General features: G+C 58.8%; 51 protein-coding genes and 1 riboswitch (1 of these 52 cut by a window edge). Of the genes, 27 read left to right on the top strand and 24 right to left on the bottom strand.

Annotation, left to right across the window (positions count from 1 at the left end; genetic code table 11):
* Positions 1-10 precede the first annotated feature (10 nt).
* From NQF87_RS05750 to NQF87_RS05760, 3 genes are all read left to right on the top strand, one after another.
* Positions 11-1396, top strand: a complete 1386-nt coding sequence (locus NQF87_RS05750) for a peptidoglycan-binding protein (RefSeq protein WP_266127594.1) — start codon at positions 11-13, stop codon at positions 1394-1396.
* A 160-nt stretch (positions 1397-1556) separates the two neighbouring features.
* Positions 1557-2492, top strand: coding sequence for a ribose-phosphate pyrophosphokinase (locus NQF87_RS05755; RefSeq protein ID WP_266127467.1), 936 nt, complete (start codon positions 1557-1559; stop codon positions 2490-2492).
* A 93-nt stretch (positions 2493-2585) separates the two neighbouring features.
* The gene (locus NQF87_RS05760; protein ID WP_266127468.1) at positions 2586-3182 is read left to right on the top strand and encodes a histidine phosphatase family protein; all 597 of its coding nucleotides are present in this window, start codon (positions 2586-2588) and stop codon (positions 3180-3182) included.
* 84 nt (positions 3183-3266) lie between these two features.
* On the opposite strand, the gene NQF87_RS05765 is transcribed toward NQF87_RS05760, so the two are convergent.
* The 4 genes from NQF87_RS05765 to NQF87_RS05780 form a co-directional block, all read right to left on the bottom strand.
* Complete coding sequence (locus tag NQF87_RS05765) at positions 3267-4844, bottom strand: efflux transporter outer membrane subunit (protein WP_266127469.1); 1578 nt, start codon at positions 4842-4844, stop codon at positions 3267-3269.
* A 1-nt stretch (position 4845) separates the two neighbouring features.
* Positions 4846-7938, bottom strand: a complete 3093-nt coding sequence (locus NQF87_RS05770) for an efflux RND transporter permease subunit (RefSeq protein WP_266127470.1) — start codon at positions 7936-7938, stop codon at positions 4846-4848.
* A 16-nt stretch (positions 7939-7954) separates the two neighbouring features.
* Positions 7955-9070, bottom strand: coding sequence for an efflux RND transporter periplasmic adaptor subunit (locus NQF87_RS05775; protein ID WP_266127471.1), 1116 nt, complete (start codon positions 9068-9070; stop codon positions 7955-7957).
* 225 nt (positions 9071-9295) lie between these two features.
* Entirely contained in the window at positions 9296-10162 is an 867-nt protein-coding gene (locus NQF87_RS05780; RefSeq protein WP_266127472.1) for an OmpW/AlkL family protein, read from the bottom strand.
* A 266-nt stretch (positions 10163-10428) separates the two neighbouring features.
* Here NQF87_RS05780 and NQF87_RS05785 point away from each other — a divergent pair, with 266 nt between their 5' ends.
* The 8 genes from NQF87_RS05785 to NQF87_RS05820 all read left to right on the top strand — a co-directional run bounded on the left by NQF87_RS05785 (position 10429) and on the right by NQF87_RS05820 (position 18271).
* The gene (locus tag NQF87_RS05785; RefSeq protein WP_266127473.1) at positions 10429-11178 is read left to right on the top strand and encodes a Crp/Fnr family transcriptional regulator; all 750 of its coding nucleotides are present in this window, start codon (positions 10429-10431) and stop codon (positions 11176-11178) included.
* Positions 11179-11353: 175 nt separating this feature from the next.
* The gene (locus tag NQF87_RS05790) at positions 11354-11800 is read left to right on the top strand and encodes a hypothetical protein (protein WP_266127474.1); all 447 of its coding nucleotides are present in this window, start codon (positions 11354-11356) and stop codon (positions 11798-11800) included.
* A 116-nt stretch (positions 11801-11916) separates the two neighbouring features.
* A riboswitch (FMN riboswitch) is annotated at positions 11917-12069 on the top strand.
* Positions 12070-12160: 91 nt separating this feature from the next.
* On the top strand, positions 12161-13222 hold the full coding sequence (gene ribD / locus NQF87_RS05795) for a bifunctional diaminohydroxyphosphoribosylaminopyrimidine deaminase/5-amino-6-(5-phosphoribosylamino)uracil reductase RibD (protein WP_407652016.1): 1062 nt from the start codon (positions 12161-12163) through the stop codon (positions 13220-13222).
* A 5-nt stretch (positions 13223-13227) separates the two neighbouring features.
* Positions 13228-13878 carry a riboflavin synthase gene (locus tag NQF87_RS05800; RefSeq protein WP_266127475.1) on the top strand — a complete coding sequence of 217 codons (651 nt, stop codon included), beginning with the start codon at positions 13228-13230 and terminating at the stop codon, positions 13876-13878.
* Positions 13879-13886: 8 nt separating this feature from the next.
* Positions 13887-15131, top strand: coding sequence for a 3,4-dihydroxy-2-butanone-4-phosphate synthase (gene ribB, locus NQF87_RS05805; protein ID WP_266127476.1), 1245 nt, complete (start codon positions 13887-13889; stop codon positions 15129-15131).
* A 3-nt stretch (positions 15132-15134) separates the two neighbouring features.
* Entirely contained in the window at positions 15135-15605 is a 471-nt protein-coding gene (ribH, locus tag NQF87_RS05810) for a 6,7-dimethyl-8-ribityllumazine synthase (protein WP_266127477.1), read from the top strand.
* Between the two features lie 293 nt (positions 15606-15898).
* On the top strand, positions 15899-16840 hold the full coding sequence (locus NQF87_RS05815; RefSeq protein WP_266127478.1) for a glycosyltransferase family 2 protein: 942 nt from the start codon (positions 15899-15901) through the stop codon (positions 16838-16840).
* An 18-nt stretch (positions 16841-16858) separates the two neighbouring features.
* Positions 16859-18271, top strand: coding sequence for a hypothetical protein (locus NQF87_RS05820; protein ID WP_266127479.1), 1413 nt, complete (start codon positions 16859-16861; stop codon positions 18269-18271).
* A gap of 91 nt (positions 18272-18362) precedes the next feature.
* On the opposite strand, the gene NQF87_RS05825 is transcribed toward NQF87_RS05820, so the two are convergent.
* Entirely contained in the window at positions 18363-19712 is a 1350-nt protein-coding gene (locus NQF87_RS05825; RefSeq protein ID WP_266127480.1) for an ArnT family glycosyltransferase, read from the bottom strand.
* A gap of 337 nt (positions 19713-20049) precedes the next feature.
* Here NQF87_RS05825 and NQF87_RS05830 point away from each other — a divergent pair, with 337 nt between their 5' ends.
* On the top strand, positions 20050-21495 hold the full coding sequence (locus NQF87_RS05830) for a hypothetical protein (RefSeq protein ID WP_266127481.1): 1446 nt from the start codon (positions 20050-20052) through the stop codon (positions 21493-21495).
* Here the strand turns inward: NQF87_RS05830 and galE are convergent.
* Positions 21483-22493, bottom strand: coding sequence for a UDP-glucose 4-epimerase GalE (gene galE, locus NQF87_RS05835; RefSeq protein WP_266127482.1), 1011 nt, complete (start codon positions 22491-22493; stop codon positions 21483-21485). The two genes, NQF87_RS05830 and galE, sit on opposite strands and share 13 nt — an antisense overlap.
* A gap of 206 nt (positions 22494-22699) precedes the next feature.
* Between galE and NQF87_RS05840 the strand changes: the two genes are divergently transcribed.
* The 5 genes from NQF87_RS05840 (at position 22700) to rfbD (ending at position 27721) form a co-directional block, all read left to right on the top strand.
* On the top strand, positions 22700-24112 hold the full coding sequence (locus NQF87_RS05840; RefSeq protein WP_266127483.1) for a mannose-1-phosphate guanylyltransferase/mannose-6-phosphate isomerase: 1413 nt from the start codon (positions 22700-22702) through the stop codon (positions 24110-24112).
* 96 nt (positions 24113-24208) lie between these two features.
* Positions 24209-25264 (top strand): dTDP-glucose 4,6-dehydratase, encoded by a 1056-nt coding sequence (gene rfbB / locus NQF87_RS05845; protein WP_266127596.1) that lies wholly within the window; start codon positions 24209-24211, stop codon positions 25262-25264.
* Positions 25261-26184 carry a glucose-1-phosphate thymidylyltransferase RfbA gene (gene rfbA / locus NQF87_RS05850; RefSeq protein ID WP_266127484.1) on the top strand — a complete coding sequence of 308 codons (924 nt, stop codon included), beginning with the start codon at positions 25261-25263 and terminating at the stop codon, positions 26182-26184. Before rfbB ends, rfbA begins: the two co-directional genes overlap by 4 nt.
* A gap of 55 nt (positions 26185-26239) precedes the next feature.
* A complete protein-coding gene (gene rfbC / locus NQF87_RS05855) occupies positions 26240-26800 on the top strand; it encodes a dTDP-4-dehydrorhamnose 3,5-epimerase (protein WP_266127485.1) in 561 nt (186 codons plus the stop codon).
* Between the two features lie 30 nt (positions 26801-26830).
* Positions 26831-27721 carry a dTDP-4-dehydrorhamnose reductase gene (gene rfbD / locus NQF87_RS05860; protein ID WP_266127486.1) on the top strand — a complete coding sequence of 297 codons (891 nt, stop codon included), beginning with the start codon at positions 26831-26833 and terminating at the stop codon, positions 27719-27721.
* Positions 27722-27802: 81 nt separating this feature from the next.
* Here the strand turns inward: rfbD and NQF87_RS05865 are convergent, their stop codons facing one another.
* From NQF87_RS05865 to pqqA, 6 genes are all read right to left on the bottom strand, one after another.
* The gene (locus NQF87_RS05865) at positions 27803-28600 is read right to left on the bottom strand and encodes a polyprenol monophosphomannose synthase (RefSeq protein WP_266127487.1); all 798 of its coding nucleotides are present in this window, start codon (positions 28598-28600) and stop codon (positions 27803-27805) included.
* A 169-nt stretch (positions 28601-28769) separates the two neighbouring features.
* Entirely contained in the window at positions 28770-29840 is a 1071-nt protein-coding gene (gene pqqE, locus NQF87_RS05870) for a pyrroloquinoline quinone biosynthesis protein PqqE (protein ID WP_266127597.1), read from the bottom strand.
* A 53-nt stretch (positions 29841-29893) separates the two neighbouring features.
* Entirely contained in the window at positions 29894-30190 is a 297-nt protein-coding gene (pqqD, locus tag NQF87_RS05875) for a pyrroloquinoline quinone biosynthesis peptide chaperone PqqD (RefSeq protein WP_266127488.1), read from the bottom strand.
* Positions 30191-30217: 27 nt separating this feature from the next.
* A complete protein-coding gene (pqqC, locus tag NQF87_RS05880) occupies positions 30218-30949 on the bottom strand; it encodes a pyrroloquinoline-quinone synthase PqqC (protein ID WP_407652017.1) in 732 nt (243 codons plus the stop codon).
* A complete protein-coding gene (pqqB, locus tag NQF87_RS05885; RefSeq protein WP_266127489.1) occupies positions 30946-31866 on the bottom strand; it encodes a pyrroloquinoline quinone biosynthesis protein PqqB in 921 nt (306 codons plus the stop codon). Before pqqB ends, pqqC begins: the two co-directional genes overlap by 4 nt.
* A gap of 185 nt (positions 31867-32051) precedes the next feature.
* Positions 32052-32240, bottom strand: a complete 189-nt coding sequence (gene pqqA, locus NQF87_RS08785) for a pyrroloquinoline quinone precursor peptide PqqA (protein WP_323670716.1) — start codon at positions 32238-32240, stop codon at positions 32052-32054.
* 148 nt (positions 32241-32388) lie between these two features.
* On the opposite strand from pqqA, the gene gmk reads away from it, so the two are divergent.
* From gmk to hisD, 3 genes are read left to right on the top strand one after another with little or no spacing between them, the layout of a single operon-like run.
* The gene (gmk, locus tag NQF87_RS05895) at positions 32389-33024 is read left to right on the top strand and encodes a guanylate kinase (protein ID WP_266127490.1); all 636 of its coding nucleotides are present in this window, start codon (positions 32389-32391) and stop codon (positions 33022-33024) included.
* Between the two features lie 37 nt (positions 33025-33061).
* Positions 33062-33754: an ATP phosphoribosyltransferase gene (gene hisG / locus NQF87_RS05900; RefSeq protein WP_266127491.1), complete on the top strand. Its 693-nt coding sequence runs from the start codon at positions 33062-33064 to the stop codon at positions 33752-33754.
* Positions 33754-35046 (top strand): histidinol dehydrogenase, encoded by a 1293-nt coding sequence (gene hisD, locus NQF87_RS05905; RefSeq protein WP_266127492.1) that lies wholly within the window; start codon positions 33754-33756, stop codon positions 35044-35046. The genes hisG and hisD overlap by 1 nt, the downstream gene beginning before the upstream one ends.
* 65 nt (positions 35047-35111) lie before the next feature.
* Here hisD and NQF87_RS05910 read toward each other — a convergent pair whose 3' ends face one another.
* A complete protein-coding gene (locus tag NQF87_RS05910) occupies positions 35112-35891 on the bottom strand; it encodes an alpha/beta fold hydrolase (protein WP_266127493.1) in 780 nt (259 codons plus the stop codon).
* Positions 35892-36147: 256 nt separating this feature from the next.
* Between NQF87_RS05910 and NQF87_RS05915 the strand changes: the two genes are divergently transcribed.
* The 4 genes from NQF87_RS05915 to NQF87_RS05930 all read left to right on the top strand — a co-directional run bounded on the left by NQF87_RS05915 (position 36148) and on the right by NQF87_RS05930 (position 39782).
* Positions 36148-37437: an O-acetylhomoserine aminocarboxypropyltransferase/cysteine synthase family protein gene (locus NQF87_RS05915; RefSeq protein ID WP_266127494.1), complete on the top strand. Its 1290-nt coding sequence runs from the start codon at positions 36148-36150 to the stop codon at positions 37435-37437.
* A gap of 101 nt (positions 37438-37538) precedes the next feature.
* Positions 37539-38006: a RidA family protein gene (locus NQF87_RS05920; RefSeq protein WP_266127495.1), complete on the top strand. Its 468-nt coding sequence runs from the start codon at positions 37539-37541 to the stop codon at positions 38004-38006.
* A 183-nt stretch (positions 38007-38189) separates the two neighbouring features.
* Entirely contained in the window at positions 38190-38438 is a 249-nt protein-coding gene (locus NQF87_RS05925) for a DUF3297 family protein (RefSeq protein ID WP_266127496.1), read from the top strand.
* 54 nt (positions 38439-38492) lie between these two features.
* Positions 38493-39782, top strand: a complete 1290-nt coding sequence (locus NQF87_RS05930) for an Nramp family divalent metal transporter (protein ID WP_266127599.1) — start codon at positions 38493-38495, stop codon at positions 39780-39782.
* Positions 39783-39787: 5 nt separating this feature from the next.
* On the opposite strand, the gene NQF87_RS05935 is transcribed toward NQF87_RS05930, so the two are convergent.
* The 3 genes from NQF87_RS05935 to NQF87_RS05945 form a co-directional block, all read right to left on the bottom strand.
* The gene (locus NQF87_RS05935; RefSeq protein WP_266127497.1) at positions 39788-40282 is read right to left on the bottom strand and encodes a flavin reductase; all 495 of its coding nucleotides are present in this window, start codon (positions 40280-40282) and stop codon (positions 39788-39790) included.
* Positions 40283-40442: 160 nt separating this feature from the next.
* Positions 40443-42176 (bottom strand): alginate export family protein, encoded by a 1734-nt coding sequence (locus NQF87_RS05940; RefSeq protein WP_266127498.1) that lies wholly within the window; start codon positions 42174-42176, stop codon positions 40443-40445.
* 425 nt (positions 42177-42601) lie between these two features.
* Entirely contained in the window at positions 42602-45196 is a 2595-nt protein-coding gene (locus NQF87_RS05945; RefSeq protein ID WP_266127499.1) for an MMPL family transporter, read from the bottom strand.
* 318 nt (positions 45197-45514) lie between these two features.
* Between NQF87_RS05945 and NQF87_RS05950 the strand changes: the two genes are divergently transcribed.
* Positions 45515-46126 (top strand): IMPACT family protein, encoded by a 612-nt coding sequence (locus NQF87_RS05950; protein ID WP_266127500.1) that lies wholly within the window; start codon positions 45515-45517, stop codon positions 46124-46126.
* Positions 46127-46151: 25 nt separating this feature from the next.
* On the opposite strand, the gene NQF87_RS05955 is transcribed toward NQF87_RS05950, so the two are convergent.
* The 7 genes from NQF87_RS05955 to NQF87_RS05985 all read right to left on the bottom strand — a co-directional run bounded on the left by NQF87_RS05955 (position 46152) and on the right by NQF87_RS05985 (position 54640).
* Positions 46152-47144 carry an MIP/aquaporin family protein gene (locus NQF87_RS05955; RefSeq protein WP_266127501.1) on the bottom strand — a complete coding sequence of 331 codons (993 nt, stop codon included), beginning with the start codon at positions 47142-47144 and terminating at the stop codon, positions 46152-46154.
* An 81-nt stretch (positions 47145-47225) separates the two neighbouring features.
* A complete protein-coding gene (gene radA, locus NQF87_RS05960; protein WP_266127502.1) occupies positions 47226-48632 on the bottom strand; it encodes a DNA repair protein RadA in 1407 nt (468 codons plus the stop codon).
* A 1-nt stretch (position 48633) separates the two neighbouring features.
* Positions 48634-49437, bottom strand: coding sequence for an ABC transporter ATP-binding protein (locus tag NQF87_RS05965; protein ID WP_266127600.1), 804 nt, complete (start codon positions 49435-49437; stop codon positions 48634-48636).
* Between the two features lie 32 nt (positions 49438-49469).
* Complete coding sequence (locus NQF87_RS05970) at positions 49470-50255, bottom strand: MlaE family ABC transporter permease (protein WP_407652018.1); 786 nt, start codon at positions 50253-50255, stop codon at positions 49470-49472.
* Between the two features lie 25 nt (positions 50256-50280).
* The gene (locus NQF87_RS05975) at positions 50281-51411 is read right to left on the bottom strand and encodes a hypothetical protein (RefSeq protein WP_266127503.1); all 1131 of its coding nucleotides are present in this window, start codon (positions 51409-51411) and stop codon (positions 50281-50283) included.
* 136 nt (positions 51412-51547) lie between these two features.
* Positions 51548-52894 carry a UDP-glucose dehydrogenase family protein gene (locus NQF87_RS05980; RefSeq protein ID WP_266127504.1) on the bottom strand — a complete coding sequence of 449 codons (1347 nt, stop codon included), beginning with the start codon at positions 52892-52894 and terminating at the stop codon, positions 51548-51550.
* A 99-nt stretch (positions 52895-52993) separates the two neighbouring features.
* Positions 52994-54640, bottom strand: coding sequence for a hypothetical protein (locus NQF87_RS05985; RefSeq protein ID WP_266127505.1), 1647 nt, complete (start codon positions 54638-54640; stop codon positions 52994-52996).
* Positions 54641-54984: 344 nt separating this feature from the next.
* Here NQF87_RS05985 and pstS point away from each other — a divergent pair, with 344 nt between their 5' ends.
* Positions 54985-55989: a phosphate ABC transporter substrate-binding protein PstS gene (gene pstS / locus NQF87_RS05990; RefSeq protein ID WP_266127602.1), complete on the top strand. Its 1005-nt coding sequence runs from the start codon at positions 54985-54987 to the stop codon at positions 55987-55989.
* Here pstS and NQF87_RS05995 read toward each other — a convergent pair.
* The gene (locus tag NQF87_RS05995; protein ID WP_266127603.1) at positions 55940-56488 is read right to left on the bottom strand and encodes a DUF2721 domain-containing protein; all 549 of its coding nucleotides are present in this window, start codon (positions 56486-56488) and stop codon (positions 55940-55942) included. The two genes, pstS and NQF87_RS05995, sit on opposite strands and share 50 nt — an antisense overlap.
* A 187-nt stretch (positions 56489-56675) precedes the next feature.
* Between NQF87_RS05995 and NQF87_RS06000 the strand changes: the two genes are divergently transcribed.
* Positions 56676-57257: the 5' portion of a creatininase family protein gene (locus NQF87_RS06000; protein ID WP_407652021.1), read on the top strand. 231 nt of this gene lie beyond the right edge of the window; the window shows 582 of its 813 coding nt (coding positions 1-582); it begins with the start codon at positions 56676-56678; its stop codon lies off the right edge, out of view.

Consider the following 57257-nt stretch of genomic DNA (forward strand, 5'->3'; position numbering starts at 1 on the left):
AAGTGAATTGGTGCTGGATCAGGCCTATTATGCCCTGCGGCATCAGAGTCCTGTCTATCTTCATTCGCAGCTCAAGGCTGAGCTTGTCCGTGACCTTGAACCCGTGCAGGACTGTTTCCCTGCGGATGGAATTTATGGTGAAAGCCTCGCTGCCTGTTATCAGCGGATCGTGGGGCAGCTCGCGGACCGCTACCGGGCACGGTTGACAGGTAGGGCGCATGAGGAAGCTGTCCGTCCGATTGATGCCCATATCGTCTTACAGAAGAGACTGAGGGACCTTGGCTATCTGTCCTCCAGTCTGACGCCTGATGGTGTTTACGGGGAGACGACCCGAGAGGGCATCCTGCGCTGGCAGGAGAAGATGGCCCGGCCTCATCAGGATGGTTTTCTGGGGGATGGCGATGCCGGGATGCTGATGTCAGGGCCGGTGGCTGCTTCTTTCCCGACTGACGGGGAGGCCGGGGCGGAGCGTGACGTGCCTTCCGGACAGGAAGAAACTATGCGTTCTCCGGAGGGAGACCCGTCGCAGGGACAGGGCGTGGCTGATGTTGTCCATAGCGTTCTGGAGTCGCTGGTCCATCTGTGGAATGTGGCCCTTCATGTGGCTGGAGCGGACCTGGCTGCCCTGTGGAAACTGATACTGCCTTTCCTCCTGATGCCTCTCAGGCTGGCTGGCGTGTTCGGGGACATTGTTGAAGCCCTGTTCAGCATGAAGCTGCTTCTGGTCCCGGTTGTCGGTCTGCTCTTCTACCTGCGGCTGCGTGCCAGAATGAATGGAAAGGTGGGATTCTCGTCAGCCAGAGAGAAGGACTGCTATGAAAAGGTAGGCATGTTGTGGGCTGGCTGGGTCAGGGAACTGGATATTGCCGGTGGGGAAACGCTGCTGGAGCTGCTCGTCGAGCGTCGCCTCAGGAGCGCATTCCAGTTTCTGAAGAGTCTTGTCAGACCGATAAAAAGCGGGACGAGCCGGACCGTGCTGGAAGAACTGGGCAGGGGGCAGACGTGGCAGGATTTTTACAGATGTTCTGTTCATGTGCATGGCCTTTTGCAGCAGGTGGCGAAAGCGGGAGAAGCCAGAACAAGACGGCAGCAGGACCAGAAACGGGCTGAAGAGGCGGAGACGGAAAGACGGCGGCAGGAGCAGGCCCGCCGTCAGAATCAGCAGCGTTCCGGATCGTCTTCAGGAGGCAGTGGCAGCAGGGCGTGGCATGTCGTGCTGGAAGTGTCGGAGAAAGCTTCGAGAGAGGAGATCATCCTGGCCTACAGGCGGCTCATCAAGCAGCATCATCCGGACCGTTTCGCCCATGTCGGGGGAGCAGCCTATGAAAAAGCCGTTCGCCGGACGGCAGAGATCACGCAGGCTTTCCAGTATGTAAAACAGTATCGGCGTTTCTAGTCTTCTCTCCAGAAAAGAACAGGTCAGGTCTCTGGATGGTAAATGGAAGGTAAATTTATCATGCTATGGCCTGCCCGCTGGAAGATCATGACATTAATCGGGCGGGCTGATAGAAGGGGCTGTATCGCTTCTTACTGTCCTTCTATGAAAAGTATCCCTCATGAAGATCGTTGCTTGTAACAGTAACCTGCCCCTGGCTCAGGCTGTGGCCGCCGAGCTGGGAATCCCCTTGTGCAAGACATCCATCCGCCGGTTTGCTGATGGTGAGGTATTTGTCGAAATTCAGGAGAATGTACGTGGGGAGGACATGTTCGTCCTTCAGAGCACCTGCACACCGACCAACGATCATCTGATGGAGCTTCTTGTCGTGCTGGATGCCCTGCGACGTGGGTCCGCACGGCGTGTCACGGCTGTGATGCCCTATTTCGGCTATGCCCGTCAGGACCGTAAATCCGGCCCCCGTACGCCCATCAGTGCCAAGCTGGTGGCCAACCTGCTGACGGAAGCCGGTGCCAACCGCATCCTGACGATGGACCTGCATGCCATGCAGATTCAGGGTTTCTTTGACATTCCCACGGACAATCTCTACGCGGCCCCGCTTTTCGTGAAGGACCTGACAAGCCGCCATCCTGACCCTGAGAAGCTGATGATCGTGTCCCCGGATGTAGGGGGTGTGGTACGTGCCCGTCAGCTGGCCCGCAGACTGAATGTTGATCTGGCCATCATCGACAAACGCCGTGAGCGGGCCGGTGTTTCTGAAGTGATGAACGTGATTGGTGACGTGTCAGGCCGTTTCTGTGTCCTGGTGGATGACATCATTGACAGTGGCGGGTCGCTCTGCAATGCGGCTGAGGCCCTGATGAAACACGGGGCTGCCGGTGTGGAAGCGTACGTCACGCATGGCGTGCTGACGGGTAATGCGTGTGAACGGGTGCAGAACAGCCCGCTTTCCATGCTGACCCTGACGGACAGCATTCCGGAGACGGAAGAGCTGAAGGCGGCCTCCAATATCCGGCAGATTTCCACGGCGGATCTTCTGGCCCGTGCCATCCGGGCCGTGGCGGATGAAAGCTCCGTTTCTACACTTTTTGACTGAAGTTGCTCTGGTGGCGGGGGCTGAAGGGCTGTCTGCCCCGGGCCGGGCTGGTATTGTCTCCCCTGTGAACGGGATTTTGGGAGAGGTTAGAATATGACACAGCTTCGTGCAGAACCATTCTGGTTCCTCCGTCATGGTGAGACGGACTGGAATGCCCGTCATCTCTCTCAGGGGCGGACGGACATTCCCCTGAACGAGACCGGGCTGACGCAGGCTCGTCTTGCCGGCAAACAGCTGGCGGAACTGTTCGAAAAAGGGGCACGGCCTTTCACGCATATTGTGGCGTCCCCGCTGAAGCGGGCATTTGTCACGGCGGAGCATGTACGGGATGCCATTCGTGAACGGACAGGCGTCACGCTGCCACTGACGCATGATGCTGATTTGCAGGAAGTCAGCTTCGGTGTGCAGGAAGGCAAGCCGATGGGTGACTGGTACAATACATGGATTGATGGAACCTTCGTCCCGGAAAAGGGAGAGGATTTCGTCACGCTGAAGACCCGTGGCATTCAGGCCCTGAACCGGGCACATGAGGCTGGTGAAGGGGCACCGCTGATCGTGGCTCATGGTGCCCTGTTCCGTGGGCTGCGGGCCGCAATGGGACTGGAAATCAATGTCCGTTTGCCGAATGCCATGCCGCTGAAGGCCTCTCCGGAGGAAGAAGGCTGGGTACTGAAACTGCTCTCTGCCTGATGGACGTGGCATCATAAAAAAGGCCGCTCCCTGTTTCAGGTGAGCGGCCTTTTTTATGTCGGAATGGTCTCTGATCCTGTCAGATCACCACGGCACCAGCGTGGTGGAGAGACGTTTGGCATCCTTGGGGCTGACGCCGAGGTCATTGCGGTTCCACCAGCCACCACCGAGGGCCTGAAAGAGACCAACCGTGTCAGAAAGGCGGGTAACCTTGTCCTGCGCCACGGATATCTGGTCCTGTGCAACAGCCATGCGTGCCTGTGCCACGTCAAGCTGACTGTTGTCTCCCAGCCTGTGCTGGGCTTCGGCAATGCGGAGGGCCTGTGTGGCGGCTTCAAGGCCGTTCTGGTCGGCGATGAGCGTGTTACCGTCCAGCTCCACGGCATGGAGGCTGTCCGCCACGTCACTGACGGCTGAAAGAATGGCCGCCTTGTAGTAGTCTTTGGCCTGTTCATAATTGGCCTTGGCTTCACGCTGGGCATGAAGCAGGGACCCGCCCTGGAAGATGGGCTGCGTGACGGTGGCGGCCAGCATCCAGTTGCCCATGCCGGGCTTGAACATCTTGCTCATGCTGTCAACGGCTTCACCCGGCAGGGCACTCAGCTGCACGTTGGGGAGGCGGTTGGCAATGGCGATCCCCAGCTGGGCACCGGCAGAGCGGATCTGCGCCTGGGCAGAGGCAATGTCGGGCCGCTGCGCAAGGAGCTGTGCCGGGACTGAAAGCGGCAGCTGCTGTGGAAGCGTGAAGTCTTTCAGCTCAAAGATGGGCATGTCCGCATTGGGGCTGAGACCGACCAGCGTGGCCAGCTGGTCCCGTGTCTGAGCCAGCTGGGTCCGTAGCGGGGGGAGATCAGCCTGTAGCTGCGCAAGGGAATCCCGCAGGACGAACTGACTCATGCGGGACTGGTCGCCCAGCCCGACCTGTTTCTGGTTGATGCGGACCATGGTCGTCTGCTGGGCGATCAGGGCTTCCTTGGCCCTGATCTGTTCACGCAGGCCAGCTTCCGTAATGGCCGTGTTGACGATGTTGGAAATCATCGTCAGGGTCGTGGCTTCCAGCTGGAAACGCTGGATATCCGCCTGTGCCTTGGCATTGCGAATGGCCAGCCGCATCCCGCCCCAGAGGTCCGGCACATAACCGACGTTCAGCTGGGCCGTATGCAGGTTATAGAGCCACTCGTTGCTGTTCGGGACGGGTGAGAGGGCTTTGGACGTCTTGTTTCGTGTCGGGATGAACTGGGCTGAAATGCTGGGGTAAAGCGAAGCCCCTTCCACCCTGCGCTGTTCCCACGCTGCCCGCAGGCCAGCCTGCATGGCCTTCAGGGTCTGGTTGTTGGTCAGGGACAGTTCGACAAGCTGGTTGAGGCGGGGATTCTGGAAGGCCTCCCACCATTTGCCAGACACGTCTGCTCCGGAGACGAAGTGCTGCCGCCGCAGGAGGCTGTCCCGTGTCCTGTCTCGTCCCCCTTCGGACTGTGTGATGCTGTTCTGGCTGTAGCCCGTTTTGGCAGGCAGGGGCGGAATGTCCTTGGGAGAAGGCCCGACGATGCAGCCGCCCAGCCCCACGGCCAGTCCGCCAATCAGTGCGCTGGCGAGCAGCAGGGAGGACCGCAGCCGCAGGGCCGCAGGGCATCGCCGGAAGAGCGTGGAACGCTGTGTCATGTCAGGCCTCCTGCGTCTTCTTGCCAGGCCGGCGCATGACCCATTCTTCCAGCCGGCAGAAGCAGACAGGCAGGATGAAAAGGGTCAGCAGGGTGGCAATGCCCAGCCCGCCCACGACCACGGTTGCCAGCCCACGCTGGACGTCGGTGCCCACACCCGTGGCCATGGCGGCAGGCAGCATGCCGACACTGGCCACGGTGGCGGTCATCAGCACGGGGCGGAAACGTTCCGTTGCCCCGAGCCGGGTGGCTTCCCGTATGTCCCCGCCTTCCCTGATATGGCGGTTGATGTTGGACACCATGATGATTCCGTTCTGGATGGCCACGCCGAACAGCGCAATGAACCCGACGGCCGTGGCGATGTTGAGGGTCTCGGCCTGCATGTGCAGGGCGATCAGCCCGCCCAGAGCGGCAAGGGGCACGATGCCGATGATGAGCAGCGCATGGCGGAACTTCTGGAATTCCGCATAGAGCAGCCCCAGCATGACGGCGAACATGACACCCAGAGCGGCCACAAGCCGGACCTGGGCGTGCTGTGCTTCCTGGAAGGTCCCGGCCCATTCGATGCGGAATTTCTGATGATCGTAATGGACATTCTGGTCGATGAGCTTCTGGGCGTCATCAAGATACTGGGACATGGGCCGGTTGCCGTTATCCACCTGGAGCGTGATCTGCCGTTCACCCATTTCATGGGCGATGCTGCTCTCACCCATCTGGAGGCGGATGCGGGCGATCTCGGCCAGAGGGATGGCACTGCCATCGCTCGTGATCATGGGGATCTGCCCCAGAAGCTGGAGGTTGGAGCGTTGCGTGTTGTCGACACGCAGCGTGGCGTTATAGAAGCGGTCCCCCTCGATCACGCTGGTCAGCGGTTCATCACCGATGGCACTGTTGATGACATCCGTCACGTCATTGATGCTGATGCCATAGCGGGCCGCTTTCAGGCGGTCCGGTGTAATCTCGATCTGTGGAATCTTGGGTTCCTGAAAGATGTCAGCCTGTACGGTGCCTCTGACACGCCAGAGCTGCTCGACCACTTTCTGGCCGAGTACACGCAGGCCGGAAAGGTCATCACCATAGATGCGCATGACCAGCGGGCTGTGCGCCCCGCCCAGCTGGTCACTGAGATTGTCTTCGATCGGCTGGCTGATGGAGAAGGAGATGCCGGCGATCCTGTTCAGGCGGGCACGGAGCTTCGTGATGAATTCCGCCTTGGTTTCGCCATGTGCCCACTGGCTGTAAGGCGTCAGGCCGACGGGCATCTCGATGTGAGAGGGAGTCCAGGGGTCCGTTCCGTCATCCGAGCGGCCAAGCTGCGTGATGGCGTAGGAGGTTTCCGGGAATTCACGCACGGCGCGGCGGATTTCCGTGGCCTTCTCCTGCCCTTTTTCCAGGGAGATGCCTGTCGGCATCTGTATCTGGAGCCAGAGGGCACCTTCATCGAGGTCCGGCAGGAATTCCCGGCCGGTCGTGACACCCAGGGCAATGACCGTCACCAGAGCCAGCCCCGCACTGATGAAGGGGATGACGGGATAGTCAAGCAGATGGCGGAGCAGGCCATCATAATGTCTGTGCAGCCAGTCCAGCGGCTTGTTGTGCCAGATGGGCCGTGGCTTGCGCAGGGCCAGAAAGGACATGGTGGGGGTCAGGGCCAGGGCGCAGAGCAGGGCACCCAGCAGGGCGAAGCTGACGGTCCAGGCCATCGGGCGGAAGATTTTGGCCTCGCTGCCTTCAAAGGCGAAAAGCGGGCTGTAGGCCACCACGATGATGATGGTGGAGGTAAAGATGGCCCGCCCGGCACGGCGGGTGATGGCCAGAATGTCCGTCTGGTTCAGCGGGAGGGTGGGATGTTCCTCCCGGTGACGGAGGATGACTTCGGTGATGACGATGGCCCCGTCAACGATCACGCCAAAATCCACGGCCCCGAGAGAGAACAGGTTGGCGGCCATGCCGCAGGCCCGCATGAGGATGAAGGCGAATGAGAGGGCGAAGGGAATGGTCACGGCCGTGATGGCGGCACTGCGTGGCGAACCGAGGAAGAAGGTGAGAATGACCAGCACGAGGCCGATCCCTTCCAGAATGGTTTCGCTGACCTTGTCGGTGGTGGATTTTACGAGGTTGTCACGGTCAAGATAGGGAACGATGCGGATATGTCTGGGCTTGAGCTGTTCCTGAAGCTTGTCGACCGCAGCATGGAGGTCATCCAGCACCTGTGAGGGGTTGGCTCCACGCAGCATCGTCACGACACCCTCGATCGTGTCGGGGTTGCCATTCTTGCCCAGCATCCCTTCACGGACCTGATGGCCGAATTCAATCCGTCCCAGCTCGGAGAGGAAGATGGGCACACCATCATGATGGCCGATGACCGTGTTGCGCATGTCATCCAGAGAGTGAATCTGTCCCACGCCACGGATGATGTAGGACTGCTCGCCACGGGTGACACGGCCACCGCCAGCATTGGCATTGCTGTTGCGGATGGCATTCATCACGTCACTTATGCTGATGCTGTAACGGATGAGAGCGTTGGGGTCGAGGATCAGCTGATATTCCCGGGTGAACCCGCCGAAATTGTCGATGTTCACCACGCCGGGCACCCGCTGGAGGGTGGGGATGATTTCCCATCTCTGGACATCGGAGATGGTCATGAGGTCCCGGTCGTCCGATTCCACCGTGTAGCGGTAGATTTCCCCGCTGGCACCGGAGATGGGACCGAGGGACGGCTGGGCACCGCCCGTCAGCTGGAGGCCGTCAAGCTGGCTCTGGACCAGCTGCCGGGCACGGTAGATGTCCGTCCCGTCTTTAAAGATGAGTGTGATCAGCGAGAGGCCGAATGTCGTGCTGGACCGGCTCTCCACCACACCGGGGACGGCGGCCAGTTCACGCTCGACAGGCGTCGTGACCTGATGCTCCATCTCTTCGGCAGCAAGACCGTTGACCTGCGTCGTCACCAGGACACTGGCAGGGCCGAGGTCCGGATAGGCCTCCACGGGCAGCTGTTTCCAGGCCAGCATGCCGGTGATGAACAGGGCGATGGTGAGGAAGGTGACAGCCTTGCGATGGCCGAAGCACCATGTGATGAATTTTTCGATGAACATAGCTGCTCAGCGGCCCTCAGTAATCATTGAGCAGAATGGCCCCGTGCGTGATGACACGTTCGCCCGCTTTCAGGCCGGAGAGGACACGGACGGACTCTCCTTCCTCATAGCTGATGGTGATGAAGCGGCGGCGATAGGTGTTGGGGGCTGTTTCCACAAAGACGGAGACCTGGTCATTATCCATAAGCAGGGCCGTCTTGGGGAGGAAGGGCTGGGCCTGCTGGGTAATGTTCAGCGTTGCGGTGGTGAACTGGCCGGGCCGCAGTGCTCCCTGGAGGTTGTTGCAGCGCAGATAGAGATTCAGGCGGCGCGTGTCCGTATGGAGGGTGCCATCCTGTGAGGTCACGGGGCCATTGCAGTGCTGGCCGGGGAAGGTGGCATCCAGTGTCATGGTGGCACCGAGCATGGGCAGGAGGGATTCCGGCAGACTGGCCTGGACCCAGACCGTATCCATGTTGGAGACATTCATCAGGACGGCGGTCATGTCCGTCACGTTCTGGCCGACGCCGGTGGCGACGGATGTCACGATCCCGGCAACGGGGGCGATGAGCGGCTGGTAGCCCGCGTTGCCATCCGTGCCGAGGGCCTGGAGGCGGAGATGGGCACGGGTGGCTTCTGCCTGTGCCTGCTCCAGATCATTCTTTGCGGACTGCATGTCCTTCACGGCGTTACCGCCCGCATTCAGCACGCCGACGGCACGGCGATAGGCCTGACGGGCCAGGGTCAGGGCGGCCTGTGCCTTGCGGTCATCCGACCATGCCTGTGCGAGGTCCCCGGAATAGAGGATGGCGAGAACGTCACCTTTCTGCACGTGCTGGCCTGTCTGGACATACAGGCTGGCCACACGCCCTACGACGGGAGAATGGATGTCCACGCTCTGGCCGGGTGAGGTGATGACCTGGGCTGGCAGGGCGACCTGATGGGGGGAGAGGGTCTGCGTCACGGGTTCAACCATGAGCTGGCCATCCAGTGGCCCCCCGGCACGGATGCGAAGAAGGTCGCCATCATGAGTAACGGCAGGTGGGGGAGCAGTTTCTATGACCCGCTGTGGCATGAGCGACCATAGTCCCCAAGCAAGTAGAAGAATGATCAGGGCGGCACCAGTAATGACAATGTTACGCGAGAAACGCATTATTGGAATGATCTCCGCTCTTCTGACTGCTTGGGCGAAATGCTCCCCCTTCTGACACAGATGTGGCAGTTTGTCACGGAATTGTGGCTGTACCGAAACGATCGAACTTTGTGAATGGAGAGATGGGGGCCGACCAATAGTTGTCCAGTCAGGCCAATACATGCAGAAAGGGCCGCAGTTACTCTGCGGCCCTTCACTGAATGATCCGTTATCCGGAAAAGGATATCAGAAGCGGTATTCGATGCCGGCACCAACAACGGTCGGGTTCACGTCATCATGGACACGGACACGGCCACCGGTAACGGCGTTGTCACGACGGCTCAGATGAATGCTCTGATTGAGAAGGAGGATCTGCTTGACATCAAAGTTGAAGAACCAGTTGCCAACCAGCTGATAGTCAAACCCGAGATTGAAGCTCGGCCCCACATTGGTCTTCATGTGCATGGCATCAAAGACGGCCCCGTTGAAGGCCCCACCCAGGTTGGTGGCTGAATGCATGTTGTGGAAGATGGCCACCGTGATGCCGAGACCTGCATAGGGGTTGAAACGTTTATGCGGGCGGAAGTGATAGGCGGCCGTCAGCGTGGGGGGCAGGATCCAGAAGCTGCCAGCATCCAGCTTGCCCAGATTGCCGACATGGGCGGCAGCCTCGTGGCGGGTGGAGGATGCGATGAGGTCCAGAGAGAGGTGGTCCGTCAGGAAATATTCAAGCGTCAGCTCAGGCATGACCTGGTTGGTCGCACTGACATTGTTGCGGAAATGGTCGCCACCAGCCAGAGCCGCTGCCGGGGAGGACGGGTTCAGCTTGACGCGGGAGCCCGTGTTGTTCGTGATCACGCCGAGGGCGGAGAGACGGACAATGAAGTCGCCCTTGCCAAGGCCGATCTTGGTGCTGGAGCAGGTCTGGAAAATGCCGCAGCCGTGGTCATCCGGGGCGTGAAGATGCACGGAAGCATCCGGAGCGGCCTGCATGGTGCCGGAGGCGGACACGGAGGTCCGGGCATCCGGGGTGGTTGTCTGTGCAACGGCGAAGGAGACAGACCCGAGAGCAAACAGTGCGGCTGTGGCCATCCGGGTGAAGGTGCGGCTCATTTTTCCTAGAATCCTTGATTGTTCATGACGGTGCGGCGGGTAAAGATGGACAAAATGTAATTGTTCCTCTCGGTGTAATAGGTCTGGTTTTCGTCAAAAATCAAGAGGAAACTTATAACTGTAATCGCCTGTTAAGAGGAAATAGTGAAATATCTTGATATAAATCAACATATCGACTTCTCTTGTCACTGTCATAGAGAACGTTGCTTTTCCAAGGCGTCGTCCGCCCGCTAAGGCAGGGACAGATATAGAAGAACAGGGAAGATATGATGGAAACAGGTCGCAGCCTTATGGATGCTGTCCGTGAACGGTGCGGCCGCTGCGCTGGCCGCTCGGTCAGTATCTGTAATGCCATTGATGATAATGACCTGCCTGTTCTGGTGGCGGAATCCTCCCGCGTGACGGTTCCCGCCGGTCGCTGTTTCATTGAGGAAGGTGCGCCGGCACATGATTTTTATGTCCTGACAGGCGGGCGGGCCAGGCTGTTCAGCCTCATGCCGGATGGGCGCAGGCAGATCATCGGTTTTGCGGAACTCGGCGATTTTCTGGGGCTGGCCTCATCGGATTCCTATGCCTTCACGGCCGAGGCGTTGGGGGATGTCAATCTCTGCCGTTTCCCCCATTCATCCATTGACCGTCTCGTGGAGCGTTTCCCCAGGCTGCGGTGCCGGTTGCAGCAGGAGGCGTCCGGTGAGCTGGTCAAGATGCAGGCCCGCCTCATGCTGCTGGGGCGCAAGACGGCCCGTGAACGGCTGGCCAGTTTTCTGGTTGAACAGGCTGTTCCCTGCTGTGCGCATGGCCGGGCGGTGAAGGACGAACATGGTCCCCTGACCCTGCCTCTCCCCATGTCCCGGACGGACATTGCCGACTATCTGGGGCTGACGATCGAGACGGTGAGCCGGACCTTCGGCCTGTTCAAGAAGGAAGGGCTGATCAGCGTCAAAGGGGCCAGCTCCGTGACATTGCTGGCGCCGGGGACACTGAGCAGCATAGCGAACGGAATCAGGCAGGGCTGAGAAGTCAAGCTTTCTAGAAGTGGCCTTTTTTTAACTTTTTTGTTGTCTCACAGTGGTGTAGCTGTCGGACGTCTCATACTTACTTCGGAGTTTTTTTATGAAGGTTTGTAATCTGCTAACAGCTACGCTTCTTGTGTCTTCTTTTGCTCTGTTGCCGCAAGCTCAGGCTTACGATTTGAATGATCCACAGGGCATCCAGGGCAGCATGGACAGCGTGACGAAGTCCATCCAGAGCGAAAGCTCCAAGCTGCAGGCTCTGCAGCAGAAGTATGCTTCTGCGCCGGAGCGCGCTCGGTCTCGTATTAAGCAGCGCATGGATGCCATGCAGTCTGATCTGAAGCAGCGTCAGGAGCGCCTGCAGAGTCTTCAGGATAAGTACAAGAACCTGGGTGCTGACAAGAAGGCCGAGATTCAGAAGAACATTGATGAGCGCAGGCAGCAGATCAAGAACGTGCGCGATCAGTACAAGAACGCTCCGGCTGAAGAAAAGCAGCGCATCAAGGATCAGCTGGATGCCCAGAAGCAGCAGCTGGACGCCCAGAAGAAGAGCTGGAAGGACATGCGTGACAGCACCATCCAGTCCAACAAGGATTTCGTACATTCCCTGAAGAGCGGGTTCTGATTTCATCAGGGTCCGATCCGCACAGGATGGAATGAAGGTGAGAGGCCGCTCCCGTCGGGGGCGGCCTCTTGCTCTTTGGGGGCAGGCCCTCCATATAGACGGAACAAGAGTGAGACAGACGTTCTCGGGGCAGGGTGAAATTCCCTACCGGCGGTGTTGGCGGCTTCGTGCCGCCTCAGCCCGCGAGCGTTCTGCATTCGTGCAGGAGACAAGCAGACCCGGTGAGATTCCGGGGCCGACGGTCACAGTCCGGATGAGAGAGAACGTTCTTTCCTTCTGTCATGGGCGGGATGAAAGTCCTGTCCCTGTGGGGGAAAGGCGTGACGTCGCCGCGAACGTCCCTGAGATGATTGGGGACTGATGATGAAGAATGTGTCGAGAGAGGCACAGAAAACCGGAAGCTCCTCGCCGCCTCTGGCGGCCATAAGGGAGGGATTCCGGCAGGCCGTGAAGGAGGCTGTCCGGAAGGTGGGAGCGACGGCTCCCAATCCGGCAGTGGGCTGTGCCCTGCTGGATGGTGAAGGGCGTCTCCTTGCCGTGGGGGCGCATCCCGCTGCGGGCCAGCCTCATGCCGAGGTCATGGCCCTGGAGCAGGCCCGGCAGAAAGGCGTGCTGGAACAGGCCCGGACAGCTCTGGTGACGCTGGAACCGTGCAACCATCATGGCCGCACTCCGCCCTGTAGCGAACAGCTGAAGAACAGCCCCGTGCAGACCGTGTGGATTGGTGTCCGTGACCCCAACCCGCAGGCCAGGGGGGGAGCTGACCATCTGGCTACAGGTGAACCCTCGAAAAATATACGCTTTCTGGCGGATGTGCCTGAACTGCTGCCTCTGCCGCAGGACTGCAAGGCTCTTCTGGCTCCGTTTGCCAGCCGTGTGACACAGGGCCGCCCGTGGCTGACCGTGAAGCAGGCTCTGGATGGACAGGGCAGCATGATCCCCCCGCAGGGGCAGACAACATTCACCTCTCCGGCATCGCTGCGGCTGGCCCATCAGCTCCGGCGGGCCTGTGATGCGGTGGTGACGGGGATCGGTACCGTTCTAGCTGATGACCCCTCTTTCACCGTGCGGCATGTGGCCGATCATGAAGGACGGGCACCCCGGCCCCTGATCGTGCTGGACCGGCAGGGCCGTCTGCCCGCGGCATGGCGTCAGGCACGGGAAGCAGACGGGTTCCACGTGAAACAGTGCCGTGATCTTGCCGCCGTTCCGGCTCTTCTGGGGCGGATGGGTGTCAACTGGGCACTGGTCGAGGCCGGTCCTGCCCTGCTGGAGAGCATACGGGAGACAGGCCTCTGGGATGACTGGCTGACCATTCATCATGAGGAACATGGTGAAGCGGATCGGCTGTCCGTTACCCTGCGGAACGGGGGTGATGGAAATGAAAGCCCGGTGCAGCTTCTGCGCCGGTATGGGGACTAAAGACAATGTTTTCAGGAATCATTGAACGTGTTGGTGACGTGCAGTCCGTTTCCCTGCGGGACAGGGCGATGGATGTACGGATTGTCACTCATTTCACGGACCTGACGGAAGGTGAAAGCATCGCCACGAATGGCGTGTGCCTGACCGTGACCCGTTTTACGCCCGAAGGCGTGACGGACTTTCATCTGAGTGGTGAGACGCTGGCCCGCACGGCACTGGGTGAGCTGGTGGAAGGTTCACGAGTGAATCTGGAGCGGGCTGTCAGTCTCACTACCCGGCTTTCCGGCCATATCGTGCAGGGACATGTGGATGCCGTGGGGCGGCTGACCCATGTGGCGTCGGCCGGGGATTCACATCATCTGCGTATCTTCATGCCCGCTTCTCTCCGCCGCTATGTCATTGAAAAAGGCTCCATCACCATCAACGGCATCAGCCTAACGGTGAATGAGGTGCATGATGACGTGCAGCGTGACGGGCAGGAAGGTTTCGAGATCAGCCTTATGATCATCCCCCATACATGGACGCATACGGACCTTTCCACGCTGGATATCGGGGCGAAGGTGAATCTGGAAGTGGACATGATGGCCAAGTATGTGGAGACGCTCCTGCGCCACACGCCGGAAGATGAGCTGCGCTATAAGGGAGGTGTCCGGTGAGTAGCGGCATGTCCCCAGCCCTGAAGGCCGCCATTGCCGCCGTGCGGGAAGGCCGCATGGTCGTGATGGTGGATGATGAGGACCGGGAAAATGAAGGCGATCTGATCCTTCCGGCCCAGTTTGCGTCTCAGGAAACCATCAATTTCATGGCCCGGCAGGCTTGCGGGCTGATCTGCCTGTCCCTTGAGGCGGAGCAGATAGACAGGCTTGGCCTGTCCCCCATGGTGGCAAAAAATCAGGACCCGCGGGGCACGGCCTTCACGGTGTCCATCGAGGCCGCTCATGGCGTGACGACCGGCATTTCCGCTGCCGAGCGTGCCCATACGATTCAGGTGGCCTCTGCTCTGGATGCCACATCAGCGGACATCATCTCTCCCGGTCACATGTTTCCCTTGCGGGCCAATCCTGATGGCGTGATGGCCCGGGAGGGCCACACGGAAGGGGCGATTGACCTCATGAAGCTGGCGGGCCTGCGGCCGGCCGGGGTGATCTGCGAGATCATGGCCGGGGATGGCACGATGATGCGCCTGCCGGAGCTGCGGCATTATGCACGTCGCCACGGTCTGCCCCTCATCAGCATTGCCGAAATGCGCCGCTGGATTGCGGCACATGGCCGTGATGATGTCGGTGCCGTGGAGATGGCAGAAACGTCCCTGTCGGAGGAAGCCCAGCTTGCCGTGGCGGACCTGCCGACCCTGTGTGGCGGGGAGGATCTGCGGGTCCATGCCTTCCGCAGTCAGGATGGTGTGGAGCATCTGGCTCTCGTGAAGGGAAACCCGGACCAGACCGTGCCCCTGGTGCGTCTTCATTCCGAATGCGTGACGGGGGATGCGCTGGGATCGCTGCGGTGCGACTGCGGCCCGCAGCTGCGGGAAGCCCTCAAGCGGATTGCTGCGGCAGAGTCTGGTGTCCTGCTGTATCTGCGGGGGCATGAGGGGCGGGGGATCGGTCTGGCCAACAAGATACGGGCCTATGAATTGCAGGATCAGGGCATGGACACCATCGAGGCCAATGAAGCCCTTGGCCTGCCTGCCGATGCCCGCCGCTGGGACATGGCGGCTCACATGCTGGCCAGCCTCGGCGTGACCCGTCTGCGCCTGCTGACGAACAACCCGGAAAAAGAGCGGGGCCTCATGAAGGCCGGTCTGACGGTGGAAGCTGTCGAGCGGCTGATCGTGCCATCCAACCCGTTCAACCGTCATTATCTCGAAACGAAACGCACCCGTATGGGGCATGCACTACAGGAGAGCTGAACCATGAGCAAACATATCGCCACGGCCCCGGAAGGTCTGAAATTGACCCCGGCTCCCAAACTGGCTCTGCTGGTCAGCCGTTTCAATCCCGACGTGACGGGTGGCCTGCGTGATGGTGCGCTGGAATGGCTGAAGGAACGTGGCATTGATGAGACCGTGGATGTCTATGAGGCCCCTGGTGCGTTCGAGCTGCCCATCATGGCCCAGCATCTGGCCCGCAAGGGTGTCTATGAGGGGGTGATCTGCCTTGGCTGTGTCATCAAGGGGGATACGGCCCATTTCGAGTTCATTTCCATGGGGGCAACGGTGGGCATCATGCAGGCCCAGCTGAAGAACGAAGTGCCGATCTCCTTTGGTATCCTGACAACTTATACGGAAGAACAGGCCGTTCTGCGGTCCCGCACTGACGAGCATAACAAGGGGCGTGAAGCTGCGGCGGCCTGTGTGGAGACGGTGGCCTTCCTGCGGCAGTAAGGGGCCAGAACACTGAAGCGGTCATGGGTGTATGCTCCATCTTATGGCAGGTGAAGTATGATTCGTTTCATGCAGCTTTTGTAACAGCCAGTCATCATGGTCTGTATGGTATAAGTTTATGTGTTTTATGATCTGTTCATGGTGAAGTGGAACAGGTGTTTAATAATCGAAAATGGAACATCTTGTGTAAGAGGAACGGTGGGATATTGTTTTTTTCGTTTTTACCGTCATAAAAATCCCGCTAATATCTGGATGGATTTTACTGGCCCGTGGTGTGAACAGAAGAGGTTCGTGTGGATTTTGAGAACATAAAAGTGGCCGTCCTAATTCCCTGTTACAACGAAGGGACAACAGTGGGGCGTGTCGTGGAGGAATTTGCCCGATACATGCCGGAAGCTGATATCTATGTCTATGACAACAACTCCACCGACCGGACAGCGGAAGTTGCTCGTGCCGCAGGGGCAATCGTCCGGACGGAGCGGATGCAGGGCAAAGGCTATGTTGTCCGGCGCATGTTCTCTGACATCGAGGCGGATTTCTATATCCTGATTGACGGGGATGAGACTTATGAGGCCGAGGCCGCTCCGAAACTGCTGGCCCTTGCGTATGAGAATGGGCTGGACATGGTCAATGGTGCCCGTGTCACGGACCGCAAGGCGGCTTACCGTCTGGGCCATGTCCTTGGTAACCGGATGCTGACCGGGCTGGTGACCATGATTTTCGGCCGTCGTCTGTCTGACATGCTGTCCGGTTACAGGGTGTTCTCGAAACGCTTCGTGAAGTCCTTTCCGGCCCTGTCTCAGGGGTTCGAGACGGAAACGGAATTCACCATTCATGCCCTTGAGCTGGGCCTGCCGGTAGGGGAAATGAAAACGGCCTATGTTGAGAGGCCACCCGGCAGTGTCTCGAAACTGAGCACCTATAAGGATGGCATCAGGATCCTTTGCACGATCATCCAGATTGTGAAGCTGGAGAAGCCGTTCATGCTATTCTCTTCCGTTGCGTTCGTCCTGTTCATGCTGGGGATCGTGCTGGGGATTCCGGTCGTGTCTTTCTACCTGCGGCATGGCCTTGTACCCCGTCTGCCAACGGCCCTGCTGGCGACGGCACTGGTTCTGCTGTCTTTCCTGAGTTTCGTCTGTGGTCTGATCCTTGATACGATCGCCATTGCCCGGAAAGAACAGAAGCGGCTGACATACCTGTCCTACCCTGCCGTTTTCTCTGACAAGCACTGATCTGCCGGGAAATTTGTGATGATCTCCAAGAAAAACATGACACTCATCCTATGGTGCGCCGCCATTGTCTGGAGCATCATGGGCATACTGTCCTGGTGTCACCTGCCCATAGAATACAGACCCGGCGGGCTGCGGCTGACGTTCAACAGCATGATTGACCATATGCTGCATGGGCAGTTTGATGTCGAACCGAAGACTGTTGAGAAAGAGGGCTTTCTGCGGGATGGGAAGGTCTATGCCTACTGGGGCATTTTCCCGTCCCTTCTGAGGCTGCCGGTCCTGCTGTTTCCGAATGGGCTGCACTGGGACATCACCCGCCTGTCTTCCATCATCGCCGTGTTGATGATCCTGTTTTTCAATTACAGGACATGGCGTTTTGTGTCGGACCGCTATCTTGGCGGGAACTCCTGGGTCTCGCTCTGCCTTGCCATTGCTCTGGCATTTTCCGGGGAGCAGGTCTGCTTCTTCGAGCATAGCCTCTATCAGGAAGTCTGCTTCTGGGCGTTGGCCTTTGCATCGTGGTTTGTGTACTGCGCCATCCGTGTTCTCTGTGAGAAAGAGTACTGGCGGTATGGCGGGCTTTACATGTCCATTGCGGCGGCCTGTGCGCTGCTGACCCGCGTCTCCATGGGGATCGGGCTGTATGCGGCACTGCTCTGCTTCCTCATCATCTATTTCTACAGATGGTGCCGTCATTTCAGAATGAAGGATAAGGAGGTCACGTTCCTCTCCATCGTGATTCCGGCGGTCATTTCCGTTCTGGCCATTATCGTGACGGCATACGTGAATTACAGGCGGTGGGGGAATCCGCTCACCTTCGCCAATTATGACCTGTATCTCTACAATATTGAATTCCCCAGCCGTGTCATGCGGACCAAGACATATGGGCTGTTCAATCTGCAGAGATTCTATCTGGGAATTGTCTATTTCTTCGTGCCTGTCTGGATTTTCCAGAGGGCTGACGGGCGTTATGTCCTTCAGGACAGTTTCACGAGGCTGATTGATGCCAATGAGCTTCCGCCCAGCAGCTTCTTCCTGACGGATGGCTTCATGCTGCTCTGTGGGGCACTGCTTGTTTTCGGACTGTTCCGGAAGAACAGGGTATTTCCCATCAGCAGGGCAGCTCTTGCTTCCATTGCCGTGGCTCTGGCCATTCCGGCTTTCCTGATGATGATTGCCATCAGCATGAATTATCGGTACCGGGCCGAATTCTACCCGGATATCGTTTTCCTGGGGACGCTGGGCTGTGTCTATCTTCATAACAATCTGAAGGCTGTATCAGCCCTGAAGAAGACCCTGATTACACTGCTGGTCATCAGTGTGGTGTTTTCCAATCTCAATATTGCCCTCTATGGCGAGAGTGAGCTGGGGCCAGCCTATATGTATATCAAGGATGGAGTGTTCTCCTACTATAAGCATAGGATGTTCTGAAGCAGACTTCTTTGGATATGAACGAAGAAACGGCCCTTCCAGTTGTATAGAAGGGCTGTTTTCCATGATATGAGGTTCTGGGCAGGTGGGATTAGCGGACTCGCTTGTAAACAATCATGCCGTTAAACGTGTAACGTTGCACTACTCCATAGACAGCTTCGTAATGTTGCCTAACTTCTTTCATGATGACGTTGAACGTATCATGATTGATGTACGGATTCCGGTCTGAATCATCCGCGGAGATGAGAATGTAGAGTGGCTTCCGGGCCAAAATGTTCCGTGTTTCTTGAACAGGATCAATGCCAAGGGCATGTTTCTCCGTGTCTGTGCCGAGGTGTCCGGAAAAGGGGAAGCGAGTCAAATGGCAGTAAGGGAGATTGTCCGTAAAGACATCAGGCGTGTCGTAATTGAAGACGCAACCCGGCTGGGAGGTGATGACAGGTAGGACTTTCTTTAAGGTTTTCAGGTTGCTGGCTTTGTGGAGTCTTTTCTCCGCATCATAGGCGCGTATGCCGCCCCAGATCAGCAGAAAGACGAGCCAGAGGCGGCTGAGGCGGGAGGTCCAGAGTGGAGCGGCAGAGATGAAAAAAGCGGGATAGAGCGGTAGGGAATAATGTTTGGTGAAGGTGTTGAAAATGGCAAAGCCTGCAAAGGCCACCCAAGCCCATCCGCCCAGAAAGAGGGACAGTGTCTGACGGCCAGTCGTCTGTTTTTTAAAGATGATGCGCAGGATAGTCGTGATGAACAGGATGCCTAGCATGACCAGTCCCCAATATACAGTGTGCAGCCACTGATGCAGTGAGGCGATGGGGGAGGGTTTCTTCAGGAAGATGGAAATGACATTGGCAAACCACCATTCCTGAAAATGTCCAGCCAGCGCATAGAAGAGCATGACGGCTATTGTGGGAAGTAGTGCTATTCCACACCAGATGATGCCGTTGAGGATGACTTTCAGTAGGGTTCGTTCCTGCCGGTAGGTGAGCCACATCAGATACAGTCCGATATAAACTCCTTCAAAGACGACGGATGTCTTGATCTGGAGAGCAAAGCCAAACAGTGTCATGACCCCCATGCCTGTCTGAAGTAGGGAAAGACTGGTCTGCTGGGTCAGGAAGCGTGTGATTAGCAGGATGGCCCAGACGACCAGCAGGTTATAGAAGATGGGCGTTTGTCCGCCGCATCCCTGTGAGTTGGCTGTCCAGACAAGATAGAGGCAGCCTGCGAGAAGGGCACCACCTGCCGGTGCGATGAAACGGGCGATTTTGAGGCACAGGATGGAGGTGACCCATGCGCTCAGCAGTGCGGCTGCCTGATAGACCCAAACGCGCCAAGGACCAAAGAGGTGGAAGAGTTCATAAAGTAGAAATACGCCAATGGGTTTCCTGTCCCAAATATCGACAAAGGGCAGCTCGCCATGTAGCATCCGGCCGCCAACGAACATGTAGAATTCTTCATCGGCAAATATAAAAGGATTTCCAAAGACCATGGCACGGGTCAGGATTGCCAGGACAAATAGTAGAATATAAGGTGTATATCTGCTCTTCGAAGACAGTTCGAAACGGTTTTGAGGTGCAGTATGGGACATTCTAGCAGCCGGTGAAGTATAGGGACATATTTTCACAGAGGAAAACAGCGGCGCATTTTATACAGAATTTTAGGCATATCAAATGAAATCCTGCAGGGTTTTGTAGGAAATTGTTATGACTTCTGTGCTAGTGAGTCTGTCTGTAAAGAGAGCGTTAGGGATGAACGCTAATCCACTTATCTAGGGATAGAGTATGTTTGTGCATGAAAAAAAGGACCAGGTGATCTGGTTCTGGTGTATTGTATGGGCTGCTTTGTTCCTTTTGACATGCACGAGAACGGTGCTTGTTATGTTTCACCACGTGCCGTTGGACGTCAATGAGGGGTGGAATGCTCAGCTGGCGAGCTGGACGGCTGGTGGGGATCATCGGCTTTATTCGTCGGACAGGGGGTTTGTGTTCAACAATTATCCTCCCCTGTCTTTCGTCTTGATGGGAGGGCTGGTGCAGCTGGGCTGTGATGCCATCATTACGGGCCGCATCCTGTCCTGCTTTTCCGTCCTTGTATCAGCCGTTTTGATTGCCCGGATCATCCGGATCGTGACAGGGACGCTTCCGGCAGCCCTGGCGACGGCTTCTCTGTTTCTCCTGACAGCGAATACGGCGTTTCATGGCTATTTTGGGATGAATGATCCGCAATGGCTGGCTCAGGCTCTGATGTTGGGAGCGCTGTGTGTGATGATCAGTCGAAAAACGATCGAGCTGACGGGGCAGCGTCTCTTCTGTTGTGCCTTTCTGATCGTTCTGGGGGGGTTTACGAAGCACAATCTGGTTGCGTTGCCTTTCGCCATGTTTATTTGGCTGTTTTGTGTTGATTTGAAAAAGGCCGTTCTTTGGAGCGTCATACTTGGCCTTCTGCTGGCCGCTGGTTTTGTCATTTGTTACGAAGTTTATGGGATTAGTTTTTTCCGGGACGTGTTCCTGCATCAGCGTGTCATCCGGCTGGGCCGGGTGATTCATAGCGTGCGGCAGCTTCCTTTTATGGGCGGGATGCTGCTGGTCGGTGTCGGTGTCTTTGTCCAGCGGTGGCGTTCGATGGATCGCAGGGACCCGTCCGTGCTGGTGATGTTGTTTCTGGTGTTTGGCTGCCTGTTTGGATTTTTGGAATCGTTGGGTGAAGGTGTCGATTATAACTGTATGTTCGATGCTTTTGTGGCGGCGTCTATTCTGTGTGGGATTGGCCTTGCCTGTCTGTCCGGGTCAGAGGGAAAGCGGAAAAAGTTGGTTCAGGTCTGTTGGGTGATGGCACTTCCTGTCCTGTGCCTGTTGCCGCTATGGGGGATGACCTCTTATCAGGAGGTACAGACCGTTCGCCTGAAAGACAATGAGTGGCAGATTTACATTCAGTCTTTGAGGATGAGAAATACGTCTTTGCTTTGTACGGACATGGCACTGTGTTACTGGGCGGATAGTCGTGACGCCATTGATCGGTTTAATTTATCTCAGGCTCTGAAGAAAAATGAAGAAGTTGTGTTTCTAAGAGAGATGATTATTCATCATCGGTTTTCGGTTGTACAGCTTTATGGCACGATGGCTCATTATAGTAGTGGCAATATTATATTTGATAGTTGGCTTGCGAAGGCGGGATACCGACCGGTTATGGATAATGGTGAGATGATTTTGCTAGGTTATATTCGTTGATACGCATCCTTGTGGGGGGTGCCATATCCGTCAGGGTGACGGAGCCGCCAGCGGAGAGCCGTTTCTATGATGGATTCGATTTCTGTGTGACGGGGGCGCCATCCAAGCTCTTTACGAATGCGGGAGGGATCGGTTATGAGAATAGCCCGGTCTCCCTTTCTTCTGGGACACCATGTCCAAGGGAGTGACTGGCCAGTAACGCGTTCGACAGTTCTTATGACATCCAGATTACTGAAGCCTTTTCCTGTGCCTAGGTTGTAAGTGACTGACTTTTCATCCAGGCGAGCCAGCACTAAGAGATGTGCCTTTGCTATGTCACTGACATGGATGTAATCGCGGATGCAGGTTCCATCGAGTGTGTCGTAATCATTGCCTGCAACTCTCAGGAGCGGGCGTCTTCCAAGGGCCGTGTCGATGGCCAGAGGGATGAGATGGGTCTCTGGGCGGTGGTCTTCTCCTAGACGTCCTTGTTCGTCTGCACCGGCTGCATTGAAATAGCGTAGGCAGCCATAGCGTAGGCCGTGTAGCCGGTCCGCCCATTTCAGGGATCGTTCAATGAGGAACTTGCTTTCTCCATAGGGTGAGCTGGGATTGATGGGAGAGGTTTCCGAGAGGAGGGTTGTGTTGTTATCGTCGAATAGGGCTGCCGTGGAAGAAAATAGGAAACGCATAATTTGATGGCGGACACAGCCTTCTATTAGATTCAGTGAGGTCAGCATATTCTGACGGATGTAGTGGAAGGGTGATTTCATGGAATCACCAACCACTGACAGGGCGGCCAGATGAAGGACACCATCCCAGTGCGTTTCACCCAGTATGGCATCAAGAGCGGCACTGTCGGCGAGATTGACGTGCCGGAATCTGGCCCCTGTGGGGATGGCTGCTCGATGCCCGGTGCTCAGATTGTCCAGAACGGTTACGTCATGTCCGTCTTCCAAAAGAGCTAGAGTGACGTGACTCCCGATATAGCCAGCACCGCCGGTAACAAGATAACGCATGAGTCCAGATATGCCTTCTATGTGTTGGCAGACGTGAAGGGAAGGGTGTGCAATAAGGCTGATGAAGTAGATAGTAATTTCTTAAAACTTAAAAAGGTCGAAGGGTATAGAGGAGGCTATCCTCGAAGATCGTAGCTGTGATAATGTGTTGAATCATATGGCAAACATTATGGATGTCGACATCGGTTATATCGGAAAGGTAATTTATGCTTATCCCTGTTATTCTCTCTGGGGGGTCTGGGACACGGCTCTGGCCCGTATCCCGTAAAAGCTATCCTAAGCAGTTTTGTGCTTTGTTGGGGCAGGAGACTCCCTTCCAGGAAACCATTCAGCGAGTCAGGCGCTTGGGGCTAGAGTGTGAGCCGGTTCTTGTTGGAAACCGTGAACATCGTTTTATCATCGCGGAACAGTTGCGGCAGATTGGAGTAGAGGACGTTGACATTATTTTGGAGCCTATAGCTCGCAACTCTGCTGCGGCTATGGCAGCTGTGGCGTTTTGGCAGCTTCAGCGTGATGAGGAGGCTTTGCTCTGGTTCATGCCAGCTGATGCTGTAATTGAAGATCATGAGGCATTAGGTATGGCTTTGGAGCAAGCCTGTGAGGTTGCCGAAGATGATTATGTCGTTACGTTCGGGATTCGGCCGACTCGCATTGAGACGGGTTATGGTTACATTCGTCAGGGACAGTTGTTGAGTGGAAAAGAAAATGCCTACCACGTTGCTCGCTTTTTGGAAAAACCGGATATTCAGAAGGCTGAGGAGATGGTTGCTGATGGACAGCACCTTTGGAACTCTGGCATGTTCGTGGCGCGTGCCCGTGTGTTCCTTGAAGAGTTAAAGAAGTACGAGCCCTCTATATATGAGGCCGTTTTCTGGGCGGTAAAGAAGGCTAGTGTTGATCACGGTTTTATTCAGTTGGATGAGGAGGCCTTTGCTTGTGCCCCTCCCATTTCTGTTGATTATGCAGTGGCAGAGCGGACTGACCGGGCAGTCGTTGTTCCGTCTATTTTTCGTTGGATGGATGTTGGTAGCTGGGATTCTGTTTGGGAGTTGACTCCTAAGGATAGAGATGGAAACGCCGTACGGGGGAATGTTTTTTTGGACCGCGTTCGGAATTGTTATGTTAATTCTGATGGCGTTGTAGCCACTGTGACGGGGGTAGATGATCTTATCATTATCGTCACTAGAGATGCTGTCATGGTGTCTCATCGGGAGCGGGCGCAGGATATAAAGCATATGGTGTCACGGCTACTGGATGAGGGGCACCCGGAGGCAGAACAGCATGTTCGTATGTATCGCCCGTGGGGATTTTATGAGAGTCTTATTCGGGGGGATCGTTTTCAAGTAAAGCGGATTCAGGTCAGTCCTGGTGAGAAACTGTCCCTCCAGAAACATTTCCATCGTGCGGAACATTGGGTTGTTGTGGCGGGTACGGCCCTTGTATCACGGGGAGATGAGCAAATTATGGTACGGGAAAATGAAAGTGTTTATTTACCGTTGGGCTGTGTCCATAGATTGGAAAATCCAGGTCGCATTCCGATAACACTGATTGAGGTTCAGTCCGGCCCTTATTTGGGAGAAGATGATATTGTTCGGTTGGATGACCTTTATCAGCGTTGATTAAGAGGCTTGGATGCTCAATTTCTTTAATTATAAGATAATGTTCCTTACGTGCGAGTTGCATTTGATGGAAGGTTCGGATTTGAGGGAGGTATGATGAGGGTTGCGGTAACAGGTGGATGCGGCTTCATAGGGTCTGCCGTGGTACGACACCTCATGCAGAGGACATCTCACCAGGTGCTCAATATTGACTGCATGACTTACGCTGCCTCGGAGGAATCACTGGCGGCCGTGTCATCCGATCCACGATACCGTCACGCTCCCATATCCATCAATGATCGGCCTGCCCTGGAAAAGGTTCTGGCGGAGTTCCAGCCCGACGCCATCATGCATCTGGCGGCTGAAAGCCATGTGGACCGTTCCATTGATGGTCCGGACGTGTTCATACAGACCAACATCGTGGGGACCTACTGTCTGCTGGACGTGGCCCATCGTTACTGGCTGAAGCTGGAGGCGGAAAAAAAGACAGGTTTCCGCTTTCTTCACATCTCGACTGATGAGGTGTTCGGGCATCTGGCTCCGGAGGACCCGCCTTTCACCGAGGATACGGCCTATGATCCCCGCAGTCCGTACTCTGCCAGCAAGGCGGCGTCCGATCATCTCGTGAGGGCATGGTATCATACTTATGGTTTCCCGGCTTTCGTGACCAACACGACCAATAATTACGGGCCGTGGCATTTCCCGGAAAAGCTGATCCCGCTCATGATCATCAATGCTCTGGAAGGCAGACCCCTGCCGGTATATGGCAGGGGTGAGAATCTCCGGGACTGGCTGTTCGTGGAGGATCATGCTGCGGCTCTGGTCCGGGCTGTGGAATGCGGGAAGCCGGGGGAGACCTATGCCATTGGTGCCCGGCAGCCACGGAGCAATCTTGATGTCGTGCGCAGGATATGTGCCCTGGTGGATGAGCTGGAGCCTGATCCTGCTGGCCCGCGGGAGCGTCTGATTTCGTTTGTCAGTGACAGGCCGGGGCATGATTTCCGGTATGAGATTGATCCCGGTCACGCCGAGCGTTGCCTTGACTGGAAGGCGGAGCATGATTTCGAGACTGGCCTGCGCAGGACGGTCCAGTGGTATGTTGATAACAGGTCATGGTGGCAGACCCTGCGGAAGCAGCGATATGATGGCCGCAGGCTAGGAGTTGAGAAATGACAGATGTTCCGACAGATGGCTCCGGTCAGCCCCTGACGAAGGGCATCCTGCTTTCCGGCGGGTCAGGGACACGCCTGTATCCGATGACGCTGGCCTCTTCCAAGCAGCTTCTGCCTGTCTATGACAAGCCGATGATCTATTATCCCCTGACAACCCTGATCCTTGCAGGGATACGGGACATCATGATCATCACCACACCGGATGACCAGGCCCAGTTCAGGCGGCTTCTGGGGACGGGAGAGCAGTTTGGTGTAACCTTCACATATCGTGTCCAGCCCAGGCCGGAGGGCATTGCCCAGGCCTTCCAGATTGCCGAGGACTGGATTGCCGGAGCGCATTGTGCCCTGATCCTGGGGGACAATCTCATTTTCGCCGATGGGCTGGAACATATGCTGCGGGATGCGACCAGACGGCCCTGGGGTGCCACGGTCTTTTCCTATCAGGTGCGTGACCCGGAGCGTTACGGTGTCGTTTCATTTGATGAGAATGGCCGTGCGCTGGACATCATCGAGAAACCGGTCAATCCGCCGTCCAACTGGGCCGTGACGGGGCTGTATTTCTATGATGGCCGCGTGTGTGATTTTGCCCGTAAGGTGCGCCCCAGTGTCCGTGGGGAGCTGGAGATCACCGACCTGAACCGCATGTATCTTGAAGAAGGGACGCTGGAGGTGGACCGTCTGGCCCGTGGCTGTGCGTGGCTGGATGCCGGAACGCCGGACAGCCTGATGCAGGCCGGTACGTTCGTGCAGGCCATCCAGTCCCGGCAGGGGCTTCTGGTCGGCTCACCGACAGAGGCAGCCTATCGCATGGGGTTCATTTCTCATGCACAGCTTCTGGAAACGGGAAACTGGATGAAGAAAACGCCACTGGGACAGACGCTGCTGTCTGTTGCCGCAGAAGGTGGTCCGGCAGCGATGTGAGGCAGGCCATGTGCCAGCCCGCAGTAGCTATGAGAGAGAGGGAGGAGATGACGAGATGAAGGTTGAGGCACTGTCCCTGCCCGGTATCGTGAAGGTGACACCGGCCCGTTTTGGGGATAATCGCGGGTTCTTCTCTGAGACCTATAATCAGAAAAACATGGCTGAGGCCGGGATTCCTGACCTGTTCGTGCAGGATAACCAGAGCCTGTCCCGTCAGAAGGGGGTCGTGCGTGGCCTGCACTGTCAGCTTGCACCGCACGGGCAGGGTAAACTCGTCCGTGTGACCCGTGGGGCCATCTGGGATGTGGCCGTGGATGCCCGGACCGGCTCACCCACCTATGGTCAGTGGGTCGGGGTGGAGCTGTCTGCCGAAAACTGGTCCCAGCTCTGGCTGCCGGTAGGCTTCCTGCATGGTTTTGTCACGCTGGAGGAGAATACCGAGGTGCAGTACAAATGTACCGGACTGTATGACAAGGCCTCCGAACGTTCCGTACGCTGGGACTGTGAGCAGCTGGGCATTGAGTGGCCCGTCACACGGGAGGATGCTGTTCTCTCGGAGAAAGACCTTCAGGCACCGTCTTTTGATGCCGCACAGGGGTGGTTCGAGTATAAATAACGTCCCTTCTGGAACGAAAGAACGCAGAGCATGACAAAAGCTTTCATTCTCGTGATCGGCCGGACTGGCCAGCTCGCATCATCCCTGAAGGAGCTGGGTGGTGACCGTGTCGTGACGGTGGGGCGGCCGGAGGCAGACCTTCAGGTCCCCGAGACGCTGACAGCAGTCATTGAGGCGCACCAGCCTGAGGTTATCGTCAATGCAGCGGCGTGGACGGCTGTTGATCTTGCCGAAACGGAGCAGGAGGCCGCAAAGCAGGGCAACCACACGGGGCCAGCCCATCTGGCAGCAGAGGCCGCCCGTCGGCATGTTCCGTTCATTCATGTTTCCACGGATTATGTGTTTGATGGCCGGAAAGGGTCGCCCTATCTGGAGAGTGATCCGATCAGCCCGGTCACGGCTTATGGGCGCACCAAGGCTGAAGGGGAGGCGGCCGTCCTGAAGGCACAGCCCCAGAGCATCATCCTGCGGACGGCATGGGTCTATTCGGCTCATGGCAAAAATTTCGTCAGGACGATGCTGAATGCCGGGGCGAAAAATCCCCGCCTGCGTGTCGTCGGGGACCAGCGGGGAAATCCGACATCATCGGATGATCTGGCCGCCGTGGTTCTGGGGATTATCGACAGGATCAGGGCCACAGGGTGGCAGGATTCCTATGCGGGCATTTTCCATGCCACAGGCAGTGGTGAGGCGACATGGCATGAGCTGGCCTGCCATGCTCTGGAGCAGGCCGCCCGGCATGGTCAGGCCATGCCAGAGGTAGAAGCCATCATGACGGCAGACTGGCCGACCCCGGCGGCCCGTCCGGCGGATTCCCGGCTGGATAATGGGAAGCTGGAGCGTGTTTTCGGGCAGAAAATGCCGGACTGGCGGGACAGCGTGGCACGGACGGTTGACCAGCTGATGAAGGCCAACGCCTGAGTCCTGGCATGTATCATGAAAAAAAAGGCCGCTTCCGGTGGGAGGCGGCCTTTTTTCATGATGGGTGAATCGGCCAGAATATCAGGCTGGGTTTTTGCAGCAGAGCAATTTTTTTGTCGTCCAGAGCAGTAGCACTCCGATGAAGGCAGCGATCGTATAGGCCGGGACGGGACGACGGTGAAAGCTGTGCTTTGCCAGCATCCGGGCAAAAGCCAGTATGACACCGGAATCCAGCTTGCTTTCGCCATGTGCCCGGTCTCGGAAGGCCATAGGGACTTCACGCACCCGCAGCCGCTCAGGGAGAGCGATCATGATGTCGAGCAGAATCTTGAAACCTGTTCCATCCAGAAAAGGAACACGTTCAAGAAAGGCGGAGCGTCTGATGACGAAAAAGCCGCTCATCGGGTCTGTCAGGGGCACATCAAGCAGATAGCGTGCTCCCCAGATGCCGCTGCTGGAGAGAAAACGCCGCCAGCCATTGGAAAGACCCTCATTGCTGCCTCCGGCGACATGGCGGCTTGCAACGACAACATCCGCCTGATTGGACTGCAGGAGAGTGGCCATTTCCGGCAGGCAGCGTTCATCATGCTGGAGGTCACCATCCATGACGGCAATCAGGGGAGCGGTGGCGTTGAGTGCTCCTTCTATGACCGCCGAAGACAGGCCCCGCCGCCCGATGCGGAGCAGCCCTTTCACGTGAGGCTTTGTCTGTGCCAGTTTCCGGACCGCATCCATCGTTCCGTCCGGGGAATTGTCATCCACGAACACGACTTCCCAGCTGAAACCGCTCAGGGTTTTTTCCAAAGCGTCCACAACGGGGGCGACATTTCCAACTTCATTGTAACAGGGGATGATGATGCTGATGTCAGGAGGGGGCATATAAGATTCCACTAGCGAGGGGACTTGTAATGATAGGTGGGATGGCAGGTGAGCGCAAGATAATGGTTCCGCTCATGTAAAGGCCTTGCTGCTGACCAGTAATTGTCTTATCTGTTACTGCTTGATGGATGATGAGCCCGTTTTTTCAATGATGGAAATGAGGCTGTCTTCAGGCCGGGCGATGCCCCATGCGACGGTAGATGAATGTCTGGTCCTGCGTCTGTTCTGCTTCGGCAATGGCGTCATCAATCAGATGACGGTGGGGGGAGAGGGAGCAGACGGGGTCTGTCTGTGTGGCGTCCCCCAGAAGGGCCAGTGCCTGGCAGCGGCACCCGCCCCAGTCGATTTCCTTGCGGGCGCAGGAGGCGCAGGGTTCCGGCATCCAGTCCGTTCCCCGGAAGAGGGTGAAGGCCCGTGAATGGTACCAGATGTGACTGAGTGCATGATCCCGGACATTGTCGAATGTCAGGGACGGGATCGTTTCTGCGGCATGGCAGGGCAGGACATGGCCGGAGGGTGAGATGTTGAGGAAGCGTTGCCCCCAGCCGCCCATGCAGGGCTTGGGGCGTGCGGCATAATAATCCGGCGTGACGTAATCAATGGCCAGCCCGCCTTTTGCTTCTTCAGCAGCAACGTAGCGGGAGGCTTCTTCCAGCTGCGTGCGGGAGGGCAGCAGGGCCGCCCGGTTCTTCAGTGCCCAGCCATAATATTGCGTATGGGCCATCTCGACACGCTGGGCATCAAGCTGGCGTGCCAGAGTGAACATGGCGGGAATGCGGGAAATATTGGCCTTCTGAAGGACGAAATTCAGTGTCAGGGGGATTCCGGCCTGCGTGATGAGGCGGGCGGCTTCCAGCTTGCGGGGCTGGACCTGTGGAAAATCGCTCAGCCGGTCCGCTTCCGGCCCGTCCGTGTCCTGAAAGGAGAGCTGCACATGGTCCAGCCCGCTTTCATCCAGACGTTTCATGGTCTGGGGGGTGATGAGGACGCCGGAGGTAATCAGGTTGGTATAGAGATTCAGCTTATGGGCATGAGCGATGAGGGTGTAGAGGTCCGGTCGGGCCATCGGTTCTCCACCGGAGAAATGGACCTGTAAGACGCCCATTTCGGCGGCTTCTTCCAGCACGCGCAGCCAGTCTTCCGTACCGAGTTCCTGTGCCTTGCGTTCCAGCTCCACAGGGTTGGAGCAGTAGGGGCAGGAGAGCGGGCAGCGGTGGGTCAGTTCGGCCAGAAGGCTCATGGGAGCCGGTGTATGTCCTGCTCCGTCTGTCCTGCCGTCATGCGGGGTTTCACTCACGACCGGAGAATCCTTTTTTCCGTCAGGTCGGAGAGCAGGGTGAGAACGTCCGTGGCAATCTGCTCTCTGGGAGCCTCATAGCGTTCAGCCAGCCGGTCAATGACTGTGCCGATGCGGGTTTTCCCGTCCAGTTCCTGAAGGATGGCAACGGCGATGGGGTCTGCCAGCAGGGCACGTTCAGGAGCCTGAATCACCCACTGTTCCCGCACCCGATCATGCTGGAGGCGGTAACCCCGGTTGAAACCGGGGCAGTCATCTTCATTCAGCACGGGCGGCGGCGTGTGGGAGGACATGAGAACCTTGCTGGCAGGAGAGAGGAATCAGGGTGTTTCAGGGACGAAGGCACCGGGTGGAATGTTGCCTTCTACATAGGCATGATCCAGAGCATCAAGAAGCTGCCAGAGGATGGCGCATTTGAACTCCAGCGCACCGAGCACTTCCTGCTGCTGCTCCGGCGTGCGGGCATGTGTCTTGACGTAGTTCAGTGCAAAGCTGGAGTCCTGCGGAGCCTGTGTCAGGCGGGGTTTGAAGTAGGCCAGCGTATCTTCAGAGATATAGGGATAGTTGCGGAGCATCCCCTCCATGCGTTCTCCGATGATGGTCGGGGAGAAGAGTTCCGTCAGGGAAGAGGCGATGGCCGCCAGAATGGAGCGGTCCCGTACGAAGGCCACATAGGCATCTACGGCGAACAGTGTGGCAGGCAGAAGGCCCTTCAGGCTCGTCACATACGCATCATCAAGGCCCAGCCCACCGGTCAGCTTCAGCCAGCGGGCAATGCCGCCAGGACTGTCCGCCGTGCCGTCATGGTCCTCAATGCGGCGTCGCCATTCCCGGCGCAGCTCGGTCGTGGGCAGGCGGGCCAGCAGGGTGGCATCTTTCCTGGGAATCTGGGCCTGATAGTAATAGCGGTTCAGTGCCCAGGCCTGTAACTGGCCTTTGGTCAGTCTGCCTTCATACATGGCCTTATGGAGCGGATGCTGGCGGTGATAGCGTTCCGCTCCGATGGCACGGAGGCGGGCTTCCAGTTCGTCAGGAGAGAGAAGGGTACTCATGATGACACCTCATCAGGTTGAATTCTCATGCCATCCTCGCCGATGACCCAGCCCGCCTGCTCGGCTGCCTGCCGCTGGGGACTGTCTTCCAGAAGGATGGGGTTGGAATTGTTGATATGGACGAAGAATTTCTTCGGCCTCGTGCAGGCGGCAAACTGTCTGAGAGGGCCATCATTTTCATTGATAGACACATGCCCCATGCGGTGTCCGCTCTTGGGGCTGAGGCCCGTACGGATCATCTCGTCGTCCTGCCAGAGTGTCCCGTCAAAGAAGAGCAGGTCGGCCCTGCTGGCACGATCTTTCAGGGCTTGTGTGATCTCGGCGCAGCCGGGGACGAACAGCATGGTTTTCTGGCCATCAGAGATGGAGAGGCCGAGCGTATCATCAGCGTTCGTTCCTTCCGCTTCGGCATAGAGCGGGGCCTTGCCGGGCACCGTGAAAGCCTCAAGGGTCAGGCCTGATGGTGTGCCATCCTTGAGAAGAAGCGGCACGGGCGTCCCTTCCGTGATGGCGATACGGGGGATGATGGTGCGGTCCAGAGCTTCGAAAATAGGGTTCCGGTCCAGCTGTGCCAGTGTGGAGGGGCTGCCCATCAGGGTGAAAGGCTCCCGTTCCCGCATGGTCAGAAGCCCGGTGATGGCATCAATCTCCGCCCCGGCAAGGATGACACCCTGGATTGGCGTGCCACGGGCTGCACCTGTCTGATGCAGGGCCGGAGTGGCCAGAATCTGCTGACGGAGGTCAGGCGAGGCATTGAGGAGGAACCAGTGTGTTCCATCGCCGCTGACAGCAAGGGAGGCCTGTGTGCGGGGGCTGGCCTTTCTGCCCTCTCTGGCCAGAAGGCAGCCCGGTGCGGCGGAGTTCCATTGAGGGAAGCCGCCGCCAGCCCCGGCCCCCAGAATAATGACATTAAGCACGACAGAGACCGCCTTTCGCCAGTGTTGCAGCGGTGACATTCACCCTGCGGCTGGCCGTGTCCGTGTTACGCACCTGCAAAGCTGTAAAAAGCGGGCCTGTCCCGCAAGATCAGTCAGGCGCGGAAACAGGGAGGGCATGGCAGGGCTGCCAGAACCTCCCTGTTATGCGTATGTCTGCGTGAAGATTACTTCTTCTCGCCGCAGACATAGGAGTTGATTTCGCCGCCCAGAGGGATCTCGGTTACTTTCGGTGTGTTCCATGCCATGATGGTACTCCTTTTTCTGGTCAATGCAGGCCTGCCCGTCAGGGAAAAGAGCCTGCCAGGGCAGGATAGGGCAGAATTTGCAGGAAATGCCAGAAGAAACGTGAGCATCCGTTAAGGTGTCGCTGCATTCCGGCCATGCGTCATCTGATGCATGTGGTGATTGCTGGTAAAGGGAGCGTTTTTCTGGCAGGAGCAGGGCAGAAAGATGTGAAATGCCGCCTGTGGCGGCAGAACAGAGCGGCAGATGAGGAAAAACATGGGTGAGCAGTCACGGCGGGGCGTGTGTCTGGTAATCTCGGCACCATCAGGGGCAGGAAAATCCACCATTGCGCAGGCTCTTCGCAAGGCGGACCCGACCATTTTCACGTCCGTATCGGTCACGACCCGCAGCCCCCGGCCCGGTGAGGAAGAGGGCGTGCATTATTATTTCCGTGATCTGGAGACGTTCCGCCGCATGGCCGCAGAGGGTGAGCTGCTGGAATGGGCGGAGGTGTTCGGCCGGGGCTACGGGACACCCCGTGCGCCGCTGGAGGAGGCTCTGGCCGCCGGGCGTGACGTGATTCTGGACATTGACTGGCAGGGCTGCCGCCTGATGCGCAAGGCGATGCCGGAGGATGTCGTGGCCCTGTTCGTTCTGCCGCCGTCCCTTGAAGAGCTGGAGTCCCGTCTCCGGGGGCGCAATTCGGACAGTGATGAAGAGATTGCCTCCCGCATGAAGGCGGCCATGGGCGAGATTTCTCACTGGCCGGAGTTTGATTATGTCCTGATCAATGATGATCTGGATGAAGCTGTTGAAGAAGCCCGGTCCGTCCTGACGGCCAGCCGCCTGGCCCGTGCCCGCCGGAAGGATGTGGACGCTCTCTGGCCAGTAGCGGGTCAGGAGCGGCTCTGATAAGCTGGACCCGTATGTTGCAAGCAGGAGCTTAACCATGACTGATATGCAGGCAAAGACGCCGCTTATTCTGGCCCTTCCCAAGGGGCGGATTCTCAAGGCCCTCCGTCCTGTCCTGCATCATACGGGGTTTGAGCCGGCGCAGGACTGTCTGGATGAGAGCAGCCGCCGCCTCCGTTTCCCGACTTCCAGTCCGGGGCTGGATGTCGTGCGGGTACGCTCTTTCGATGTGGCGACGTTTGTGGCCTATGGCGGGGCTGACATTGGCGTCTGTGGTGCGGACGTGCTGCTGGAGTTCGACTATCCTGACCTGTATGCCCCGCTGGACCTCGGAATTGGCGGGTGTCGCATTGCTGTGGCCCGCCCGAAGGGCAGTGGTGATGGTGAGCCGCCGGAGGGGCGGTCCCGCCTGCGGGTGGCGACCAAATACCCGGCCATTGCCCGCCGCCATTTTGCTTCACGGGCCATCAATGCCGAGATCGTGCATCTTCATGGGGCGATGGAACTGGCTCCGGCACTGGATATGGCCGATGTGATCGTGGACCTTGTGGATACAGGCTCCACCCTGCGGGCCAACGGGCTGGAAGAAGTGGAAACGATTGCCCATGTCACCAGTCGCCTGATCGTGAACCGTATTGCCCTGAAAACCCGTCCCGAGGAAGTGGGCAGCCTGATTGAGCGGTTCCGCTCTGCGGTTGCCCAGTCTGTCCAGAAAGGGGAGTCCGTCTGATGAAACGCCTGAACACGACATCACCGCAGTTTGCTGCCGAACTGAAGGCTGTTCTGGCCCGCAGGGGAGAGCAGAGCGGTTCCGTTGCCGAGCCGGTGCGGGCCATTCTGGCCGATGTGCAGAAGCGGGGTGATGAGGCCCTCTGTGATTACACGGAACGGTTTGACCGGCTGAAGCTCTCCCCCGCTCAGCTGCGCATCAGCGAGGCGGAGATCAGGGAAACGGCGGACCGTGTTGCCCCGGAGACAAAAGAGGCTCTGGCTCTGGCAGCAAAGCGTATCCGGGCCTTTCACGAGGCGCAGCTTCCCGGGGACCTGGACTATACGGATGAAGCCGGTCTGCGGCTGGGAATGCGCTGGACGGCACTGGATGCTGCTGGTCTGTATGTGCCCGGTGGCAAGGCGGCCTATCCGTCTTCCGTGCTGATGAATGCCCTTCCGGCTCATGTGGCGGGGGTAAAGCGTCTGGCCATGTGTGTGCCGACGCCGGATGGTGTGCTGAATCCGCTTGTCATGGAGGCTGCCCGCCTCTGTGGCGTGACGGAGATTTACCGTATCGGCGGGGCGCAGGCTGTGGGTGCCCTTGCCTATGGGACGCCGACCATCGCCCCGGTGGATCGTATCGTGGGGCCGGGGAATGCCTTTGTGGCGGAGGCCAAGCGGCAGGTGTTCGGCCATGTGGGGATCGACAGCATCGCCGGGCCATCTGAAGTCGTGGTGGTGGCTGACGGGACCAATGATCCCCGCCTTGTGGCGATTGATCTGCTGGCACAGGCGGAACATGACGAGCAGGCCCAGTCCGTTCTCATCACGCAGGATGAGGCCTTTGCTGAAAAGGTCATTGCAGCGGTTGAGGAAGAGCTGAAGACACTGCCCCGTGCAAAGATTGCCCGTAAAAGCTGGGATGACTGTGGTGCGGTCGTGATTGTCCGCTCCGAGGATGAAGCCGCCGAGGTGGTGAATGAATTTGCCCCGGAGCATCTGGAAGTACTGCTGGATGATCCCCGTGCTTTCAGTCTGAAGGTCCGCCATGCGGGTGCGATCTTTATGGGGCGTTTCTGTCCGGAGGCTGTCGGGGATTATGTGGGTGGCCCCAACCATGTCCTGCCGACCAGCCGCACGGCCCGGTTTGCGTCCGGTCTGTCCGTCTATGACTTCCTGAAGCGGACAACCTCCATCGAGACGGACATGGAGGGGCTGAAGAAGGTTGGTCCTGCCGGTGTGATCCTTGCCCATGAGGAAGGGCTGGATGCTCACGCCATGAGTCTGTCGGAACGTCTGAAGAAAGCCTGACCAGTCAGAAAAAAAGGGCCGCTCCAAAGAGCGGCCCTTTTCCGTCAGGAGCTGATGAAGCTGTTTCAGCTGCGCAGGAAGAAGTCCAGCATCATGGCATTGAAGCTCGGGGCGTCTTCAACATGAACCCAATGGCCGGTATTGGGGATGGTCTTGATCTCTGCCCTGGGGAAGTACCCCTGGATGACCTCATGATGATGCGGCTTGATGTAGGGTGAATTCCCGCCACGGACGAACAGGGCCGGGCCGTCCCATGTCTTGCCCTCGAAGGCATCAGGCCATTCCTGAATCACGGGGAAGCTGGCGACAATGTCCGTCACGCCGATGTTCCACTGGGCCGGGTCACCAGGAGTGATGTGCTGGGCAATCAGTTCCCCCACGGCGGGGTCTTCCGTCAGGTCATGCAGGAACTTGCGGATTTCTGCATGGCTTTTCAGGGTGGGCAGGGGGGTATGGTAGAGCTGCTGGGCCAGATCATGCTGGCCATGAATCATCGTGTCCGGGGCGATGTCTGCCACCAGAAGCTTCTTGATCCGGTCCGGGGCGGTCAGCGTGGTGGCCATCGCCGTCTTGCCGCCCATGGAGTGCCCTACGATGTAGGCTTCCCTGATCCCCAGAGCGTCCATGCTTTCCAGTACGTCCCTGGCCATTTCCGGGTAGGAGATGGGGGCGTGGGGACTGTCCCCGTGGCAGCGGAGGTCGAAGGCCACCGTATTGAAATGGGGGCTGAGTGCCCTCTGGAGAATCCCTAGATTACGTGCCCGTCCGAAGACGCCATGAAGCATGACAACTGTCGGTGCGTCATCCACACCGGTCTCATTGCGGACAAGGGAAGCAAGCTGCATGGACTGTAACCCTTCTAACGGACTGGAATGATAAGAAGAGCCGCCGCTTATAAAGTCATTCTGGATAAAATCAATCCTATATTCCCTATGAGAGCGATTACAACAGATTCATTTCTGGACAGAAACAGTGCTGCGGGATCGGCCGTTTTCACGGGGTCGGGGGTGTTGTGCTGGCATGGCATGATGTGTCTAGATGGAAGAACCGGTTCCCTCCTGCTGGTGGAGCGGATGAAACAGGACATGTGAGGAGGCCAGAATGGCACGCAGAACACGGCACCCTGAAACACTGGCCCTCCATGCGGGCTGGCGGGCGGACCCGGTGACGGGATCGGTCGTGCCACCCATTCATCAGACGACGTCTTACCAGTTTGAAACCGGTCAGCAGGCCGCCGCCCGTTTTGCCCTGAAAGAGGTGGGCATGATCTATTCCCGCCTGACAAATCCGACTGTTGACGTGCTCGAGAAACGCATGGCGGCTCTGGAGGGCGGAGCGGCTGCCGTGGCGGTGGCGTCGGGTCAGGCGGCTGCGGCCATGGCCGTGCAGACACTGGCAGAGGCGGGCGACAATATTGTCAGCGGAACGGACCTGTATGGCGGGACATGGAACCTGTTTGCCCATACATTAAAGAACATGGGCATAGAGGTGCGTTTTGTTGACCCCTCCGATCCGTCCGCTTTTGAGGCGGCCAGTGATGAGAGGACACGGGCCTGGTATCTGGAGACTCTGCCCAATCCCAAGCTGGTTGTTGCGCCGATGGCAGCCATTGCCAAAGCAGGGCGCACACTGGGGATTCCGCTGATTGTTGATAACACGGCAGCCCCTCTTCTGGCCCGTCCTCTGGAGCAGGGGGCGGCCATTACGATCTACTCTGCCACAAAATATATTGGTGGCCACGGGACATCCATTGGCGGGCTGATCATTGACGGTGGGCAGTTTGAGTGGGCAGGGCGGCATCCACTCCTGACCCGGCCGGACCCCAGCTATCACGGGGCTGTCTGGACGGAAGCGGCCCGCCCTCTGGGGCCGGTGGCCTATGCGCTGCGGGCCAGGGCCGTGCTGCTGCGGGATGGTGGGGCCGCCCTGTCGCCTTTCAATGCGTTCCAGCTGATTCAAGGTGTGGAGACGCTTCCGTTGCGGATGCCCCGTCACTGTGAGAATGCGCTGAAAGTGGCACAGTTCCTGGTGGAGCGTAGCGATGTGGAGCGTGTGATCTATCCGGCCTTGCAGGAATGTGAGGCCCGCCGACGGGCTGAAGCCGTCCTGCAGGGTGGTTTCGGAGGGCTGGTCGGGTTCGAGCTGCCCGGTGGCCGTGAGGCAGGTCAGCGTTTCATTGATGCGCTGGAGCTGTTCTATCATGTGGCGAATATCGGGGATGCCCGCAGTCTGGCCATTCATCCGGCTTCCACCACACATGCCCAGCTGAGTGAGGCGGAACAGAAGGCGGCTGGCGTGTCACCGGGCTATGTCCGTCTGTCCATCGGGCTGGAACATCCGGACGACATTCTGGATGATCTGGCACAGGCACTGGACCGGGCGGCTGGATGAAGGCGTGTTTCTTGCCTGTTCCCCTTGGCAAGGCCGTCGTTACGGCGCAGTCTGGCGGCCGGTTCATTCAATGAAGTGATGAGACAGAAAGGAAAATTGTCATGTCCACGCCAGAAAACCGCCTTGCTGCACTGAACATCGAGCTGCCCGTGGCAGCGGCCCCGGTTGCCAATTATCTGCCGGTCGTGCGGACGGGGAACCTGCTGGTCGTGTCCGGACAGCTCCCGCTGGTGGATGGCAAGCTGCTGATTACCGGCAAGCTGGGGGCCGAGGTCTCCAATCAGGCCGGAACTGCCTGTGCCAGGGCCTGCTTCATCAACATTCTGGCCCAGCTGAATACGGCTCTGGGGGGTGACCTTTCCCGTGTGCGCCGTGTGGTGCGCCTTGGTGGCTTCATGGCCTGCACACCGGATTTCACCGATCATGCGGCCGTGATGAACGGGGCGTCCGATCTGGCCGCAGCGGTTTTTGTGGGCGAGGTCGGGCAGCATGCCCGTTCGACCGTTGGTGTGCCCAGCCTGCCGCTGAATGCGCCGGTCGAGGTTGAAGCGATGTTCGAGGTTGCCTGATTTTCCGGTTTCCGGGAGAGGCGGGCCGTTCATTCCCACAGGGCGTGAACGGCCCGTTTTTCATGCGGAGGCCGCATCATATTGGGGGGTTCTTTTTGGCGGGTTGCCTGTTATGGAGGGAGGATGCCGCCGGAACCATTACAGGGGCGGTCTGACCCTAATCTCAAAAGGATGGATTAACGGATGAGTGATACAATTCCTGATCGTCTCTCGATCTACCCGGACAGCCCGCACTTCAATGAAGAGATACTGAGCCGTGGTATTGGTGTGCGCTTCAAGGGTGAAGAGAAGACCAATGTCGAGGAATACTGCATCAGTGAAGGCTGGATCCGTGTTGCTGTCGGCCGGACGCTGGACCGGCGTGGCCGCCCGATGACCCTGAAGCTGAAAGGCCCGGTTGAGGTCTGGTTCAAGGATGACGCTGCATCCTGATCCTTGCGGGCAGGAATGACGGGAGAGGGTAAAGCTGTGAAAGAGGCGGATGCCATGCCTTTGGGGGATGCCGGCCACGGTGCCGTTTCGGTGCCGGAGCGGGCGAGCTTCTGGTTCCGCCGCTTTCTGGCTTTCGTGGGGCCGGGCTACATGGTGGCCGTGGGCTACATGGACCCCGGCAACTGGGCGACGGACCTCCAGGGCGGTGCCCAGTTCGGCTATCGGCTGCTCTCGGTCATCCTGCTGGCCAATATCATGGCCGTCCTGTTGCAGGCCCTGGCCGCCCGTCTGGGGATCGTCACCGGGAAGGACTTGGCACAGGCCTGCCGGGACTGGCTGCCACGGGGGCTGAGCCTGCCCCTCTGGCTGACCTGTGAACTGGCCATCATTGCCTGTGATCTGGCGGAGGTCATCGGGACGGCGGTGGCGTTGAATCTGCTCTTCGGCATCTCCATCATGGCCGGGACGTTGATTTCCGTGCTGGACGTGTTCATCGTCCTGCTGCTCATGCGGCGGGGGATGCGGGCACTGGAGGCCTTCGTCATTACCCTGCTGGGGATCATTGCTGTCTGTTTCGGTGTGCAGCTCGTTGCTGCGGCCCCGCCTGTCGGAGCGGTGCTGAAGGGGTTTGTCCCGTCATCAACGGTCTTCACCAGCCCGGCCATGCTTTATGTGGCCATCGGCATCATCGGGGCGACCGTCATGCCCCACAATCTCTATCTGCATTCTTCTCTGGTCAAGAGCCGGACCTATCCCCGCACGGATGAAGGGCGGAAGGATGCGTTGCGCTGGGCCACATGGGACAGCACCCTGGCCCTGACGCTTGCCCTGTTCATCAATGCCGCCATCCTGATCGTGGCGGCAGCGGCCTTTCACGGCACGGGCCATCAGGATGTGGCGGAGATCAGCGATGCGTGGAAGCTCCTGTCCCCCGTGCTGGGTTTCGGGCTGGCATCCACGTTATTTGCCGTGGCCCTGCTGGCGGCGGGTACCAATTCTACCGTGACGGGAACGCTGGCGGGGCAGATCGTCATGGAGGGTTTCCTGCACCTTCATCTGCCTTACTGGGCACGGCGGCTTCTGACCCGTGGTCTGGCCGTTCTGCCGGTCATTGTCGTGATTGCCATTTTCGGGCAGAGCAAGGTGGGGGACCTGCTGGTGTTTAGTCAGGTCGTGCTGTCCATGCAGCTTCCCTTTGCCATGATTCCGTTGGTCTGGTTCGTGTGCAGCCGGAAGCACATGGGGCGTTTCCGCCTGTCTCCCGTGCTGGCCGTACTGTCATGGCTGGTTGTTCTGATGATCGTTGCCCTGAACATCAAACTGCTGGGTGATGCCCTGTTCTGACAGGGTCAGCAGGGGGTGCATTTCGGAGGCAGATAATGGAAGGAACGGTCGAACCATGTCAGGCCGTGACCGGCTGCATCATTGACCGTGATGCTGTGGACACGGCAGATCAGGACATCATGAGTACCGATGCTGTGCGTGTTTTCTATCGTGCAGTCGAGCGTGGCAAGGGCGTCATCCAGAAGAGGTGAGCCAAGCGGCCCCGCCTGCCATGTTCCGAAGACGAAACGTTCTTCAGGGGAAAGGGCACTGTTGGCAAAAGCGAAGGCAAGTTCGTCATGCCCTCTGCCCAGAATGCTGATGCCAAGCCGTCCATTCTTTAGAAATACCTTGTGTGATTGATTGCTGCGATTCAGGCAGATCAGCACGGTAGGTGGTGCATCCGTCACGCTGGTGATGGCGGAGACGGTTAGCCCCTGACACCCTGCCGGTCCATCCGTCGTGACTAGAACGACAGGGGAGCCAAGGCGGCTCATGGCATTGAGAAAGACAGCCTGCATGGCGGGGACCTTCTGGAGTGATTAAATAGGACTAATGGCGGACTGATAATGGACTCATTGGGGCAGGGATGCAAATGTCATTACTGAGAAGTCAGAAAACAAACCGCTCCTGCGTGGCATCACGGCAGGAGCGGAAGGAGGCAGACGGCTGTTCCGGCTGTCAGTAGGTCAATGTTAGGGATGACTGGTAGTAGGTTGCATCACGGGCACCAACCTGATGCATGGCATGGGAGGTGAGGAAGCGGACGACATGGTGGTCCCATGTCAGATGTGGGCCAAGGCGCAGGCTGGCGGACATCTGCGGGGCAATGCCGACAAAGGAGTTATGGTTGTAGGAATTGAACATGCCGGAGGTGAACTGCCGAGCGAAGATGTTGCGGCCATAGATGGAGTAGGTGTCATCTCCTGTGCTGTAACGCCAGTAGATGGGGAGCTTCAGCTGGAAAGTTAGGTAGTTCGTGGGGGTGAAGCTGGCCTTGGGAGCGAAGTCGATCAGGTTCTGGCCCGTCAGGTAGTTGGTCGGGTCTAGATAGTTCGTGTTCACGCCGAAAGGTTCAATGTAGGTGTTCACACTGCCGGTCGTTCCACGGGCACCACCGCCTGAATAGGCGTCACCCTGGATGCCGATGGTCGGATGCCACATGACGTGACGGAAGTGATAGTCCACCGTACCGTTCATAGACCACGCATTCACGTTGCGGGTCATTTTGTCATAATGGTTGGCCCTGTTGTAGGACTGGTAGAATGTCCCCTGCTGGTAGGCTCCGCCAAGGGAGAAGCTGATCGGACCAGCCTCGCCATGCCACCGCAGGCCGAAATTGTTGCGTTTGGTATGGCCGAGAGCCGAGGCGTTATACATCACGGTCTGCTGAGCAGGTCCGCCATTGATTTCATACCCGTAATAGAACAGGTTGATAAAGGAATAGCCCTTCTCGCCGAGGAAGTGGAAATCCGGCGGAGCGATGGTGACATTGGCCCCGTACAGCCGGGTCTTGTAATCTAGCGTGTCGTGGAAGAGGGAATTGCCCCCACGGAAGCTGTCCGTGTGGTTGTTCTTGGTGTTGATGAAGTAGAAGCCGTCAAAACGGACCCGGTTCCAGTGTTCATAGATGCGGAAACCATCCCAGCTGAGCGGGACGTTCAGCACGTCACGGTTGCCGATCATGTAATCCGGTGCATCAAGGAACTGCTGGCGACCGAAGATGAAGCCACCATGCCCCCCGGCCGCATTGCCGCTGAGTTCCACAAAGGCCTGCTGCAGGTCCAGATTCTTGCGGAACGTGCCGTCATAGCTGTATCCACGCCAGCCGCCTGCATCCGCATTGATGAGCTGGCCGAAGAAGCGCACGTGCTGGCCGAAATGCAGGTCCGCACTCCAGAGGTTGCGGACGGCGAAACGACCTGAATTGAAGGGGCGAGCCTTCATGGAGGTTGTGGGGTCGATGGCCGCACCGAAGACGGGCCGTCTGTCATACCAGTTGTTGAGGCGGGTTTCCCCGGCGAGGCTGAGCCAGATGGAACCGCTGTCATTCAGCTTCATGTGCTTGTAGGAGTCGAACGGGTCGTCCCTGTCGCAGATGCCTGTACCGGGGACGCTGATGCTGTCCATTCCGGCGGGTGTTCCATACTGAGAGATCGGACCGAAGCCTGTTTCGCTTCCATCACCCCGTGCCCAGACTCCGTAAGGGTTGGGAGCTGCCTTGCCATCATTTACGGGGCAGCCACCGGGGGCCGTATGCATGATGCGGTCCAGAATGCTGCGCTGCTGGGCCGTATTAAGTGTGGAGACCGTCCCGGTTGCTGTGTCTGCATGGGCGGTGGAAAGAGAGACACCAAGGCCCGTTGCAAGAAGGGTGGTACACAGGATGGTCCGGGAGAAGATGGAGTGTTTCATGGTCTTCTTTCACAGCTCGTTTGTGAAGTGGTGAGCCGAGAAGACGGGAAAAAATGGGCCTCAACATTGATTTAAGGCAAGAATATGCAAAAGATACTTATAAAATAAACTTTTTATTATGATATAAAAAACCTATCACCAGGTAAAATCAGGCATTTTCATGAGGCGATTTTCATGGAAAATTATGATTATAATTCAGATGGTTATGAAATTTTCTTCGAAGGGAAACCCGGAAGAAAAACAGGGTCCGGGGTAAGTTTCTGCTACAGAATCTTTTATAGGAATTCCCTTTTTCTGTGATTTTCATATCGGAAGCACTTGACTTCCATCACGGAAGGGTGAAGCCGCAGGAACCTGTCTCACCTTCCATACCCTGAAAGTTAAGGTGGACATGATTCCTGTGGCACCGGGTCTGTCTTGGAGGGTCAGGCGTCATCCCCTTTCCTGCCAGGCAGGAGAGCGGGGATGAAGAGCAGGGAGCAGATCAGCGTACAGCCGAGGGAGAGCAGCAGCAGCCGCCCCATGCTGGCCGTGCCCGGATGGGCCGAGGCCGCCAGTGAACCGAAGGCCGAACCTGTTGTCAGGGCGGAGAACAGCACGGCTCTGGCTGTGGGGGAGGAAAGCTGGTCCTTCAGGCCCGCCCGCCAGTTCATGACGAAATAGATGTTGAAGGAGACGCCAACCCCCAGCAGCAGCGGCAGGGCGATGATGTTGGCGTAATTGAGCTGCTCTGGCACCGTGATGATCAGGATGACCGTCAGCAGGGAAGAAAGCAGCAGGGGCAGCAGGACGAGGAGCGTATCCAGCAGGCGGCGCAGCGTGACGAGAAGGATCAGTGCAATGGCCACGATGGCACAGAGAGCTGCCGTGATGAAGGCATGTGTAATGGTCTCGGCACTGGCGATGATTTCCATCGCAGGGCCGCAGATATCCGGTGTCACGCTTTTCAGCTCACGGACGAAATGGTGGAGTGTCCTGTTTTCAGACATCCGCCCCTTGGGGTGGATGATGAGGCGGTAGGCCCCGTTGGAGGGAGAAATATAGTCGCTGCGGATATCGGCAGGGATGTTCTCCAGGGTGATGGGGGCGGTTGGTGACAGGAGTGTCTTCAGTTGGGTCAGTTCACTGGGCAGATAACGTGTCAGGGCCTCATTTGTGGCCAGCAGGGTGCCGTTCGGTGCGGAGGAAAGACGTGTCAGCGCGTCATGAAGTGCTCTGAGGGCCGGGGTGAGCCGGTCATCCAGCCCGTCAAATTCGTGGGCCGCCTTGAGGGCGGAGGCCCGGAGGTCCGCTGCCGAGGGAGCTGGAGCCGGATGGGCGACGGACAGGGTGGGCAGCAGGATGTCAGCCGCATCCTGAATCATCTGGAGTTTTGTCGGCTGGTCTTCCGGCACGAGAGCACCAAGCCAGAGGACATCATGGACACTGTCCAGTTTGCTGAAAGCGGCCGCCAGACGGCTGGCCGTTGCCGTGTCCGGGACAAGAACCTGGGCATTGTAGGGTGTGGTAAGCGGGTTCTCCTCAAGGAGTTGCAGGGCCTTCATGCCCTCCGTATTGGGGTTCTTGGTGTGGAGAGGGTCTGCATCAAACAGGAGTGATGGTGTCAGACAGGCCCCGATGATGCCCAGTACGGCGAAAATGGCCAGCACGGGCAGGCGGAAGCGGCGCAGGGCACGGTCCACGGGGGCGAGAATGGCAAAGCCCCGGAGGCTGTCGCCCGGTGTGGCCCGGAAGAGGCGCAGCAGGGCTGGCAGCAGGGTCAGCGTACAGATGAAGGCAATCAGCATCCCGCCACCGGCGATCAGCCCCAGCTGTGCCACGCCCACGAAGTTGGTGGGGGTGAAGGCAAGGAAGCCCGCTGCCGTGGCCAGGGACGCAACGAATATCTGGCTGCCACTTTCCGTGCCCGTGCGGTCCAGTGCAGCGAGGGGTGAGAGCGGTGCGCCTGCCTCATCTTTCTGGCAGCGGAAGCGCACACCGAACTGGATGGCGAAATCCACGGCAATGCCGACGAAGAGAATGGCAAAGGCCACGGAAATCATGTTGAGGGTGCCGACGGCCAGCGTGGCGAAACCGGTTGTCAGCAGCAGCCCGATGACGAGCGTGAGCAGGATGGGGATGACCACACGCAGTGAGCGGGCTGCGAGCAGGAGCCAGAGCGTGACGAGGGCAAAGGAAATGAACAGCCCGATGATCATGCCCTGGGCGACGGTGGAGAATTCCTCATCACTGAGTTTGGCTTCTCCCGTGATGAGTGTGTGGACACGGCCCGCCTTGACGGTGGGCAGGCTGTTCAGGGCCGTCCGCATGGCCGTCGTGGCGGCCTCTGAGGGTTCGAATGATGTGAAGTCAGGTTTTGGGTGGGTGACGACGAACTGGTAATGTCCCCCCATGTCGCTCAGCCCGCCGGCCAGCAGTTTCTCCCATGAAAGGGGTGTGGCATGGCCTGCAAGACCGTCATTCAGGGTCCTGGTCAGGCCATCAAGGGCGGTGTTGAAGCTGGCAGGGATGGGCTGGCTGCTGCGTATGGCCTTGGCCATGAGGCCGAATGTGCCGAACAGCCCGCGGGCGGAAGGGTCAGCAGCCAGAGTGCCCAGGAAGGGCTGGGCGGAAATCGTGGAATCCAGCAGGGGTTCAAGCTGTTTCGTGTCAACGAAGAGGAAGGCGTTGCGGGTATAGAAGGGGTTTGCGTCCGGCTGGTCCACCCTGTCGAAATGGGCCGTGTCTTTCGAGAGGATGGCCGTGAGGGCATTGGCGGTCTCACGGCCCTCTTCCGGCGTGGCCGCACTGATGATGGCCACAAGAGTGTTTTTCTCGCCGGGGAAGAGGCTTTCTATCTGACGGTTTTTCTGTTTCCACGGCAGCGTGTCGGCAAAGAGCCTGTCCGTTTCTGTCGTGATGCCCAGGCGGGTCAGGCTGAGCCATGTGGCTCCTGTACAGAGCAGGACGAAAATAGCCAGGACAAGGGCGACATGGCGTCCGCAGAAAGCGTTGAGGCGGCTTGTCAGAGTGGAAAGCATGGAAAAATCTGTCCCCTTTGTGACCCTCAGGGTCTGCACACATATGGAGGGGCCGGGGCCAGATGGCGGCGTCCCAGCCGGACCGGAACACCCCCGGTTCATCCGTCAGGATGAGGCTGGCGGGGGCATGATGATGGTGTTTCTGGCTGTCCGGGCCGGGGACACGATCCCGGGGACCGCCACACATTCAGGGATTAGTAGCCTGACGGATGGCTTTTTTCTATCCCCCGCATGAAAGAAAGGCCCGTCAGGCCGGAGGGGGATTTCCTGTAGTTTCACGGGGCTTTCTGGCTGACAGGGGCCTCATTCTGCGGCAGAATGGAGGCCATGACCTGGACGTTGGACGGCATTGCCGAGCATGAGAGTATCATCCGCCACAGCGTGTTCCGCACTCTGGCGGCCCCGGTGGAAGATGAAGCTGGAGCGATGGCGTTTCTGGCAGAGGTGGCCGTACCGGATGCCACCCACAACTGCTGGGCCTTCCGTGTCGGGGGGCGGTATCGTGTCAGTGATGATGGTGAACCATCCGGCACGGCAGGCCGCCCGATCCTGTCGGCCATAGAAGGGCAGGATTTTGACGGGGTCATGGTGGTCGTCATCCGCTGGTTTGGTGGCATCAAGCTGGGGGCCGGTGGTCTCGTGCGGGCCTATGGCGGGGCGGCGGCGGCCTGCCTGCGTGAGGCGGCAAAGATCGAACGGGTGGAGCGGGTCCGTCTGGGCTTTCACTGTCCCTTTCCTGTCTATGCGGAAGTGGAAGCCAAGCTGCCCAGCTGGAATGTGGAAACCCGCCGCTGCGATTTCGGAGCGGAAGGGGCCATGATGGAGCTGGCTGTCCCCGTGCAGGAGCGCACGGCCGTGGAGACTTGGCTGCGGGACCTGACACGGGGGCAGGAACCTATCCGTGCGCTCGATGATGACGGGCAGGGCTGAAGGCGGGGTGCCTGCCGCTTTCTCATCAGGGTGTTTTCCTGTCCTGCTGTTTCAGCTCTTCGGGAGACGGCCCGGTGGCCTCCGGCGCAGTGTAGCGGGGCACCCGGCCATGATGGCCGAAATTGACGATGCGGGCCTCTTTCAGCCCGTGCAGGGAGAAGAGGAGGCGGGCCAGCTGGAGAGCCAGGGCAGAGCCGATGAAAGGCCCGACCAGATAGATCCACACACCGTGCAGGTTATGGGCCAGCGTATCGGGGGCCAGTGTCCGCATGAAGTTCGTGCTGTTGCCGGAGAAACCGGAGATCAGCGGGTTGGTGACGGCAAAATAGAAGGCACAGACCCATGTGGTCAGATGCTGCCATTTCGGGCGTGAGGCCGTGAAATAGATGATGAGGATCATGCCTGCCGTGGCGACAGCTTCCATCAGGGCATCAAAGCCGAGACTGTAGCTGTGGGAGGGGAAGGTTCCGGCATAATTGATCTGGCTGACCATGGGATGCCAGAAGGGCAGCAGGAGGCTGAGGCCCGCACTGGCGATGAGCGTACCGGCAAAGGCCCCGACAAGCTGGGCCAGGATGTATCCCAGCGCATCCAGCCAGCGGATTTTCTTCGTGAGGAAGAAGGCTAGGGTCACGGACGGATTGAGATGGGCGCCGCTGACTTTTCCGAACGGTGACAGGGTGGCGATGGTTCCCGCCAGCCCGAAGAACAGCCCGACCAGTATGGAGCGGAGGACGGGATGCGGGGCCAGCATGGCGGCTATGGGCGAGTCATGGGCGATCAGGATGGTGGTCACGCTGATGCCGATGGTCAGCATGATGGCCGTGGCGATGGCCTCGGTGCCATACAACTTCCAGTGGAAAGGATGGTCGGGATGAGGATGCCCGGCAAGGGGGCGGTCCACCAGTTCCTTATGGGAAAAGCGTATATGGGGCAGGCGGATATGAGGGAACCGCACATGCCGGGCCGTATACTGCTTCTTATGATCCGGCTTTGGCTGGGTGGGGGAATCAGTCATGAGGATCACCTTGCAGCATGAGGGGGAACCTCCCTCATGTTTCAGAAACGGTCACGGTCGGGTCAAGGGGAGGAGGTGAATTTAACCTTTGTCGGCGGGTGAGAAGCGGCGGACCAGATCGCTGAGATGCCCGGTCTCCACAATGGTGAGGGAGGGCGGAGCCTTGGGGCGGGCATTGGCCGTGCCGACATGGCGGGGGATGGCGGCCTGCCGAAAGCCCAGCTTGGCAATTTCTTTCAGCCTGATGCCTGTCTGGCTGACCTGCCGGATTTCGCCCGACAGGCCGATTTCTCCGAAATAGGCTTCATCCGGGGCCGTAGGCTGCCCCGTGGCCGCAGAGATCAGGGCGGCGGCTACGGCAAGGTCAGCCGCAGGCTCCGTGACTTTCAGGCCACCCGTGACATTGAGGTGAATGTCCATGCTGCCCAGTTTCAGGCCACAGCGTGCCTCCAGCACGGCAAGGACCATGCTCAGCCGGGAGCTGTCCCAGCCCAGTACGGCACGGCGGGCCGCGCCATCGCCACTCTTGGCGGAGAGCAGGACCTGCACTTCCAGCAATATGGGGCGTGTGCCTTCCAGTCCGGCAAAGACGGCGGAGCCGGCAATGTTGCCGTGCCGTTCGGCCAGAAACAGGGCGGACGGGTTGGGGACCTCCCGCAGGCCGGTATCCGTCATGGCGAAAACGCCGATTTCGTCCGTGGCACCGAAACGGTTCTTGGCGGCCCGGAGAATGCGGAACTGGTGGCCCCGGTCGCCTTCAAAATAGAGGACGGCATCGACCATATGTTCCAGTACACGGGGGCCGGCCAGGGCACCCTCTTTCGTGACATGCCCGATGAGGATGAGGACAAACCCCAGTGTCTTGGCCAGCCGGATGAGTTCGAAGGCACAGCTGCGGACCTGCGAGACGGAACCGGGTGCGCTGGCCACGCTTTCCAGCCACATGGTCTGGATGGAGTCGATGACCACGACCTGAAGGGTCCGTCTTTCCTCCAGTGTCGTGGCGATGTCATTGACGTTAATGGAGGCGGCCAGTTCAAGCTGGTCCAGAGCCTTGGGGTCCCTGTCCAGCTCCAGCCGCTGGGCACGCAGGCGGATCTGGTCGATGGCCTCTTCCCCGGAGACATAGAGGACATTATGGCCTGCTCTGGCGAGGGCGCAGGTCATCTGGAGCATGAGGGTGGACTTGCCGATGCCGGGGTCGCCGCCCACCAGAACCACCGAGCCGGGAACAAGCCCGCTGCCCAGAACCCGGTTCAGTTCCGCCATGTTCGTGTCCAGCCGGGCAGGAGGGGTGGCCCTGCCATCCAGCCGTGTGGTTTTCAGCTCGGCTCCCCTTTTCCCGGGAGCCGTCTTGCTGGGCGTGACAGTTCTGGTTTCTTCTTCCAGACTGTTCCATTCACCGCACTGCTCGCAGCGGCCCGTCCATTTGGGGTATTGCGCCTGACAGTTCTGGCAGACGAACAGGCTGGCCGGTTTCTTCGCCATGTCAGTGCCCTGCCGGAGAGCCGGCTGTCATGCTGCTGGTGGGGATGGGGCCTTCCCGCCGCCCGTGGGTGAACTGGTCCACGATCGGGTTGCCACTGTCCATCAGCGTGCTGGCCGGTCCCTGCCAGATGATCTTCCCACCGTAGAGCATGGCGGCATGATCGCCGATGCGTGTGGCAGATGTCATGTCGTGCGTGATGGTCAGGGCCGTGGACCCCAGCCAGGTGACACAGTCACTGATGAGGCCGTCAATCACGGCGGACATGATGGGGTCCAGCCCGGTGGTGGGTTCATCAAAGAAGAGAATGTCCGGCTGTCCGGCCAGTGCACGGGCCAGGCCGACACGCTTCTGCATCCCGCCGGAGAGTTCCGCCGGGTTGAGCGGAGCCACATGTGCCCCCAGCCCGACCTGGGACAGGAGATGCAGGGCCTCCTGCTCCTGTTCCGCCCGGTTTTTTCTGTTTTTTCCCTTGGCCCGGAGGCCGAACAGGATGTTGTCCAGCACGCTCATGCTGTCGAACAGGGCAGCGTTCTGGAAGAGCATGCCGATCCGTTTCAGCAGGGTTTCACGGCGGCTGCGGCTGGTCTCCAGAATGTTTTCACCGTCAATTTCAATGATCCCTTCATCGGGTTCGATCAGCCCGAGGATGCAGCGCAGCAGCAGGGACTTTCCGTTACCTGACCCCCCAATGATGACCGTGGATTTTCCGGCAGGAATGTCCAGATCAATGCCATTCAGGATTGTCCGGTCTCCAAAGGATTTTTTCAGGCCACGGATGCGGAGGCGGGGCTGCTGGTCGGTCATCATGTCCTGCCGGGAAGAGGGTGAAACTGTCATCATGCGGTGAAGAAGAGGTCCGTCAGCAGGTAATCGAAGGCGAGGATCAGGATGGAGGATGCCACGACAGTGGCCGTGGCGGAGCGGCCGACGCCTTCGGCACCGCCCCGGCTGTGATAGCCTTCATAACAGCCCAGCAGGGTGATGAGAAAGCCGAAGACAGCTGCCTTGAGCAGCCCGACCAGCACGTCATGGCTGTGCAGGGACGCATAGGTGGTGTGGATGTAGAGGGCAGGGCTGAAGCCCAGTTTGCCCACAGCCACGATGAAACCGCCCGCCACACCCAGAATGTCCGCAATCAGGACGAGGAAGGGGAGGGCCAGGATTCCGGCGATGAGGCGGGGCGTGACCAGATATTTGATGGGGTCCGTCGCCAGTGTGCTGAGGGCATCAATCTGGTCCGTCACCCGCATGGCCCCGATCTGGGCGGCGATGGCGGCACCGATGCGTCCGGCTACCATCAGTCCGGCCAGAACGGGGCCGAGTTCCTTCGTGATGGACATGACCACGATGCTGCCGACGGCATTCTGTGCGTGGAAGTGACTGAAGCCGCTATAGGACTGAAGGGCAATGACGGCCCCGGAGAAAATGGCCGTCAGGGCAACGACAGGGAGGGAGAGGAAGCCAATCTCAATCAGGCAGGAGAGAACGATCTGCCCGTAGAGGGGCAGCCGCAGGGCACCGGCCAGTCCTCGCAGGGCGAACAGGCTGAGGGCACCCGCATGATGGAGGCCCCCCAGTACGCCACGGCCAAGGAGAATGAAGGGAAGGGTTAAAGCTCTCACACGGTCTGCCTTTGTTCTCTGACGGTCACTGTGATGTCCGGTTCTGTGGGGCTGCGGGGGCGGTTCCTGATGGGGGGATGGTTTTTGCGGGCGGGTTCACGGCCGGTGGCGTCGGGCTGCTGACCGTCGGCTGGGTCTGCTGCGGAGCCTGTGGCAGGATTCTGGGCACTGGCGCAGCTGGTGGCTGTACTGCATGGGCCGAAGTTGTCGGAACTGCCGGTATGGTGGCCGCTGGTCTGGCAGTTGATGAGCCGGGCGTCGTGGGGGCCTGTTTGGGGATATGCGGCACGACAGGGTTGCTCAGCCCCTGGGCCTGGCCGTCCGGCTGAGGTGTCTGAGCCGGTGTCTGCACGGCTGGTTTTTCCGGGGCGGGTTCCGGAGGGGAGGCATGGGTGATGTGCTTTGTTCCACCATCCTGAACACTGCCTGTCACCTTGTTGAGCGTGACCCCGGCACCGTCATTTGTGGTGATGGTGGCGTTGTTGACGGTGGCCATGACGGTGGCTTCAGCCTGATGGGACACGTTCAGCGTCAGACTGTCGATCTGTCCATCAGTGATGGAAAGCTGGCTGTTGTCCGACATCTGGGCGGAGAAGGCGGAGAGGAGGGCCGTATCCACGTCCAGCCGGGCAGCTCCCGTGGCATTGAGCTGGGCCGCCCGGTTCAGCTGGTGAATATGGGCCTGCGTCGTGCCGGAGATGGACATGTCCAGTGATTCCACACGTTCGATCTGGAGGGAGGCATCATCCAGATTGCTCTCCAGCGTGGTGAGTGTACCGCTAATGGTGATGTGGGCCTGCGGGCTGTCATGCAGGGTCAGGGCCGTATCGCTGGAAAGACGGATGACCAGCCGTCCGCCCTTGGGGCAGTTATGGAGGGAGAGACGCAGATGGCTCTCCGTTCCGTCACGGGTCGTCTGGATGTCCGGCGTGAGGCCGAACGCTTCCTCCACCACCAGACTGTCCTTCAGGCCGGGTTCGGCCCTGATCTGCACCTGTGCGCAGGGCACGCTGAGGTCCAGATCGTCGGCGTGGAGAATGCTGCGGGATTCAGCGGCCAGGGTGCTTTCTGCCATCAGGCTGCTGCCGAGCACGGCCCCCAGGCAGACATGCCTGAGGAACAGGGGAAGACAGGTCCGGACGTTACGCATGCTCACACAGGGACTCCCGAATACAAGAGATGGCAGGGCAACCCCGCCAGCAGGAAGGACATAGGACAGATACTGTCCACCTGTCACATTTCATGTTCTTGCTACCATTATAGGCAGGCTGATGATGTGAAGATAGTCCGCTTTATGGGCAGTGATATGGCCGTGACGGGCCTATACCCAGGCAGTGATAGTCAAAGCCTGCTTTCTGCCAGTCTTCTGCCTGCCATATCTGACGGCAGTCGAGTATCCGTCGCCCTTTCATGTGTGCAGCCAGCCGGGTGGGGGTCAGGGCGGCGAAGTCGGGCCACTCCGTCAGGACCAGCAGCATGTCCGCTCCTTCGGCCGCGTGGAGGGGGCTGTCTGCGTACAGGATGCCATCCGGCAGCAGGCAACGGGCCGTGTCCATTCCCTGAGGGTCGTAAACACGCAGGGCTGCTCCGGCCTCGTGCAGGAGGGGCAGGATGGTCAGGGAGGGAGCCTGCCGCATGTCATCCGTATGGGCCTTGAAGGTCAACCCCAGTACGGCAATGGTACAGTCCGTGATGCTGCCACCGGCAAGGGTGAGGATGCGTTCGGCAAGGCGACGTTTGCGGGCTTCATTGGCAGCGATGGTGGTTTCCACGAGCTGGGTGGGGGTTCCTGCCAGGCGGGCGGATGTTGCCAGTGCCTGCGTATCCTTGGGGAAGCAGGAACCACCATAGCCCGGCCCCGGTGTGAGAAAATGGGGGCCAATGCGGGGGTCCAGGCCCATGCCACGGGTCACGTCGGTGATCTGTCCGCCAGTGGCCTCGCAGAGATCGGCCATCTCATTGGCGAAGGTGACCTTCATGGCCAGGAAGGCATTGGCGGCATATTTGGTGAGTTCCGCACTTTCCAGTCCCATGAAGATGAGACGGCTTTCCGGTCCGTTCAGGGGTGCATAGAGGGTTTCCAGAAGAGTGCGGGCGGGGGATGATGCATCGGTCGTTTCTTCCAGCCCGATGATGACACGGTCCGGCTGGATGAAGTCGGTGATGGCGTGGCCTTCCCGCAGGAATTCAGGGTTGGAGGCGATATGGAAGGTCAGGTCAGGCCGGGCCTGCCGGACGATGGCCGCAACCTGCCGCCCGGTGCCGACCGGGACGGTGGATTTCGTGACGATCAGCAGATTGTCAGGTGCATGGGCGGCAATGGCCCGTGCAGCAGCGTAGACATAACTTAAATCAGCATGGCCGCTGCCCCGACGTGTGGGTGTGCCCACGGCGATGAAGACGGCACGGCTCTTCTGGAGGGCGGATGCCAGATCATCAGAAAAGGCCAGACGCCCTGCCTGCCGCTGCCGGGCGATCAGTTCATCCAGCCCAGGTTCATAGAGGGGAATGTCTCCGGCCTCCAGGCGGTCCAGCCGTGCCGGGTCATGTTCAATGACAGTCACCTCCGTCCCGAAGGCCGCCAGACATGCCCCCGATACCAGCCCGACATAACCGCCGCCAATCATGGTGATGTGCATGGGGTCTCCTTCAGGCTGGTACGACTACGAGGATAGACAGGAATCACCCTGTTTCTGTCAGGTACGGGCTGTACTGGCCAGGGAAATTTGAGGTTACCCTCAGTTGAAAGGCTGGTAGCGGAGAGACATCAGGATCATGTCGGCATCGCTTCTGGGTCTGCCGCCGAGACCGGAGAAGGCCTGCACATGGGTGTGGGAATACTGTCCGCCCACCAGCAGGGTGCCGTAGTCCCCTTTGGCCGCCGTATACCAGAAGCCGCCGGTGGCCTGTGCCACCGTGCGGATATTGCCGGAAGCGGCGCAGTTGGTGGCAAGTTCGGTGAAGCAGCCCCGCATGTCGAAGTTGCGGTTGCCATAGCCATAATGGTTGCCATCTTCATCAAAGGAGCGGCGGCTGAGGACGGTTTCTGCCCCTGCGTAAGAATAGAGTTTCAGGTTCCTGAGGGGGTTGCCATAGAGGCCCACCAGCAGGTTGGCTTCCGGCAGGGGGGTGACGGCACCATTACGCCCATAGGTATAATCCGGCATGTTTGACGTGCCGTAGCGGCCCAGCCCCGTGCCCACGAGGCCGGAAGCCTGAAAGTAAAGTTTCCTGTCTATGAGCGGCAGGACCATGCCGCCCCCGCCGCCCCCGGCGATGCGGGTATGGTTGCTTCCTTCATCCAGTGTACTCGTCCGGTCCCGGAAGAAGCGCATAACACCCGTGAGTTCGTAATGGCCCCAGCCTGGGTCCGCTGCGATTTTGGCAATGAGGTCCGGTGCCGGGTCCGTCGTGTAATAGGTGGAAGGGTTGTTGACGTTTGTGCCTGTCAGCCGGTCTGTCGTGGTGCAGTGATTGGCGGCGTTGGAGCAGGGCGACACGCCTGCCGGAACGGCACTGGGATTCTCGATGGACAGACCGGCGGCATAGCGTTCCTCTTTGCCGAAGGTCTTGACGACACGGAACTGGGAGTTGCGTGTCCAGTTGAAGCCGGGGACATACTGGGCCTCGATGACCATGGGGGTCTGTTCGTCACGGGCCAGCATGCCCTTGTTGAAGAGCGTGATCAGGGACCAGCTCTGCCCGCCAAGCAGGTACCAGCCATCATCCCGGTCTTTTAGCTCGCCATAGACGACACGGGCACGCAGGACATAGGAGTTTGACTGGCGGGAGTTGGAGGATGAGCCTGCCCCCTGAAAGTCGGTTTCCACATAGGCATCCGCTTCCAGTTTTCTGGTCAGCATCCCTTCCGCCAGCAGGGCAAGGCGGCTCTGCCGTTCGGTCTGGTGGAATTCGCTCATGTGGGAGGCGGGCTGGTTGTGCCAGGGGATGCCATTATAGGCACTGGCAATGTCGGCCGCACTGTTGCGGGACCGCCAGACACCTGCGGCTTCCAGATACCCGCCCAGTGTCAGGCGGACACCGCCGACCTGGAGCTGCCCCCGCCGCATGGGGCTGTAGAGGTCCGGATGAGCGGGCGGAATGGCGGTCAGTTCACCGTAAGGGGTGCTGGCCGTGCGGGAAGGTGACAGGATCGTGTCACCAAGGCCGAAGACATCATCATTCTTTCCGGCCTGTGAGTGTGTGGCGGTTCCGTAGCCTCCGGCAGGGGACTGGCCCAGAAGTCTGGCTCTGGAGGCATAGGGGTCAGCTTCGATGAGTTCCCGCTGGCGGGCGAGTTCGGCCCTGACACGTCGATTCTCGGCTGCCTGTTTCCGTTTCATCACGTCAAGCTGGGCCTGCATGGCGTGTATCTGCTTTTCCATCAGGGCGATGGCATCATTCGAGCCGGCAGCATGGGCAGAGGATGTGAAGACTGGTGAAATATATGACAGGAACGTTACTGTCATAAAACTGTAATAAAAAGTCGATATAGTATGTTTTATTCCAGAGTTCACGAGTTTTTCCTCTGTTTAATGGTCATAATTCTGCCTATTTACCCAATTTCTTCCATTTAAAAAGTCCTATCCTGCTTTTTTCTCATATTTTTATTGCCTGGGGCTTCCGTGCAGCTATAACGGCAGACAGGTGAATCATTGTGTGTGCCGAGGGATTTATGCGTCCGACAGATCAGCCTCTTTCCCGCTGGGGAAATTGCAGAAGAGCCTTCATGGTGGTGCTGTCCGTTTCGTCAGCGTTCATGGGGGTGGCCCGGGCCGGGGATGTGGAGATTACGGGTGCAGGCTCCAGTTTTGCGGCCCCCGTCTATCAGAGCTGGAGCGTTCCGGCCGGGGAGCAGGCAGGATTGCAGGTGAATTACCAGACGGTCGGGTCCAGTGCGGGGCAGGATCAGGTTGTGGCCCGGACGGTGGATTTCGGGGCCTCTGACAAGCCCATGAGTGCTGCCCGTCTGGCCGAGGCGCATCTCTACCAGTTCCCGACTGTCATGAGCGGCGTGGTGCTGGTGGTCAATCTGCCCGGTATCGAGGCCGGTGCGCTGCGGCTGGATGGCCCGACACTGGCGGCCCTGTATGATGGCCGCATCACGGACTGGAACGACCCACGCATACAGGCCCTCAATCCCGGGGTGAAGCTGCCGGATATGGGGGTCGTGGCTGTGCATCGTGCCGATGGTGCCGGGACGACCTATGTGTTCACCTCCTATCTGTCCCGGACGTCACCGGAGTGGAATGAGACAGTCGGGGCCGGAACACTCGTGGAGTGGGCCGGTGGTGCCGGTGCCCGTGGCAATGATGGCATTGCCGCCCTTGTCCGCCAGACGGAAGGGAGCATCGGGTATGTGGAATATGCCTATGCGGCTCAGAACCATCTTGGCATCGTGCAGATGAAGAATCATGACGGACACTATGTTCTTCCATCCCTGAAAGGGTTCGTTGCTGCAGCATCCGCTGCGGCGTGGAAGGCGGAGAATCATTTTGCCGTCAATCTGCTGGACCAGCCCGGTGAAGACAGCTGGCCCATCGTGTCAGCCACCTATGTGCTGGTGCCTGAGGATGGGATGACCCGGCCCGAAGGACAGGGCGTGAAGCGTTTCTTTAGCTGGGGCTTTGCACACGGGGCGGAGATCAATGCCCGGCTGGGCTATGTGGGGCTTCCCGCCTCCGTCAGCGGGGCTGTTTTGCGTGGCTGGCCTTCGAGCGCAGCAGGGCGGTAAGCAGGGAGACCTGCCCTTCATGCCGCAGGCCGTGCCAGCTCAGGAGCGTATCAGCTAGAAAGGCCAGCAGGGCGGCCACGGTGCAGCCCAGGGCGGTGCCGAAGAGGGCCAGCAGCCAGAGGGATGTCGTGGCATCGCCCAGTGAGCCGACAAAGAGGGCGATGGCGGCACCGCAGGTCATGGCTCCGCCCAGCCCGTTGAGGATGATGGCGAGGTCCAGCACGACGATGCGGCGTGTCAGGCGTTTCTGCCGTGTTTTCAGCCTCTGTGGGGTGTCGTAGCTGTAATGGTGGTCCTGTTCGGAAGGGGGAGCCGCCAGCAGACGGTTGACGTTGTCCAGATGGTCCGAGACACGGGCCAGCCTCGTATTGAATATGTTGATCAGCGTCCCGATGCCGGAAAGCATGAAAACAGGCGTGAGGGCCATCTGGATGATGTGGGCGGCGTCGTCAATATTGCCCATCTGTGTCAGAAAGGGCAGATTGTTCAGAAGGGGCATGATGGGGTCGGGAATGGTTGTGCGCTGCGGCATTATGCTGGATGCGGCCCGTTCAGACCGTGTGGTCCTGTGAGGCGGAATTGGGACGATAATGCACAAGGGAGGCCGGATGAGCAACAGGACTGTTAGGGACGGGACAGGCTCTCCGCATTCCGGGTGGCTCCGGTGGCTGGCCGTGCTGGCCTTCATGACCGGTTCGATGGCAGCGGCCACGGCGGAAGACATGGCCGGAGTGGCTCCTGCCTGTCCGCCTGCGGCCCGTCAGGTGGAGCTGGCCTGCCAGTGCTGGACCGAGATTGATGAAGCCCTGAAGGCGGGGACCAGGACGGTCATTCTGCCCGTCGGCGGGACGGAACAGAGCGGGCCTTACATGGCCGTGGGCAAGCATAATGTCCGTGCCCACGTGCTGGCGGATGAGATTGCCCGCAGGCTGGGCCACACGCTGGTGGCTCCGGTCCTGACCTATGTACCGGAAGGGTCAACCCATCCACGGACAGGGCACATGCGTTTTGCAGGGACGCTCTCTATTCCCCCCGCAGTTTTTGCGGGACTGGTGGAAGGAGCAGCAGAGAGCCTGAGGGCACAGGGTTTCACCACCATCGTGTTTCTGGGCGATCATGGCGGGTATCAGAGCCAGCTGGCAGGGCTGGCGGCAAAACTGGACAGGCGATGGGCGAAAGAAAGGACGACGAAGGTCCTTTTTGTCGGGGCCTATTATGATGTCATAGCCGGGAGCTATGCGGACCATCTGCGCCAGCAGGGCTATGGT

The organism is Bombella dulcis (assembly GCF_026385505.1).
Lineage (GTDB): Bacteria > Pseudomonadota > Alphaproteobacteria > Acetobacterales > Acetobacteraceae > Bombella > Bombella dulcis.

Coding starts and splice junctions, on each gene's coding strand:
- NQF87_RS05785 (WP_266127473.1), top strand. CDS start 10,429: ATGATGGAAACAGGTCGCAGCCTTATGGATGCTGTCCGTGAACGGTGC.
- NQF87_RS05820 (WP_266127479.1), top strand. CDS start 16,859: ATGATCTCCAAGAAAAACATGACACTCATCCTATGGTGCGCCGCCATT.
- ribD (WP_407652016.1), top strand. CDS start 12,161: ATGATGAAGAATGTGTCGAGAGAGGCACAGAAAACCGGAAGCTCCTCG.
- NQF87_RS05865 (WP_266127487.1), bottom strand. CDS start 28,600: ATGCCCCCTCCTGACATCAGCATCATCATCCCCTGTTACAATGAAGTT.
- radA (WP_266127502.1), bottom strand. CDS start 48,632: ATGGCGAAGAAACCGGCCAGCCTGTTCGTCTGCCAGAACTGTCAGGCG.
- NQF87_RS05925 (WP_266127496.1), top strand. CDS start 38,190: ATGAGTGATACAATTCCTGATCGTCTCTCGATCTACCCGGACAGCCCG.
- NQF87_RS05985 (WP_266127505.1), bottom strand. CDS start 54,640: ATGGAAAAGCAGATACACGCCATGCAGGCCCAGCTTGACGTGATGAAA.
- NQF87_RS05800 (WP_266127475.1), top strand. CDS start 13,228: ATGTTTTCAGGAATCATTGAACGTGTTGGTGACGTGCAGTCCGTTTCC.
- ribB (WP_266127476.1), top strand. CDS start 13,887: ATGTCCCCAGCCCTGAAGGCCGCCATTGCCGCCGTGCGGGAAGGCCGC.
- rfbB (WP_266127596.1), top strand. CDS start 24,209: ATGAGGGTTGCGGTAACAGGTGGATGCGGCTTCATAGGGTCTGCCGTG.
- NQF87_RS05950 (WP_266127500.1), top strand. CDS start 45,515: ATGGAGGCCATGACCTGGACGTTGGACGGCATTGCCGAGCATGAGAGT.
- NQF87_RS05980 (WP_266127504.1), bottom strand. CDS start 52,894: ATGCACATCACCATGATTGGCGGCGGTTATGTCGGGCTGGTATCGGGG.
- NQF87_RS05910 (WP_266127493.1), bottom strand. CDS start 35,891: ATGCAGCTTGCTTCCCTTGTCCGCAATGAGACCGGTGTGGATGACGCA.
- hisG (WP_266127491.1), top strand. CDS start 33,062: ATGACTGATATGCAGGCAAAGACGCCGCTTATTCTGGCCCTTCCCAAG.
- gmk (WP_266127490.1), top strand. CDS start 32,389: ATGGGTGAGCAGTCACGGCGGGGCGTGTGTCTGGTAATCTCGGCACCA.
- NQF87_RS05840 (WP_266127483.1), top strand. CDS start 22,700: ATGCTTATCCCTGTTATTCTCTCTGGGGGGTCTGGGACACGGCTCTGG.
- NQF87_RS05830 (WP_266127481.1), top strand. CDS start 20,050: ATGTTTGTGCATGAAAAAAAGGACCAGGTGATCTGGTTCTGGTGTATT.
- NQF87_RS05935 (WP_266127497.1), bottom strand. CDS start 40,282: ATGCAGGCTGTCTTTCTCAATGCCATGAGCCGCCTTGGCTCCCCTGTC.
- NQF87_RS05765 (WP_266127469.1), bottom strand. CDS start 4,844: ATGACACAGCGTTCCACGCTCTTCCGGCGATGCCCTGCGGCCCTGCGG.
- NQF87_RS05915 (WP_266127494.1), top strand. CDS start 36,148: ATGGCACGCAGAACACGGCACCCTGAAACACTGGCCCTCCATGCGGGC.
- pqqD (WP_266127488.1), bottom strand. CDS start 30,190: ATGTCCTCCCACACGCCGCCGCCCGTGCTGAATGAAGATGACTGCCCC.
- rfbA (WP_266127484.1), top strand. CDS start 25,261: ATGACAGATGTTCCGACAGATGGCTCCGGTCAGCCCCTGACGAAGGGC.
- NQF87_RS05920 (WP_266127495.1), top strand. CDS start 37,539: ATGTCCACGCCAGAAAACCGCCTTGCTGCACTGAACATCGAGCTGCCC.
- NQF87_RS05930 (WP_266127599.1), top strand. CDS start 38,493: ATGCCTTTGGGGGATGCCGGCCACGGTGCCGTTTCGGTGCCGGAGCGG.
- galE (WP_266127482.1), bottom strand. CDS start 22,493: ATGCGTTATCTTGTTACCGGCGGTGCTGGCTATATCGGGAGTCACGTC.
- rfbC (WP_266127485.1), top strand. CDS start 26,240: ATGAAGGTTGAGGCACTGTCCCTGCCCGGTATCGTGAAGGTGACACCG.
- rfbD (WP_266127486.1), top strand. CDS start 26,831: ATGACAAAAGCTTTCATTCTCGTGATCGGCCGGACTGGCCAGCTCGCA.
- NQF87_RS05995 (WP_266127603.1), bottom strand. CDS start 56,488: ATGCCCCTTCTGAACAATCTGCCCTTTCTGACACAGATGGGCAATATT.
- NQF87_RS05780 (WP_266127472.1), bottom strand. CDS start 10,162: ATGAGCCGCACCTTCACCCGGATGGCCACAGCCGCACTGTTTGCTCTC.
- NQF87_RS05770 (WP_266127470.1), bottom strand. CDS start 7,938: ATGTTCATCGAAAAATTCATCACATGGTGCTTCGGCCATCGCAAGGCT.
- NQF87_RS05955 (WP_266127501.1), bottom strand. CDS start 47,144: ATGACTGATTCCCCCACCCAGCCAAAGCCGGATCATAAGAAGCAGTAT.
- NQF87_RS05825 (WP_266127480.1), bottom strand. CDS start 19,712: ATGTTCGTTGGCGGCCGGATGCTACATGGCGAGCTGCCCTTTGTCGAT.
- NQF87_RS05945 (WP_266127499.1), bottom strand. CDS start 45,196: ATGCTTTCCACTCTGACAAGCCGCCTCAACGCTTTCTGCGGACGCCAT.
- NQF87_RS05965 (WP_266127600.1), bottom strand. CDS start 49,437: ATGACCGACCAGCAGCCCCGCCTCCGCATCCGTGGCCTGAAAAAATCC.
- pqqE (WP_266127597.1), bottom strand. CDS start 29,840: ATGAGCCTTCTGGCCGAACTGACCCACCGCTGCCCGCTCTCCTGCCCC.
- pstS (WP_266127602.1), top strand. CDS start 54,985: ATGGTGGTGCTGTCCGTTTCGTCAGCGTTCATGGGGGTGGCCCGGGCC.
- pqqA (WP_323670716.1), bottom strand. CDS start 32,240: ATGCTCACGTTTCTTCTGGCATTTCCTGCAAATTCTGCCCTATCCTGC.
- pqqC (WP_407652017.1), bottom strand. CDS start 30,949: ATGAGTACCCTTCTCTCTCCTGACGAACTGGAAGCCCGCCTCCGTGCC.
- ribH (WP_266127477.1), top strand. CDS start 15,135: ATGAGCAAACATATCGCCACGGCCCCGGAAGGTCTGAAATTGACCCCG.
- NQF87_RS05940 (WP_266127498.1), bottom strand. CDS start 42,176: ATGAAACACTCCATCTTCTCCCGGACCATCCTGTGTACCACCCTTCTT.
- NQF87_RS05760 (WP_266127468.1), top strand. CDS start 2,586: ATGACACAGCTTCGTGCAGAACCATTCTGGTTCCTCCGTCATGGTGAG.
- NQF87_RS05755 (WP_266127467.1), top strand. CDS start 1,557: ATGAAGATCGTTGCTTGTAACAGTAACCTGCCCCTGGCTCAGGCTGTG.
- NQF87_RS05775 (WP_266127471.1), bottom strand. CDS start 9,070: ATGCGTTTCTCGCGTAACATTGTCATTACTGGTGCCGCCCTGATCATT.
- hisD (WP_266127492.1), top strand. CDS start 33,754: ATGAAACGCCTGAACACGACATCACCGCAGTTTGCTGCCGAACTGAAG.